This is a genomic window from Pseudomarimonas arenosa (assembly GCF_014841215.1).
Lineage (GTDB): Bacteria > Pseudomonadota > Gammaproteobacteria > Xanthomonadales > Xanthomonadaceae > Pseudomarimonas > Pseudomarimonas arenosa.
Map to the genome: position 1 here is coordinate 1 of NZ_JACYTR010000012.1, position 57,671 is coordinate 57,671.

The following is a 57,671-nucleotide window of genomic DNA, read 5'->3' on the forward strand; positions in this document are numbered from 1 at the left end:
GCGCAAAGGACCTCAGGGCGAATGCCCTGCGTAGCCGCGCAGCGGCCGAATGAGGGCCGTGCCAGCGCCGAAAGATCGCCAACACTCTGTTATCTCAACACCATCGGTCGAAACTCTCGCCCCCCTTGGAATTGCCGGATCTTTCGGCGCGACCTCATGAAATATCCGGGCTAGAGGTACGCGGGTTAGAGTGGCCGGGCCACCGGCGCGGGCGCCGGTCTGGTCAGGCGCTGACTCAGGTACGCCGCAACCAGCAGCAGTGCTGCGGAGAGCAGGAAGGGCGCGCCCGATAGGCCCACCGATCCGGCCACCAGCATGGCGGCGAAGACCTGACTGAACACAGCCGGGCCGATCACCCCGGTCAGGCTCACCGCACTGGTCACCGCGCCCTGCAGGCGGCCTTGTTCATGGGCATCGACCTGGCGAGTCATCAGGGTCTGCAGGCTGGGCCCGGCCAGACCCCACAGGGCCATCAATGGAATGGCGCAGAGAAAAATCGTGCCGGTGGCGGCCAGGCCCTGCAGGGCAAATCCCGCGGCACCGCATAGCAGGCCCAGCAAGAGGGCGGCGCGCTCGCCGATGCGCGGTACCAGTCGGCGCACCAGGCCGGCCTGTACGATGACATTGCACACCCCGACCAGGGTCAGCACATAACCCACACTTTGTTCGCCCCAGCCGTAGCGGTGGCTGGCGTACAACACGAATACGGTGGGCAGGGCGTAGTGCGCCAGTTGCGACAGCACGGTTACGCCGACCAGCCCGAACACCTGCGGGTAGCGACGCAGCATCAACAGCGATCCGGCCGGGTTGGCGCGCTTCCATTCGAAGCGGCTGCGGCGCTCGGGCGGCAGCGATTCCGGCAGGATCAGCCAGCCGTAACAGAGGTTGGCCGCTGCCAGGCCGGCGGCAACCCAGAACGGCAGGCGCAGGTCGATCGCGCCGAGCAGACCGCCCAGGGCCGGTCCAATCACGAAGCCGATGCCAAAGGCGGCGCCGAGCATGCCAAAGCTGGCCGCGCGTTTTTCCGCCGGGGTGACGTCGGCGATGTAGGCATTGGCGGTGCTCAGGCTGGCCGAAGTGACGCCGGCCAGCACTCGGCCCAGAAACAGCAGCGGCAGAGTATTGGCCAGGGCCATCAGGACAAAGTCCAGGGCCAGCCCGGCGTTCGACAGCAGGATCACCGGGCGTCGGCCGAAGCGATCGCTGAGGGCGCCCTGCAGCGGCGAGCAGAAGAACTGCGCCACGGCGAAGGCGGTGCCAAACACGCCGACCCACAGTGCCGCCTGTGCGGTGCCGCCGGCGAAGCGCTCCACCAGGTGCGGCAGTACCGGGATGATGATGCCAATCGCCAGAATGTCGAGCAGCACCGTGATGAAGATGAACAGCAGGGCGGCACGGCGCACCGGCACGATCAGCGGTGGTTGGACCTCGGCATCCACGGCGGGCAGGGCTGGGTAGGGGGCGGCAGTGTAGCCGGTATCGCCGTCAGCGGCGACCGCAGCCAGGGCCGGATGCGAAGCCTTGCTAGCGGGTGCGAAGCCTGGCCAGTATTGCGGGCTTGCCGAACGATCAGCCGTGTCTGACGAACTGCAGGAACTCGGCCCGGGTGCGGGCGTCTTCGCGGAAGCTGCCGAGCAGGGTGCTGGTGACCATGCTGACGCCGCGCTTGTGTACGCCGCGAGTGGTCATGCATTGATGCACCGCTTCGATCACCACACCGACACCGCGCGGCTTCAGCACATCGTTGATGCAGTTGGCGATCTCGGCGGTCATCTTCTCCTGCACCTGCAGACGGCGGGCGAAGCCGTCGACCACCCTGGCCAGCTTGGAGATGCCGACCACCTTGTCGACCGGCAGATAGCCGACATGGGCGCGGCCGATGATCGGTGCCAGATGGTGCTCGCAATGGCTTTCGAATTCGATATCGCGCAGCACGATCATCTCATCATAGCCAGCGACTTCCTCGAAGGTTCGGCGCAGGTAGTCGGCCGGGTCGGCTTGATAGCCGGAGAACCAGTCCTGAAAGGCGCGAGCGACCCGGGTTGGGGTGTCGCGCAGGCCTTCGCGCGATGGATCGTCACCGGCCCAGCGCAGCAGGGTGGCAACGGCTTGTTCGGCTTCGGCCTGGCTGGGGCGTTGACTCACCGTCGGAATTCCTTGTTAGGGGCAAGGGCATGGGGCATGTCTTGCCGGCGCCGCTGACTCATTGGCGGAACGATTCCATGTTCAGGTCGGGAATCTCGATCTCGTAGTCAGGCAGCAGGTAGTCGGGCAGTTGATCGCTGCAGTCGATCAGCTGACAGCGGCGGTACTGCAGGTAGCTGTCGCGGACCAGCAGGTACTCGTCCTCGGCATCCTCCAGGAAGGCCTCAGCCGACAGCGCGCCAGCGCGGGCGTCGATGCCATACAGCACCGACACTTCAGCGCCATGACGGCGGGCCAGCCAGTCGACCGGACTGACCTGCCGATTGACCAGCTTGCCGGCCCCGTCGCGCAAGGTCGAGGGGCCGAATACCGGCAGCACGAAGTAGCGTGAGCGCTGCCAGCCCCAGCGGGCAAAGGTCTGGCCGAAGTCGGCGCGCTCGTTGGGAATGCGCGCCTCCGTGGCCGGGTCGAAAATGCCGCCGATTCCGAGCGTGGCGTTCATGGTGAAGCGCCCCAGGGCTGCCGCTGCCAGCTTCGGTTTGCCCTGCAGCAGCTTGTTCAGCATGACGACCGGCTGCTGCAGATTGCCAAAGAAATTGCTTACGCCACGGCGCAACAGACTGGGGGTGACGCGTTGGTATCCGCGCGCCACCGGTCGGAAGATCATCTTGTCCAGTCCGCGATTGAAGCGGTACATGTTGCGGTTGTAGCGCTGCCACGGGTCGAGCTGATCGAACTCGGTGCTCAGTGCGGGCGCCTCCTGTTCGGCGGCGGCTGGCCGATCCGGCAGCATATCCTGGCCACGTGCACTGAGGCCGGCGCTGCCCAACAGGCAGATCAAGCCAGCCAGCCAGGCGCCGAGTTGTGTCGAAACGATATGTCGTGGGCCGCAGGGGCGGCGTTGATCAACTGCCGGCATCGATCGCTCCACTGCTCAACTTGGCGGTCACTGCGTCGATCGATTCGTTGCGCAGCAGTTCGTCGAACTGGTTGCGGTAGGTCTGCACATAGCTCACACCTTCGACGATGACATCGAATGCGCGCCAGCCCTGTTCGGTGCGCAGGAACATGTAGTCGACCGGCACCGGCTCGCCGGCGCGGCGCATGATATCGGTGGCGACGCGCATCATCTTGCCGTCGCGCAGCGGCGTTTCCGACTTCACCTTGATCGAAACGCCGGGGTCAACGTCGAGCAGGGCGTTGCCGTACTTGCGCATCAGGTTGTCCGAAAGGGCCACGGCAAAGGCATTGATCTTGTCGGCGGCGACTCCGCGCGAGTGGCGCCCGAGCACCAGGCGCGCCGAGTATTCGCGTTCGAACAGGCTGTCGAGCTGCGCACGCACGTAGCGATGCAGCTTCTCCGGCTCGGCGCGGAACTCATCGCGACGGCTGCTCAACTCCTTCAGCACCGCCACCGAGCGGACTTCGACCATGTCACCGGGACTGTCTTCGGCCTGCACAGCCACCGGCGCGAGGCCCAGGCCGAGGCCAATCAGGATGAGAAAAGATGAAAGCAGGGCGCGCAGCATGGTGACTCCGAGGTTCACTGAATCTTGTTTGCACTTGTTGATGGTGTCCGGCGACAGCCCACCTACGGCGCCATCGACCCGAACAGATGCTCGATCCTGCCTGAACTGACCTTAAGCACAGGCAACGGGTTCAATCGCAGCCTGCCTATTGTCGCCGAACCGATGGCGGTCTGCTTGTTCTGAGCAGGCCTCTGGGCGGTGCCGCGCAAACAGGGGGCAGCAAGGCCTACGCCCTCCGGCGCTGCGCGCCGCAAGGGGGAGGGGCGCCGGAGCTGTGGCGACATTGATTTGTCCGGGCCGGCGGTGTCTTTCGGTGCGACCTCATGAACTATCCGGGCTAGCAGGCTGCTGAGACTCATTTCAGCAGCCTGATTTTGCGCGCCACGGCGCGCGCGGAAATCGAACACGCAAGTGGTTGATTTCCGGCATGGATGGCGCGGCTTTGCCGCGACCGGCTTGCCGTGAGCCTGCCGAACGGCGGTCCCTGAGCTTGTCGAAGGGTTGCGCTGAAAACCATCCAGGATGGAGGTCTCAGCAACCTGCTAGTCGTTGCCGCGCTCCACGTCCGGTGATCGAGCCGGGAATCGCAGGACCTGGCCGCGCGGTTCTGGGCGGTTGGTCTCGTTGGTCTCCTCGCGACGCCATAGCACCGGCACATCCTGTGGCGGCGGCAGCCGGAACTCCTGATCGGGCTGCAGCTCCTCTGCTTCGTCTTCCCAGCTGTAGCGGCGTCGCGGCGGCGTTGGATCCAGTCGCGCCCAGCGCCAGGCGGCCAGGGCGCCGGCGATCGCACCACACAGGTGATATTCCCAGGACACTCCCTCCTCGCGCGGCAGCACGGTCAACACCATGCCGCCATAGAGGAAGAACACCAGCAAGGCGGTGGCGATGGCCGGGCGATCGCGGCGGATCAGGCCGGCGATGAACAGGAAGAACATCAGTCCATGGCCGATGCCGCTGGCGCCAAGATGGGCGGACGGGCGGCCGATCAGCCAGGTGCCAAGGCCGGCCAGCATCCAAATCAGCAGCAAGCTGCGCGGTGCGGCCCGCGGCAGGCTGGCCAGAGTCAGGGTGCCGAGAATCAACAGAGGCAGCGTATTGGAGACCAGGTGGGCCAGCGATGCATGCAGCAGCGGCGCGCTCAGCACGCCGATCAGGCCGGTCCACTCGCCCGGCCGCAGGGTGAGGCCGCGCAAGGGCAGCTCAAACGCATGTTGCAGTAGGGCGATCCACCACAGCAGGGCGACGAATCCAGCGCTGATCAGGGCTGAACGCCAAAGACGCCGGCGTTCGGCCTGTTGTTGGTGTTCGGATTGATGTTCGGGAAGTGGAAGGTCCATGAGCTCAACATGGGGCAGGATGGCTCAAGGGCAAGTGAGCGTCGCCGGCATCAGCTGATAACGCGAGTTGTCGTTAGAACTGCTTTGCTAAGGGATGCCTTGCTCCGCGACCGATCCCGCAGATTGTAGGGTGGGCCTGAGGCCCACCATCGCGGAGCCAATGGTGGGCCACAGGGCGACCCGATCATTTGCCGATTTCTTGCGCTCTTAAGCCCCGTACGCGCCAGCCGTGGCGCGCCTCAACAGGTTGTTGGGTGAGTCTCAGCTCCTGACTCGCAGATGCTTCGGCGGCACCAGCAGGCTGGTCACCATCGAGGTGATGATGGTGGCCGCTACCACCGCCAGCGAGATGGCGATCGGGATCTTGTAGTAGTCCATCAGCAGCATCTTGGCGCCGATGAACATCAATACCAGGGCCAAGCCATAGGCTAAGAGGTGGAAGCGTTCTTTCATGTCGGCCAGCAGGAAGTACAGCGCGCGCAGGCCGAGCACGGCGAACACGTTGGAGGTCAGCACGATGAACGGGTCGGTGGTGATGGCGAAGATCGCCGGAATCGAATCAACGGCAAAGATCACGTCGGTGATGCCGATCATCAGCAGCACGACGAACATCGGTGTGAACAGCCGCTTGCCGTTCTCGACGATCCACAGCTTCTCGCCATCCATCTCGCGGGTCAGCGGCAGATGGCGGTTGATGAAGCCGAGGATCGGGTTTTCCTTCACGTCGCTTTCGTCACCCGCGGCCCACAGCATCTTGGCCCCGGTGATCATCAGGAACAGGCCAAACACGTAGAGGATCCAGTGGAAGCGGGCGATCAGGGCCGCGCCGATCAGAATCATGATGGCGCGCAGCAGGATGGCGCCGATCACGCCGAGAATCAGAGCGCGCTGCTGAAACTCCGGTCGCACCTTGAAATAGGAGAACAGCATCAGGAAGACGAAGATGTTGTCGACCGCCAGCGCCTTTTCCACCAGATAGCCGGTGAGGAACTCCAGCGCTACGCGATCTGCCGCCGCTGCGGGTAGGTGCTCCGCCAGGTACCACCAGAGCCCGAGATTGAATACCGCGGCCAGTGCCACCCAGGCCAGCGACCACAGCAAGGCTTCGCGGGCTGACACCTTGTGTGGGCCATTGGAACGCAACACCAGAAGATCCACCACGATGGCGACGATCACCAGGGCAATGAACGCCGCCCACATGCCGGGCGTTCCAACACTATGCATACAGACTCCTTGCTGGGTCGATCTCGGCTGGGCCGCTCTTGGATCGGCCGCTTCCGAGGTCGTGGAGGGCATGCCACCGATCGGTCGCCGCCAGACGCATGGCCACGGCGCGCTCCGAAATGGGGCGGCTCAGCCGGGTGCTGGGCAGGGGAACGTGTGGTATTGGCATGCCATCCATCGATAATTGCTGGGGGGCACGACGCCTTCGGTCAGACATACCTTCGCCGTCGCGGCGAAGGTCTCGCTCGCACCGCAGAATCGTGTCTGCTGGTGCCCACCGTACCGGGGCATTGCGCCCGTGATGACGATAGCGGTGGCGGGAGCTACTCCCCTTCTTGCCCGGCCATTGTATCCACAGAGTGTCACGGTTGCGCAATGGCTGGGCGAGCAGGCGCGGTCGACCCTTCTGCCGAGACTCATTCAGCAGCGCGCGGCTCGGCCGCGTTGCGGGCTTCGTCTTCGGCCTGCAGCTGGACGCGGTAGTGCCTGGCCTGCTCGGCGATCCAGTCGCGGAAGGCCAGGAAGGCGGCACGCTGGCTGCTACGTCCCGGCCAGACCAGATAGTGGGCGAATTCCGATTCCAGACGCTGTTGGCTGAGTGTGATCAGGCGGCCGGACTCGAGCAACGGGCGGATCAGGGTCATTCGTCCCAGGGCCACCCCCAAGCCTTCGGCGGCGGCGCGCTGCAGGCTTTCCGAGTCGGTAAAGCTGGCAACGAAGCGCTTCGGCGCCGGCCCGGTTTCGAAGCGGCGAAACCAGTCGCCCCAGCGCCCCGCCGGATCCCCCAGCAGGGGCAGTCGGGCCAGCTCGTATTTGTCGCCCAGTTGCAGCCGCTGGGCCAGGGCCGGGCTGATCACCGGGGTCAGGCTGTCATCGAACAGGTGCAAGGCCTCCACTCCGGGCCATTGGCCGGGGCCGAAACGCAGCGCGGCATCCAGTCCGATCTCGCGCTGAAAGTCGACCAGGTTGGCCTCCGAGCGCAGACTGAGTTCAATCTCCGGGCAGCATTCGACGAACGAGCTAAGTCGCGGCAGCAGCCAGGCATTGCCCATCGAGGGCAGCAAGCTGATCGACAGCACGTGCGGCTGGCGGCCGCTGGGGCGGAGGCTGGCTTCGATCTGATCCAGGGCCGGGCCAATCTGCTGCAGCAGGTCGCGACCGGCTTCTGTCAATTGCACGCCACGCGCGCTGCGTTCGAACAGGCGGTAGCCGAGGCCTTGCTCCAGTTGTCGAATCTGGTGGCTGAGAGCACTGACGGTGAGATGACTGGCCTCGGCGGCGCGGGTCAGATTACCGACCCGGGCGGCCAGCACGAAACCTTGCAGAGCGTGCAGCGGTGGACGGCCCATCTTGAATTTCATTCAAGTTGCTGTTGAGAAAGTATCGCTTTTGCAGGAGCAAAAGGCGAGTTAACTTGAGAGCCATGGGATGGGCGAAGCAAGCGCGCCGAATCCCCCAATCTCAATGGAGAGCCACCGCATGAGCATCTACGCCTACTTCAAGGGGCTGATCCCGCAGCCCACCGACACCCCGCCGCGCACGCCTACGTTGCTGGAGTTTGGTCCGCGTTATGGCAATCGGATTGCCAATCGGCACGCGCGCGGCGCACTGCACCCGGCGGCCTGCGCCGAGGCTCGGCCGCCCTTGCCAGCACGCTGCTGTACCTGCTGACAGCCGGCACCGGCGCGGTGTTCTAGCCCGGATATTTCATGAGGTCGCGCCGAAAGATCCGGCAATTCCAAGCGGGGTGAGAGTTTCGACCGATGGTGTTGGAATCTCTGAACAAATTCAGAGATTCCTGTGGTGCACGGATGCACCGCGGCAAAGCCGCGCCACACCTGCCGTGAGCCTGTCGAACGGTTTGCCGGGAATCAAACGCTTGCGGGTTTGCTTTCCGAGCGCGCCGTCCTTGGCGCGCGATATCAGGCTGCTGAAATGAGTCTCAGCAGCCTGATATCGCCTCGCAAGGCACAGGGCCGGAGTGCAGGGCAGGACAGTCCGGCCTCTGCTTCTCAAGCTCGAGATTCAATCAGATCCGGCCTTGCGCCAGTGAACTCGTTCACCGGTTGGTTGCGCTGCGGAACTTTCGCTGGCAGTGCGTGGTATCACAGCCAGCCCGAACGCCAGGGGACGCCAGGCCTAGGGAACTCGTTCCCTCCTTGGCCTTGGCATGATCGAACTGAACGGCGTTCAACGCCACTATTCCACCGGTGGTCAGCGGGTGACGGCGCTGGCTGCCGTTGATCTTGAGATTCACCGCGGCGAGTACGTCGCCATTACCGGCGCTTCGGGCTCCGGCAAATCGACCCTGCTGAACATCCTGGGCTGTCTGGATCGGCCCAGTCAGGGCAGCTATCGCTTGGATGGCGAAGACACTGCCGCGCTGGATGACGAGGCCCTGAGCCGGATGCGCAACCAGCGCATCGGTTTCGTGTTTCAGAGCTTTCATTTGCTGCCGCGGCTGAGCGTGCTGGAAAACGTCATGTTGCCGGCGCGCTTTGCCGGGCGTCTGCACGACCCGCTGATCGAGCAGCGCGCCAGGCAGTTGCTGCAGCGGGTCGGCCTGGGCGAGCGCCTTGAGCACCGGCCGCAGGAATTGTCCGGTGGGCAGATGCAGCGTGCGGCGATTGCCCGTGCTCTGGTGATGCAGCCCAGTCTGCTGCTGGCCGACGAGCCGACGGGCAATCTCGACTCAAGAAGCGCGCGGGCGGTGCTGGAACTGATCGATGAGCTGCATCGCGGCGGACAGACCGTGGTGCTGGTCACTCACGATCACGATATCGCCGGCCATGCGCCGCGCGAGGTGCGCCTGCGCGACGGTCAGGTGGAGCTCGATCGTCGGGCCGCGGAGGTGCACGATGCGCTGGCTTGAGCGCGGCGTGGTCTGTGTGTGCATGCTGGCCTTGATTGCCGCCGGGTCGGTGCAGGCCGCAGCGCGGTTGATCACGGGCGAGCTGAAGGCCAGCGACGCTGAGGGCATCTACGTGCCGCAGTCCGATTCCAATCCGGTGGTGCTGCGCTATCTGGCGCCCGAGGGCAGTCTGGTGGAACCGGGTGATGTGCTGCTGCGGATCGATCCAGGCGCGGCGGCCAGTCAGGTTGATCAACTGCGCTCCCAGCTGGAGGTGCTGAAGGCCACGGTGGCGAAGGATCTGGCGGCGCTGGAAGTGGCCGAAGTGGATGCTGAGCTGGTTGCGCGTCAGGCTGCGGCCAGCTTGGCCAAGGCGGCGATCGACGCCAAGGTGCCGGCCGAGTTCCGCTCGCGCCTCGACTACGATCGACTGCAGGGCGAGCATCTGCGCGCGGAACAGGAGGCTGCACTGAAGCAGGTGGAGTGGCGCAACGCCAATGAGGCGGTGACCCGCAAGCGGGTCGATAGCGCGATCGAGATCGAGAAGCTGCAGAACGATCTGGTCAATGCCGAGCGTCAGGTCAGCCGCGCCGAACAACGCGCCCGCAGCCGCGGCCGGGTGCTGTATGGCTTCGATCCCTGGCAGGGTCGGCGCTATCAGGAGGGATCGACGGCCTATTCCGGTCACCGCGTCGGTGATGTCATCGGCCAGTCCAAGCTCGATGTGGTGGCCTACGCGCTGGAGCCGGATCGTGCTGGGCTGAAAATCGGAGCGCCGGTGCTGTTGCGTCTGGATGCCTTGCCGGAGGCCCTGCTGAACGGCAAGGTTCAGCGTATCAGTGGCGCGCCGGAGCCGCGCAGTCAATGGGGCGATGGACGCTACTTCACCATCGACATCGCTATCGAAAGCGAGATCGATGCGCTTGGTCTATTGCCCGGCATGAGTGTGCAAGTGGAGTTGCCGGTCCAAGACGATGCACCGCAGGTGGCGCCATGAGTCATTCCTTGCAACGTGCCGCGGGGTGGCTGCTGGCTGGCCTCGGTCTGGGCTGCGGCCTGAGTGTCGGTGCCGCGCCGCTGGCCCTGGAGGGCGAGCTGTACGCGCGTGACAGCATCGCCCTGATGCCACCCAGCATCGATGGCCTGTGGCAGCTCAATATCAGCCTGCTGGCGCCCGACGGCGCGGCGGTGAAAGCCGGGGAGCCGGTGCTCGGCTTTGATGCGACACAGCTGCAGAACAATCTGCGTGAGAAACAGAGTCAGCTGGACGAGAAAATGAGTCAGCAGCACAAGCTGAGGCTCGAACTGGCCGAGCGCGAGCGCAATGAGACGGTGGCCCTGGAGCAGGCGCGGGCCGAGCTTGAAAAGGCTCAGCGCAAGGCCAGTCAGCCGGCCGAGCTGCTGGCCAGCATCGAATACCGCAAGCTCAGCGTGGACAAGCAACTGGCCGAACAGGCCTTTGCCTTGGCCGAGCGCAAGCATCGGCTGGCGGCCGAACAGCGGCGGCAGGAGCAGCGAGCCCTGCAAGCCGAGATTGCCCAGCTTAGCGCCGAGGTCAAGCGGATCGAGACAGGTATCGGGCAGATGACCCAGGTGGCGCCGCGCGATGGTCTGCTGCAACACAAGTCCGGCTGGGATGGCAATAAATTCGAGGTCGGCTCGCAGGTATGGCGCGGCCTGGCGGTGGCCGAACTGCCCGATCCGGCCAGCATGGCGGTGCGCGCCCACTTGCCGGAAACCGACTATCTCAAGCTGCGCGCCGGTGATGTGGTGGATGTACGTGTTGAGGGCAGCGGCCTGACCCTGCCGGCCCGGGTCGAGGCGATCGGCAGGGCGGTGATCAGCAAGTCGCGCCTGCAGCCGGTGCCGGTGATCGAAGTGACCGTGAGCTTTGAGCCAGAGGCGCTGGCCAGTCACAGCAAGAAGCTGAAGCCAGGTCAGGCGGTGCGCGTGTTGCGCGCTGACCGCCAGGGGGAATCTGTCAATGATGAGTGATAGCCCGAGCGCGCTGCGCCCCGGTCTGCGTCTGAGTCTGGCCGTCGCCCTGGCTTTGATGGCGACTGCCTGCGCTGCCCCTGAGGGTTCCAGTGAAGCGCTGGAACAGGTGGTGGTGGCGCCGTTGAAGCTGGAGATCGAGGCGCGCGGCGAGCTGCGTTCGGTGAAATCGACCCCGCTGACGGTGCCCGGCGAAAACTGGGCGCGGCGGCAATATGCCTGGCTGGTGACCGATGGCGAATGGGTGGAGCAGGGCGATCTGGTGGCGCAATTCTCTGCCGACGAGATCGAACTGGCCTTGAGCAAGGCTGAGCTCGATTTGCGCCGCAATGCCCTGGCCCGTGCGGCCAAGCAGGATGAGCTGCAGGTGTCCGATGGTCGAGTGCAGGTGGACATTGCCGAGGTCGATACCCAGCTCGATATTGCCCGCCGTTACGCCGGCGCCGATCTCGATATGCTGGCCCGCAATGAAGTGCTGGATGCCATCCAGGACCAGGCCTTTCTCAGCACCAAACGCGATGTGTTGGACTGGAAAAGCGATCAATCGAGTGCTCGCGGCGCAGCCGAGCTCGGTGTGCTGGATTCGCAGAAGTCCAGCCTGGAGCTGACCGCGGACATCAAGCGCAAGGATCTGGGCGCGCTGGAAGTACGCGCGCCGAACGCCGGCGTGGTGGTGCTGACGGCTGACTGGGGGGGCGACAAACCAAAGCTCGGCGCGGCGACCTGGGCCGGGCAGGAGTTCGCTTCGCTACCCGATCCCAGCACCCTGGAAGTGCAGCTGAAACTGCCCCAGCTGGAGGCGCAGGCGCTGAAGGTCGGGCAGAAGGTCGAGCTGTTTCCGCTTGGCCGGCCGGAGCAGCGCATCGAGAGCGAGCTGAGCTGGGTGGCCTCGGCACCACAGCAAAGTGGCCGGCGCAACCCGATCAAGACCATCTCGGTGAAAGCACCGGTTGATGCCGAAAGCGCCCGCCGCTGGCAATGGGTGCCAGGGCAGGCCTTCGTCGGTCGCATCGTTCTGGCTGAGCATGCCGAAGCGATCAGTGTGCCCAACCTGTCGGTGATCAGCGCGGGCGAGAAGCGCTACGTCGAAGTGGTCACGGGCGATGTGGTAGAGCGCCGTGAGGTGGAGCTGGGTGTTCGTGGTCCTGGGCGCAGTCATGTGCTGAGTGGGCTGAAGGCCGGTGAGCAGATCCGCGTGTTGCCGCAATTGGAGGACAGTCAGGCATGATCCAGCAGCTACCCATTGAATGGCGCGAAGCGCTGGAGGAGCTGTGGCGACGCCGCCTGCGCACTGGTCTGACCCTGCTCGGTCTGGTGTTTGGCGTGGGCGCCATCGTGGCCATGCAGGCGATCGGTGAGGGTAGTCGACGCGAAGCCTTGCGCCTGGTGCAGGGGCTCGGTCTTAACAACCTGATTGTCAAATCGATCGGTACCGATGAGGACGGCTTGCGCGAGCGACGTCAGCGCAGTCTCGGCTTGAGCCTGATCGATGCCAGTGCGCTGCAGGCGGCCGTGCCCGGGGCGGAGGCGGTAGCGGTGGAGAAGGAGATCAAGGTGTTCGAGGCCCTCGGCGGCGGTGAACGCAGCGATGCAAAGGCCAGCGGGGTCAGTCCGGCATTCTTCGCCTTGTCGGCGCTGCAGGCCGGGCAGGGCCGACTGCTCGATCAGGCCGATGAGGAGGGCCTTGCAGCCGTGGCCGTGCTGGGTCATCAGGTGGCCCAGCGCCTGTTTCCTCAGGGCAATGCCGTCGGTCAGGCGGTCAAGCTCAACCACGTCTGGCTGCGGGTGGTGGGTGTGCTGGCTGATCGCGACCTGTCGAAGCAGGACTTCGAGGGCGTGCAGCTGGGCTTGGAGTCGAATCGCATCTATGTGCCGTTCGCCAGTGCGCAGGCGCGCTTTCGCTTCCAGCCAATGGAAGATCAGGTCGATCGGCTGATCCTGCGCCTGGCCAGGCCTGAACAGGTCGTTGCCGCGGCGCCGGTGGTCGGCGCGGCGCTCGATCAGCGCCATGCCGGGGTCGAGGATTATCAGCTCATCGTGCCCGCCCAGCTGTTCCGACAGCACCAGGCCACCCAGCGCATCTTCAGTATCGTGATGGCGGCGATCGCCGCGGTGTCCCTGCTGGTGGGTGGCATCGGCATCATGAACATCATGCTGGCCAATGTGCTGGAGCGTAAGCGCGAGATTGGGCTATTGCGCGCCTTAGGTGCACGCCAACGCGATGTTACCCGGCAGTTTCTGCGCGAGGCAGCGGTGATCTGCATCGCCGGGGCTGCGGCCGGCGTGCTGTTTGGCGCCGTGCTGGCCTATGCCATCGCCTGGGGCGCTGACTGGCAGGTTGCCTGGGCGCCGTTGCCGGTGCTGTTGGCGGTCGTGGCCTGCAGCGCGGTGGGGCTGGCGTTTGGCGTGTATCCGGCACAGCAGGCCGCCAGGCTCGATCCGATCGCGGCGTTGCGCACCGAGTAGCGCGCGGGCGAGATCGGCCCGGTGAGGGCCGTGCCAGCGCCGAAAGATGGCGAACACTCTGTTATCTCAACACCATCGGTCGAAACTCTCGCCCCGCTTGGAATTGCCGGATCTTTCGGCGCGACCTCATGAAATATCCGGGCCAGGTCGGTGCGCGCGGGACGGTGGGCCATGGCCCACCCTACGGCGTGCCGCCCACCCCCGCGCGGCCGCGGGTGCTCGCGGGGGGTGTTGGTGGCCTCGGTAGCGGTGGGGGCCGCCACAGCCGACGAATCGCCGCTACACTCAGCGACCCCTGTCCGATCCCCATCCGACCGCTGACCGATGCACCATAAAGATTACATTCTCACCCTGAGCTGTCCCGATCGCACCGGTATCGTTTATCGAGTATCCGGTCTGTTGTTCGAGTTCGGCTGCAATATTCTCGATGCGCAGCAGTTCGGTGATGAGGAAACCGGGCGATTCTTTCTCCGGGTGCATTTCGATCTGCCGCAGGAGGCGGTGCTCGAGGTGCTGGGACAGCGCGTGCAGGGCCTGGCAGCCGACTACTCGATGGACTGGCAACTGCACGACGCCCGCCGTCGGGCAAGGCTATTGCTGCTGGTCAGCAAGCACGGCCATTGTCTGAACGACCTGTTGTTTCGCTGGCATAGCGGACAGCTGCCGATCGACATCGCGGCGGTGGTCAGCAACCATGCCGATTTCGGCGAACTGGCGGCGTCGTACCGATTGCCGTTTCATCATCTGCCGGTCAGTGCCGTCAACCGGGTTGAGCAGGAGCAGCAGATTCTCGATCTGGTGAACCAGCAGTCGGTGGATCTTGTGGTGTTGGCGCGCTATATGCAGATTCTCTCGCCGAGCCTATGCAATGCGCTGGCCGGGCGGGCGATCAATATCCATCACAGCTTTCTGCCCAGCTTCAAGGGGGCCAAGCCCTATCATCAGGCCCACCAGCGCGGCGTCAAGTTGATCGGCGCCACGGCGCACTACGTGACCACTGATCTCGATGAGGGGCCGATCATCGAACAGGACGTTGCCCGGGTCGACCACAGCATGAGCCCGCGCGAGCTGGTCAGGTTGGGCAGCGATATCGAGTCGCTGGTGCTGGCGCGTGCGGTGCGTCGGCATGTCGAGCATCGCATCCTGCTCAATGGACACCGCACCGTGGTGTTCAGGTAGCTTCGAGGCTCGGCGAGGTCCGATCAGGTCACACTCAGCGCGATGGCGCATCATGCTCGAAGCGCGCAGCCAAAGGCTGGCTACGCCCTCACTGATCTCAGGAATCCGCTATGAAGACATTGAAGCTTGGCCTTGCCGTGCTCGCGACCTCGGCATTGGCCGGCCTGCAGGCTCAGCCAAGACTGGCCGAGCCCGTGTTGATCGGCGGCGGTCCTGCGCCGACGGTGGCCCATGCGCCGATCAGTCCGATGCAGGAGTGGACCCTGCTGCGCGAAGCGCAGGCCAACATGGCGCGTCTCGGCATCAAGCCGAAGGGCGCCGTGGCGCCGTTCGAATGGCCGATCGCGCTGGAGCCGGGCATCGAGGGTACACAGCGCACCGCGATGGTCAATTTCGTCGATCTGAACCCGGCGTTTCCCAACCAGTTGCGCGACTACCAATGCGGTCGCCGTACCTATGACACCGCGGCCGGCTACAACCACCGTGGCACCGATATCGGCCTATGGCCATTCAGCTGGCAAACCATGGCGCAGGAATCGGTGACGGTGCGGGCGGTGGCGCCGGGCAGCATCGTGCTGAAGCGCGATGGCAACTTCGACCGCAACTGCAGTTTCGACGTGCCGGATACGCCGAACTTGCTGTTCATCGCCCATGACGACGGCAGCATCGGCTGGTACTTGCACATGAAGTCCGGTTCGTTGACCGACAAGGAGCCGGGTGATCGCGTCGAGACCGGTGAGGTGCTGGGGCGGGTGGGCAGCTCAGGCATTTCGACCGGTCCGCACCTGCATTTCGAACTGCGCGACAGTCTGGCCGGCAATGCCGCGGTAATTGATCCATTCAGTGGCCAGTGCAATACCCAGCCTTCACGCTGGGCCGAGCAGCCGGACTACCAGATCCAGCGCCTGGAGTCGGTTTCCTTGCACAGTGCCCCGCCGGAGCTGTTCCAGGATCAGTGCAACCGGCCGGAAAACCCGCATCATCAGCGCCACTTCCAGCCTGGCCAACGTCTGTATCTGGCGCTCTACTACAACGGTCAGCGCGCCAACGAAACGGCCGAGATCCGCTTGCTGGGCCCGGACGGTGCCGAGCTTTTCAACTTCCCGTTCGCTGCCACTGCCCAGCAGATGGGCGGCGACTATCTGCCCGGTTCGTACTGGTATTTCCCGCTGGACCTGCCGACGGTGCTGGCGCCCGGCCGCTATCGCGTCGAGGTCGATTTCGCCGGTCACACGCGCAGCCAGGACTTCGCCGTCGGCGGCGCCATCTATCAAGCCAGCGGTGCCTGGTTCGAGCCGAGCCAAAGCGGCCACGGTTTCATCACCGAAGTGATCAACCAGGCCGATGGCGTGAAGCTCGCGGTGACCTGGTTCGCCTATCTCAACGGCGAACCCATCTGGTTGTTCGGCGTGGGACCGATTGTCGATGGTCAGGCGCGAGTGCCGGTGCTGATCTCCCGCGGCGGTGATTTTCCCCCCAACTACGACCCGGCCGCAGTGGCGTTCGAGCCCTGGGGTGAGTTGAACTTCGAGTTCAGTTCGAGTGAGAGCGGCGCGGTCAACTGGACCACCAGCTACCCCGGCTACGGCTCAGGCAGTTTGAATCTGACCCGATTGGCGCGTCTGGGCGACATCAATCTGGATGACTTCGATCGCGGCATGCGCGCCTGCGCCAGCGGCAGCTGGTACTCGTCGACGCAGAACGGTCACGGCATTCAGGCCCAGGTGCTGGACATCGATGGCAGCCGGCAGTTGCTGATCGCCTGGTATGTGTACGTCAATGGCAAGCAGACTTGGCTGACCGGTCTGGGCCCAATCAGCGGCAAGCGCGCCGTGGTCGAGCTGCGCCTGACCTCAGGCGGCCAGTTTCCGCCCGATTTCGATCCCGCCGCGGTGCAAAGCCTGCCCTGGGGACAGGCCGAATTCGACTTCATCGACAATCAGAACATGGAGATGCGCTGGCAAAGTGAGTTGGAAGGCTTCGGCAGTGGCAGTCTGCAACTGCAGCGCTTAACTACGCACTTGCAAGCACAGTGTCTGTAGGGCGGCTTTTAACCTTAGGTCTCCCCACCTTTCTTGATGCCGTTCGCAAAGTTTCGGATTGCTCCGAGACTCCGAGTTCGCCGGGCACCATTTGCACGTCGAACGCTGGTTGTACGAGCTGTGCGGCCAGGATGCCCGGAAGGCGCATTCACTGGGTGGTTTGCTTTGGGCCACTCTTTCTTTGACAGCGGGCATCCTGCTCGGGCCGCCCGACGGGCGGAACGAAACGCTCTTGAGCTTGATTTATTGTTGTGGCTCTTAACCAATTGAGACTACTGTTCGTTTCTGGGGAGAACCTCAGGTTTTAGCCCGCCACTGCAGTGCCTGACACATCGTTCGCCCCAACGCCCATCGGTGCAGCAAGCTGCACCCTATCGTTGAGTTTGCCCGGACCCGCCTATTCTTCCTTCGGCGCCGCAATCCGCACCAGCCTAACCACATTGTCTTCCACCTGCTCAAAGCGCATGTTCAGGCCTTCGATGCGAACGTCCTGGCCGGGTTGTGGCAGGGTCTGCAGGTGATTGAGGATCAGGCCGTTGAGGGTGCTGGCTTCTTCGCTGGGCAGCTCCCAGCCCATCCGGCGATTCAGGCTGTGCAGGGCGATGCGGCCGTCGACCAGGATCGCGCCATCGCTTAGTACCTCGATGCGCCGCACGCTGTGCTTCGGGGCGCTGGTGAATTCGCCGACGATTTCTTCCAGGATGTCGGCCAGGGTCAAAAGGCCGACGATATCGCCGTATTCGTCGACAACCAGGGCCGAGCGTCGATGCAGGCGCTGGAACTCCAGCAATTGCTGTGGCAGGCGGGTGCCCTCGGGAACGTAATAGGCCTTGCGCAGGGCGCTCTCGATGCGCTTGGCATCGATCTCGCGCTGGTCATGATGGCCGATCAGGGCGCGTAGGTTGAGGATGCCCAGCGCATTGTCGAGGCCGCCGCGATGTACCACGGCGCGGCCAAACGGAAATTCGGCGATTTCCCGGCGCAGCTCTTCAATCGGCTGATCCAGGTCGATGCCGCGGATCTCATTGCGCGGCACCATCACGTCTTCGACCCGCGCTTCTTCCAGGGCCAGGATATTGAGCAGCATCTTGCGATGGCGCTCGGGAATCATCTGGCCGCCTTCTTCCAGCAGGGTGCGCAATTCTTCCGGTGACAGCGCTTCGTCCTGTTTCTGGTTCTTCCTGTGGCCGACCAGAAGCAGCACCAGGGAGGAGATCGAGTTGACCACCTTCACCAGCGGCCACAGCCAGCGCAGCAGCGGCCACAGCACATAGGAGGCTGGCAAGGCGACCCGTTCCGGATTGAATGCCGCCAGGGTCTTGGGCGCCACTTCGGCAAAGATCAGCACCACTGCGGTCATCACGATGGTGGCCACCAAGGGCCCGCTTTCACCAGCCAGGCGGACGAAGGCGATGGTCGCAATCGAGGTGGCCAGGATATTGACGAAGTTGTTGCCCAGCAGGATCAGGCCGATCAGCCGATCTGGGTTCTCCAGCAGCTTGGCTGCCTTGATTGCGCCCTTGTTGCCCTCGCGCACCAAGTGCAGCAGGCGATAGCGATTCATCGCCATCAGCGCGGTTTCGGAGCTGGAAAAGAAGGCCGAGCAGCACAGCAGCACGACCAGGGAAGTGAAAAGAGCGCTAAGCGGAATGTCGTTCATCGATGAGTTGGCGGCGACCGTAGGTGGGGCCTCAAGACGTGGCAAGGCCCCGGCCAGGCTGGCGTCGGGACGGATACGCTCGCATAGCTATGGGGCAGCTTGCAAAGCCAAGCGCAGAATCTGCGGTTCGGTGGCAAGAATTCAAGTGCCCAGGCGGTGCGCCTGCCATTCAGCCAGAGGCAGCGCGCGGCTGTCACACTGCGGCCGACCTGGCGTCCACCTGATGAACCCGCACTCGGAACCTGTATGAGCAAAGAATCGCGCGACTACCTGGAAATGTCCTTCGAATCGATCCGCTGTTTTGCCGATGATGGCCGGCTGGATGCCCGCGAGCTGCGCAAGCTGATCGACATTGCGCGCCGTGACGGCGTGATGGACCCAAACGAAATGCGTGTACTGCGCAGCATCATCGCCAAGATCCGCCCAGAGGAAGTCGACGCTGAGATGCGTCAGGAGTTGCTCTCCCTGGGCGAGAGCCTGGGCCAGCGCTGAGCCCAGCGGGCCGGCGGTGGGTCGTACCCACCGCCTGTGCTTCAGCCTGCCTGCGCGGCCGCGAATGCAGCGCGAACGCGTTGGTTAAGTCCCTGTCGCAGCGAAGCCTCAAGATGCGGGCGGCATTGCAGCTCGATCAGGCAGTCGAGAATCTCCTCGCTGGCAGCCAGCGGCGCTGCGCCCTCCAGTTTCCGCGCCAGGCGCTGCATCTGTTCCTGCCGACGCAGTGCCTGATCGTCAGGCGGCGAGTCGAGGCCAGCGGCCAGTTCGGCGCGCACCGCCAGCAGTTCGGCCGGCGCCTGCGACTCGGTCTGGGCATCGTTGCTGCTGTCGGCGGCGGTCTCGGCCAGCGCCTCGAAACGGCTGCGGGCGGACGCCGGCAGGTCGAGGCTGGCCAGGGCTTCGCGAAGCGCAGCGGCAGGGCGCCGCTCGGCCAGCCAGTCGCCGGCCCGGCAGATCGCCTCAAGCTGATCAAGCTGGCGCTGCTGTTGTTGTCTGGCCTGAGCCCGACGCACCGCTTCGCAGGCGCGATCGAAACGGCGCTCGTCGAGGTCGGCGGACGGCGCCGGGCGTTTTCCGCGTGCTGTCTCGCTGCCGTCGTTGACCTCGGGGCGGCCCAGTTCGCGCCAGCGCTGGCGCAAGCTCTCGACATGCGAATCGGCGTGCAGCAGGCGCTCAGGCTCGGCTGTCGCCAGGGCTTCCAGCTCGGCCAATAGGCCGTCGGCCGCCTGCTGAATCTGTTGGCGTTGCGCCTGATCGGCGTCCTGCCTCTGCCGCAGGCCGTCAAACAATGGGTCGATCAGTTCACGCAGTTCCTGCCATAGTGCGTCCTCGTCCTGTCGACGACCGCGCGCCAGCTGCTTCCATTCCGCTTGCGCGGCCTTGGCCAGACGGATGCCGGCTTCCGCATCGGCCGCGCCCAGGTCGCGTTTCAGCTTGGCCAGCAATTTGCGCTTGCCCAGCAGGGCCTGCTCGCGCTGGTCCTTGAGGCGGGCAGCGATGCCATCGAGCTGAGCGCGGATCTGAGCGGCCAGTTCGTTGCGCTTTTCCGGCGCCGCATCGCGCAGCTGATTGAGCCCATCGCGCAGGGCCTGCTGGCGCTGCAACAGCGCCGCGCTGTCGGCGGCTTCGCTGAGGCTCTCAGTCAGGAGCTGCTCGATCGCCTGTGTGCGTTCGCCGCGCAGTTCGCGGCGCTTTTCGAAGTAGGCCTTGGCCGGAGATAGCGCCTGGTGACACAGGGCGCGAAAGCGACGGCTGATCCCCGCATCGCTGGGCGGTGCCTGATCGCCGTCAATCTGATCGAGCTTGCTCCACTCTGCCTGCAGCTCCTTCACCCGGCTGGCGACGGCGTCGGGGTGCAGACCGCTGCCCTGCAGTGCCGCTGTCTCCTCGCACAATCGCTGACGCGCCTGTCGGCTGGCCCAGCGCTGGGCCTGAGCCAGCTCGGCCAGTTGCTGCTGGCAGGTCTGCCAGCGGCGGCGCAGCGCGGCGGACAACTCGCCGGGCTTGGCAATGCTCTGCCAGGCCTCCTGCGCGGCCTGCGCCTGGCCCTGGCGAAGCGCCTGTTCCACCTGGTTCAGCGTGCTGGCCGCAGCCTGTTCACGCGACTCGCGCTCGGCCTCTCTGGCGGCCTGGCGCTGCGCCTTTAGCCAGTCGTTACGTTGCCGTCGGCGCTGCTCGAGCAGCCGGCGCAGCGCTTCGATTCTGGCATCTGCCGATCCGCGCTCGGCGCTGAGCGCCTCAAGCTGTGCGGAAAGTGCCTGCAAGGACTGATCGAAGTCGCTCTGCTCGATGTTCGGCAGTTGGTCTTGCAGTGCCTGGACAGGCTTATCGCTGCTGGGTTCCGGCGCAGCGGGCGCAGGTGTGGGTTCTGCCCTGGGCGGCGGCGACCAATCGCCACGTGCAGCGCGCAGCGCCAGCTCGGCGGTATCCAGGGCGCCCTGCACACGGCGTTGCGTTGCGGCACTGACCTGTCGAGACAGCTGTTGCCACTCCTGCTGCAGCGCGGCCAGTTGCGGGTCGCGATCGTCAGGCAGCTCGCGGGTCAGTCGTCCGGCCGCTTCGGCGATGGCCTGGGCGCGCGTTTCCAGCGCCGTCGGATCGCCGGCGGCGATGCGCAGGGCGTCGAGCTTGTCGCGTGCGGCGCGGGCCAGGCGCTTGTCCTTCTTGCGCACGGCATCGGCGATCCGCTGCAGGGCGTCGGCCTGATCGATCTGTTCCAGCAGCCACAGCCGAAGCTCCGGGTCCGGGTCATGGATGCAGCGTTGCAGCTTCAAGTTGCCGCGCTGGCTGCGTTCCAGGGCCAGACGGCGCAGTCCGCCAAGGGCGGCATTCTGCGCGACGTCGGACAACACCTCCTCGTCGTGCACCTGACGCAACGCTTCCAAGGCCGCCGATTCCTCAACCTGCGGTACGCACAGCCGTTGAATCAGACGTTGCTTGGCGGCTTCGGCCACCGCACTGTCGTGCTCACCGCGCATGCGTCGTTCGAGCACCGCCAGATCGTCGATGCGGCTGATCGCGGCGATCCGCACCGTTGGGTCGGGATCAGTTTGTGCCAGCTCAGGCAGGGCCGCTTTCAGGGCCGGGTCCTGCAGGGACTCAACTGCCGTCAAGCGGCGTTTGGCGTCGGCGTGTTGCCACTCAGGTTTGCGTCGGAATCCGAACAGCTTCATTGCAATGCGAGGCGAGGAGAGAGCCGCACAGCCTGCGGGTTTATCGCCGGCTGTCAAGCGCGGCGTCGAATCAGGGGTCGAGCGCAGGCCGATGACCGCGCTTTTCGAGCCGTTGCCGGGCCAGTGCCAGGATCTGTCGCTGGCGTTCGGCATTGGCGCCGTGCCAGTCGAGGATCTCCTGCAACGTCCGGCCGCAGCCGCAGCAGATGTCCTGATCATCGAGACAGCAGCGCCGCACGCAGGGCGAGCGCGGCTCGTCCTGGCCACGCGGGTCTTCGCTGTCGGCGCTGTGCCTGCGCATCGCTCGGTTCCCCAGCAGCGGCCTAGCCTGATTGTGCGGCGATGGCAGCGTGAGGTCCATGCGCAAGGCGGGTACTGAGGCTATCGCGGGTCCAGGCACCCTTCGGCAGGCCCAGGGTGCGTTGCCGCGCTGGCTGAGCGTGTCGAAGCCAGCCTGAGCGAAGCGCAGCGGTCGGGAGCGGAGTGCGGACGGTTGAGTCCGATGCGCATCGGGGGCCGGCGGGTGACCTGACGACGCGTGCATCGGGCCAACGCGCTACCCCTCCAGCAGTTCCATCAGCTCTTCCACGCTGACCGGTCCAGTGCTGGCCTCGCCGCCAATCACCTGGTCGATCAGTTCGCGCTTGCTGCCATGCAGGGCCAGGATCTGTTGCTCGATACTGCCTTCCAGCACCAGTTTGTAGACCGTGACCGGGCGGGTCTGGCCGATGCGGTGGGCGCGGTCCGAGGCCTGCTGTTCCACCGCCGGGTTCCACCACGGATCGAGATGGATGACGTAGTCGGCGGCGGTCAGGTTGAGGCCGACGCCGCCGGCCTTCAGGCTGAGCAGGAACACTTCGCCGCTACCGCCCTGGAAGGCCTGCACGGCAGCCTCGCGCGCTCGCTGCGGGGTGCTGCCGTCGAGATACTGATAGCTGACGCCTTCCTTCTCCAGTCGGCCACGGACCAGGGTCAGGTAGTCGACGAACTGACTGAACACCAGGGCGCGGTGGTGGTTCTCGGCCAGCTCCTTGACCAACTCCACCAGCTGTTCCAGCTTGCTGCTGGACAGCCCCAGCTCCGGCGCCACCAGCTGCGGGTGGCAGGCGGCGCGGCGCAGCCGGGTCAGTTCGGCCAGCACATGAACACGGCGCTGCTCCAGCTCGAGCTGCGGGTTGGCCAGCTTTTCCTTGGCCTGTCGGCGCAACGCAGCCAGCAGTTCCGCCTCGTCGCGACTCGGCGGCACCTGCAGCACAATCTCGGTGCGCGGTGGCAGTTCGGCCAGCACCTCGGCCTTGGTACGACGCAACAGGAACGGGCTGAGCAGGCGGCGCAGATGCTCGCGCTGCGGATCGCGCGGATCGTTCTCCAGCGGAGCGATGAAGCGCCGGCGGAATTGCTCCTCGCTGCCCAGCAGGCCGGGGTTCAGCACCCGGAACAGGCTCCACAGTTCACCCAGGTGATTTTCCAGCGGGGTGCCGGTCAGGGCCATGCGGAACTGCGCGCGCAGCTGCCGCGCAGCCTGGGCGCGCTGGGTGCTGGCATTCTTGATCGCCTGCGCCTCATCGAGCACCAGGGTGGCGAACAGCGGCTCGGCCAGACTCTCGATATTGGCGGCCAGCAGACCGTAGCTGAGCAGCAGCACGTCGCCGGCGCGCAGCTCGCGCAAGGTGCGTTCGCGATCTCCCTCGTCAAAGCGCATTACTCGCAGATCCGGGGCGAAACGGCGCGCTTCGGACTGCCAGTTGCCGATCACACTGGTCGGCGCCACCACCAGAGCCGGGCCATGATGGGCGCGGGCGGCCAGCGCCGCCAGGGCTTGCACGGTCTTGCCCAGGCCCATGTCGTCGGCCAGACAGGCGCCGGCCTCCCAGCTGGCCAGTCGCAGCAGAAAGCGATAGCCGTCAATCTGATAGTCGCGCAGTTCGGCCTGAAAGTTCATCGGCAGACTGGGCGACAGGGTTTCCGCTTCGCGCATGCGCTGCAGCTGCTGGCGAAACGCCTCGTCGCACTCGCTTTCCTCGTCCAGCGCGGCATCGAGGGCAAAGGCGGCGATGCCGCTGACCTGCACCCGGCCCTTGTCGTCGGCCAGGCTTTGCAGAACCTGCAGACGACGCTGCAACTCTGAGTTCAGTTCGATCACATGCTCTTCGTCGAGTCGCACGTAGCGGCCCTGTGCCGAGGGCAGGGCGCGCAGCAGCGCGGCCAGTTCGATCACCCGGCCGTCATCCAGGGCCAGCCCGCCCTGGGCGGTGAACCAGTCGCGCTGACGCTCCACCGCCAACTGCAGATGCGCCGCCCCGCGCGCCCGCGACACCCGCATCGGCTTGCCTTCGCGCCACTCCAGCAACAATCCGCGCTCGGGCTCCTGCAGGAAGGACAGCATGTCGAGAGCCGCTTCCGGATCATCGATCGGCAAGGGGTATTCGCCGCTATGTCCTTCCAGCGCCGGATTCTGCTCGACCAGGGCGGCCAGGGTCTGCCGTTCGTGCTCCAGCTGACGCGGCGCCCGGCGGGTCTGACCATCGCTGTGGGCGATGACGTTGAGCGGCCCCTGGCCCGGCGGGTAGGCCAGGCTGGCGTCACCCAGCGGACGCACCACCGCACGCAGCTGCAGGCCGTCGCGATAGGGCTCGAGCAACACGCGCAGGCGCGAATCGGGTTCGACTTCCTGCACGCCGAGTTGATCCAGATCCTCTCCAACACGCAGCTTGCGCGACAGGTCGGGCAGCAGGCGCAGCAATTGCTGCACGCCGGCTTCCGGCAGGGTCAGGCCATCGCCAATGATCTCGGCAATGCGGCAGATGCTGGGGTCGGGACGATAGATCACCACCTGCTGCTCGCGGCGCCAGACGAAGGGCTCGCCATCGGCAGCCTGCTCGGGCTCCAGCCGCAACTCGATCTGGCCGTCCGGCAGCCGGCGGGTGCCGAGTTCGACTTCGCCGGCCACTGCCTGCAAGGGCCGCTCCGAATCATCGGCGGCGAACAGTCGCGGGTGATCGATCAGGGCAGCGACGGTGCGCGAGCCGGCGGCAAAGCCGTAACGCGAGCTTTGACTGAGATCGGTCAGCAGGGCATTCAGCAGGCGCCGGTCGGGGTCGTCGTCGGGCGGCAGACGGTCGAGTGCCGAGCGAATACCGGCTGCGGTGCCGATCACCCGGCCGCCTGACCAGCCATTGCCCTTGGGGCGCTGCTCCACTACCTCGAGTTTGATTGTGCTGACCGGCTTGGGCGGCGCGCGCAGGTGCACACGCAGCTGTGAATAGGCGCTGGGCGCGGCCGCTTTCGGCTGCTTGTCCACGGCCAGTGCTTCCGCCAGAGCACTGAGTGCGCTCTGCCAGCGTGCCTGCGGAGCCAGCCAATCGCGCAGCCGCGCGGCCGGCTCGATCGATGTGTCGTCGAGGCTCTGAATCTGTTCGACCAGCCACATCCAGCCGGCTCGCTCGGCTTCCTGCTCGGCTTGCTCAAGCAAGGAGTTAAGCTGGGCCGAGGGGTGCTGACCAGACCAGCGCAGCAGCAGGCACAGCCACCAGACATCGTCGGTTTGCGGATGCGGAGGCAGCATGGGCTCGGTGAAGCGGTCGCCGGCCATGCGTGCCAGGCTGAAGCTCTGCCACCACTCGAAGCCATGCCCGCCTTCGGTGACGGCCAGCGGCTCGCGCAGCTTAACCAGCTGTTCGCGCCGTTTGATCTGTTGTGGTTCGCTGGCCAGGGTGATGCAGGCCAGGTGCAGCTTGCCGATCAGGCCGGGGAACACGGCGCGGTTGCCGTATTGCTGGCGGTGCTGCTTCAGCGCCAGATCCCAATCCTCGAGCAGCTGCTGTGGGGCGGTGCCGGCTTGCAGCCGACCGATCACCTGCCAGGCCAGCTGGAAACTCAGCAACGGGCTGCCTTCCTCCAGCGCTAGCGATTGCCCAGCCGTGGAGCGGGCGCCGCTCAGTGCCCAGAGATCGATCAGCCCCGGCACCAGGCCGGGAACCTCGGGCGATTGCAGTGCCGCGGCCTGCGCCGCGTCGAGCAACAGAGCGCCGTCGGCACGGGCCTGAACGCGCTGGCGCTGCAGCAGCTGGGCCAGGGCCGCGCCGCGCACGCTGGGATGCAGGGCATCGAGCAGCTCCAGCTCGACGTTTTCGATCAAGTTCAAGCAGCGATGCAAGGCATCACTGATCGGGTCGTGATGGGCCGAGATATAGGCGCCGAACACCAGCTGCTCCGGTGCCAGGCCACCAAACAGGCCGGCCATGCGCAGGCGCATCCGCACGCCACTGCGATATTCGGGCTCGATCCGCTCCAGGGCGGTGCCCGCCTCGCCCTGCAGACATTCGGCAATGGCGCGGGCGCGGCCGCTTTGCACCAGACTGATCAAGGCGGCATGAGCCAGGGCATCGCCACCCTGGGCGCGCAATTCAGCAGCGCGCGAATCGACCACCAGCTCGCGCAGCCTGAGCATCAACATGCGCGCCAGCCCGGCCGCGCCGTGTTCCTTCCAGTACGGCGACAGCGCGGTCAGGCGCAGCAGTTCGGACAGCGAGGTCAGGCGGATCGGCAGGTCGCTGATCGCCAGCAGCTCAAAGGCGATCTTCTCGTGCTCGGACAGGCCCTCGAAGCGTTCCAGCAACAGGTCGACATGGGCCTGGGCAATCCGCTGCCGTGGATCGATCGGGTTGGCGCGACGGGTATGAGGCATGGTGACCGATGTTTCGAAGCAACCGACGAGTGTAGTGCATGCCGGGCACAAGCATCACCCGTGGCCGATGCGCGTTTCGGTATCGACAAACCCCCGTGCTACTCTCGGCCGCTGCCGGAGATGATGATTGCGTGATGATTTCGATCCGTTGGGTGTTGCTGTTGTCAGGCCTGTTGAACGCCGCTGCCGCGCTGGCGGCGACGCCATCGGCCGCCGACGATCAGGCCTGGATCAACAGCTATATGCAACGACAGCGGGCGGTGCCGGCCGGTAAGCGTGCCTTACCGGCCAATGCCCTGCGGCTGGAGCAAGGCGAGCAATGGCAGGGCCGCTCGGTGCGCGTACAGCTGCTCGATGGCCGGGTGCGACGCGGAATGATTGAGCAGGTTGACGCACGGGCGATTCGCCTGCGGGTAATCGTCAACGGCGGACGCTTCGTCTACTCGATCGATCGCTCACAGATTTACTTCGTGGTGCCGGAGTAAGCCTGATGCTGATCATGCTCCTGTGGCTGGTGTCCCTGGTGTTCTGGATCATGGTGCTGGTTCGCATCGGACGCGAAAGCGTGCTGATGGCGATATTGACCTTCTTCCTCTGGCCGATCGCCCTGGTGCCGCTGATTCGCAACTGGGGGCAGGGCGAGAGCGATATCCGCATGCCGTTCTTCGGCGCCCTGATCGCCAGCGTTCTGGCCTACAGCATGCTGGCCAGCACGGTGTCGGATCTGGTCAGCGAGCAGGCGATGTACATCAGCGATGAAGAGCTGCAGCTGATCGCCGAAGATGATCCCGAATACGCCGAGGAATTGCGCCGTCTGCGCGATGAGGCGATCGCCGAAGACCGGGCAGCTCAGCCAACCGAAGGCCGAGTGGACCCGCCCTCGGCAGCCGCCAGCTCCGACGTGGCGGTGGAACGCAGTGTGCAGAATGGCGGCAGTGGGTATTCGGCGCCTACGCTCAGCGAGCAGGCGGAGATCGTCGCCAATGCCGGTCTGCGCCCGACCAGCCACCGGCCAGCCGCACCCTTGCCGCAGTTGATCAGTGCTGATACCGATCTCGAGCGGCTGGAGGCCGAGGTTCGTCAGCTCTCCTATCGTCTCGGCAAAGTCAAGCTGGAGCGGGCCCAGGCTGAACTGGCCTTGCCATCGGGGTTCCGCTTCGTGCCGCGGGTCAGTCTCACCCGGGTGGCGCGATTGCGCGGCACCGAGGTGGAACCGCATGTGTTGGGTTGGGTGGTGCACCAGCAGGTCAGTGTGGCTGATCCCGATGGTTGGTATATCGAAGTGCTGTACCTGGAGTCAGGCAACTTCGCCCTCGGCCAGCCGCTGGACACGGTCGATGAGCGGGCCGCCGCACTGGCCGGCCAATTGCTCGCCGATGGCAGCCAGCGTTCGCTTGGCAGCGGCCGCCATGCACCGACCTGGTATCCCTTGCCCGGCGTGCTGACCTGGGCAGTGTTCGGTACCACCTCGGATATGCAATCGCAGGCCGAAGTGCTGGCGGTGCGCTTGCTGCGTCAGGGCGCCTTGTTGTTCGTGATGCACGGCGTCGAAGCCGAGCGCGAGGAACTGGCCCTGCGCGCCACCCGCCTGCTGGCCAATCGGGTCGAAGTGACGCGAGGTCAGGATTACACCGACTTCCGTCGCGGCGACCGCGAAGCGCCGCAAACGCTGCTGGCCTGGGTGGCCGGCGAGCCGGTCGCCGGCGCTGATTGATCTGTGCAGTGATTTGCTCGGAATGGGTCGTCTTCGGTGACTTCCATTCGATGCGAAACGCCGGAACGACGCCGCAAAGTCGTTCGATGAGTGACTATGAAACGTCTGCAATACCTTGTGCCTTGCACGCCTCAACGACCCGCGCGGCGCAAGCACGCGGAGCCGCCTGCAAGAGCGCGTGCGGCCCTGGTACGACTACCTCGCGATAGCCGGGCAAGTGTGCAGTGAACCGAGCGGATGCGCTCGGGCCAAGAATGCGATCCGGGCTGGCTCGCAGCCCGAACGTGGGCACGGCAATGCAAGCAAGGCTGGCGGTGACATCCACTCGCAGCGCTTCCTTGGCGCGATGCTGCAGAACTGCCTGTGGCGTTTGCATCAGTGCGCGCCGCAGCGCCGCCACTTGAGCCGGTGCCGCCCAGGCGCCGAACAACGCCCAGGAGAGGCCCGTGCTGGGAGCGGCGTGGAACGGCACGGCCCCGGCGGCGAGGATGGCGAGCGGCGTCAGCCAGCGCAACGGTGACCGCGCAACGCTGGCACACAGGAACAGCGCTTGTAGACCCTGGGGGCGAGAGGCCGCTATCAGGCAAGCCAGCGGACCTGAGAACGATTCGCCGACCAGAACAAACGGTTCAGACGGAAGGCGCGCAAGCACAAGTTCTTGAAGCGCTTGATACCCGAGTCGGCGATCGCTCGGATAGGACACCAGCATGGGACGCAGATAAGGCTCGAGCGCGGTGGCAAATTCAGAACGTAGCGTTCCATCGCCATCAAGGCCGGGAAGAATGACTGCAGCGACCAGGGCGGACCTAACCTGGCGACATCGCCGCGGGCTTGCCTGCTGCTTGCCCTAACTGCGGGTTCGGCGTTACCTGGTGCTGTGTCGCCTCAGTCCAGCCGAGCCAGGCCAGCAGCGGCTGCCAATCATCCAGCAGGTTGGCCAGTTTCGGCGAGGAATAATCAAACAGGCTACGGCCCAGTCCGACCAGCAGGGAATAGGCCTGCGACTCGCGCAGCACGCCGACCATCGGTGCGCCCAGTGCATCCGGGTGTTCAAGCAGGTCACGCAAGGCCAGGGTGCGCAGCTTGGCCCGGTTCAGCACAATGCCGACGCGCAACTGGCCGCTGCGGATCTCGTTCAGTCGTGACAGCTCGTTCATGAAGTGCCGATTGGCGCGCTGGTCGATCACCGAGGGCTGCATCGGCACCAATAGAGTGTCGGCATTGCGAACATAGGCAGTGAGGTGATGGGCGCGCATGCCGGCCGGCGTGTCGATCACAACCACGCGATTACCCGGTGGGATCCTGTGGCTCCAACTGCGTGCCACGCCATTCATGGGATCATCGGCCGCGACCAGATGCAGTGCTGGCGAGTCGGGCGGGCGCAGGGCATGCCATTCGGCAGCACAGCGCTGACTGTCGCAGTCGACCAGACAGGTGGGCCAGCCCTGGCGCGCGGCAAAGGCGGCCAGATGCAGGCCGAGCAGGCTCTTGCCGACGCCGCCCTTGGTCGAGGCCAATACAATGCGCTGTGCCGGCGCGGGGCTGCTGAAGTCCATTGCGCGATCATAGCGGCAGATGGTGACCGCGACTAATCGTCCCAGCGGGCTATGGCGCTGAGCAGCGGTGCGCGGTCGCCATGTGGTCGCGGCACACTGGGCCGCAACTGCAGCTTGCGCGGGGGGTGCCATGAACGCGATTGCATTGATCAGCCTGAGCGCAGCACTGGGACTGGCCCTGAGCGCGAACAGCGCCGCCGCGCAGAGCTTCTGCGCGCCGGTGGTCGCCGAAAGCACGGGCGGAGCGGTGGTGCTGGGTAATGGCTCGCCGAATTCATTCACCACCGCGCAGTTGCAGGCCGCCCTGGATGCCGGCGGTGTCATTCGCCTGAACTTGGGTGCTGCACCGACAACGTTCACCGTGACGCAGACCCTGCAGATCGGACGCGCCGTCGTGCTGGACGGCGGCGGCACGGCAACGTTGTCGGGTGCTGGGCTGCGGCAGATCATGTATATCTCCAGTGACAACCCGGCGCCGGATGCGCCGCTGTTCACCGTCACCTTGCAAAACATCAGCTTTCGCGACGGCAACACCGCAGGTGGTCGCGGTGGCGCGATCTACAAGGAACAGGACTTCGAGTTTCCGCACAAGGTCAGCCTGAAGCTGGTCAACTGCCGCTTCGATGACAATGTCGCGGCGCTCGTTGGCTCGGCGCAGGATGACGGCGGTGGCGCCTTCTATGGCGAACAATTGAACCGGATCGATATCGGCAACTGCGTGTTCAGTGGCAATAGCGGCTCGAACGGCGGCGCGCTGTATTCGCTGGGCAGCCTGCGACTGAACATCGTCGACAGCCGCTTCGAGGACAATCACGCGATTGGCAGTGGTGGCAATCCGGGAAACGGCGGCAATGGCGGCGCGATTGGTGTAGATGGCGCTGAGCGACTGGTCGATATCTGTCGAACCCAGTTGGTCGACAATAGCAGCAATGCGTTCGGAGGCGCCTTCTTCAGCGTGATGTATGACATGCTGAGCCGCAGTCGCTTCGAAGATGTGCTGGTGCAGGGCAACCGCCAGCTCAGCAGCAGCGAACACAGTGGCGGCCTTTACCTGCAGGACGGTCCCTGGGCGCTGGAACGGGTCAGCGTGATCGACAACGAGGCGCGCGGCTTTGGCGGCCTGTTCGTGGCCGGCGACGCGCCGGGCACGATCCGCAACGCCACCTTCAGTGGCAATGTCGCCCGTACCGGGCTGGGTGCTGCGATGGCGCTGACCAGCACGGCACCGATCGACATCGTCAATACGACGATTGCCAATAATGTGTCTACCGATGCCTTTGCCGCGGGCATCTCGATCGGCGCATCGAATCAGTTGCGCTTGACCAACGTGCTATTCGCCAACAACAGTGGCGGCAACCGCTTCGTCAACTGGGCGATGAACAATCCGGCCAGTCTGGACGGCGGCGGTAACCGGCAATGGCCACAGACTCGGCCCATGGACGGAGGCAACGAAACGCCGGTCACCTCAACGGCGGTGTTCAGTGATCCGATGCTGCCGGCCATGGCGGCGGACAATGGCGGCGCCGTGCCGACCCTGGCTCTGCCGGTCGATAGCACGGCCATCAATGCCGGCGTGCTGACTGCCCTGGTGCCGAATGCCGACGCTCGCTGTGAAAGTCGGGTGGGCGCGGTCGATGTCGGTAGTTATGAGCGCCAGCCGCAGGGGCGGATCTTTCGCGATGGTTTTGATGGGTGCTGAGCGGCGCTGGTGCGGATGGGGAAAGGTCCTGCTTGTTTCGCTGGTCTTCCGCCCTGCAGCCTGTCTTCCCCCTCACCCCACACCCTCTCCCTCCAGGGGAGCGATCGATGCGCACTGACAACGCGCGCCGGCGGGTGCCCCGGAACTCCCTCCCCGATGTTCGGGGAGGGCCGGGGTGGGGTTAGGGAGCCGATCTTTGCCTGCCCAGGGGCCTCGCATAGCGAGGATCCTGGGTAGGGGCTAACAGCGGTATCGGTCCAAGGTCTGTGTGGGAGCTCGCGTAGCGCGGTTCCCGGGTAGGGCTTACTCAAACCCATTGCGAAACACCTGCCCTACGCCGCCGCTGCTCGGTCGCTCGATGGCGCCGAGGTCGGGGGCGGCGTCATTGAAGTCTTCGTTAAGGCCGGGAATCACCACGCCTCGATCCACCGCGGCGCTGCCTTCGGCCAGTGACAGGTCGACCGGGGTATAGATGCTGGCCGGGGCGGAGGGAAAGGCGATGTTGCTGGCGAACACGTCGTAGCCGACGCGAAGACCATTGATCTCGCTGGTGCTGCTCTGCATCTGTGTCACCGAGCTGAAGCTCTGTGCGCCGATACGGCCGTTGAAGGCGGTCAGGGTGGTGCCGTAGCCGTTGTAGTCGAGGCGTGAGTTGCCGGTTTCCAGTGTCTGCAGATCGACCACCCGGCCCGAGCCGCTGGAGAAGCCGTTGAAGCTGCCGGCGGGACCGCCTAGGAACAGGTTGTTCAGCACCAGGGCCTGGCCGATCGGGGTGCCGGGATAGGCATTGAAGCCGTCGCCATGCTTGACCACGGTGTTATGCAGGATCACATCGCCGCGGCTGGTGCGGTACAGCTTGAACGGCAGGTGAGCCACGCTGTAGGCCTGGTTGCGGATGAAGTAGGTCGGGCCGCCCAGGCTGGGCTGGGCCGACATGGCAATGAAGCTGTTGGTGATGCGATTGCCGAGGATGCGGCAGTTGTGGAAACAGAAGTCCGCCTCGATGCCATCATCGGCGGCCTGGCTGATCGTGTTGTTCAGAACGTCGAGGCTGTATTGATCGACGGCCTCGCTGTCCTCGAGAAAGGAAATTGCATCGCGAAAGCGCGAGACCGTGTTGTTCTCGATCACATGGCCGGGGCCGGTGACGGCAATGCCTTCGCCGAGATTGTTGCCGCTGGAGCCAAACGCCGACTCCTGCCATACGGTGGTGCCGGTGATGGTGTTGTTGGCGATGTAGGCCCGCGCCGAACGCAGGAAACTGACGATGCCATCGCCGGCATTCTGGGTGCGCGCGGTGATCGTACAGCCGACGATGCTGATGTCATCCGAGCCATTGAAGCGGATGCGGCCGTTGATGGTCAGGTTTTCCAGGCGCAGATGGCTTTGGAAGAACATCGCCAGCTCGCCGGTGATGACTGCGCCGGCGCTGCCGCGAAGGGTGATCGGCGCGCCCGCAATGCCGCTCTTGCTGATGGTGAATCCGCTGTAGCTGCCGGCGCCGAGCTCGACGATATCGCCGGGTACTGCCAGGGCCAGCACATTGCTCAAGGTGCCGGGAGTGGCGGCGCGCACGCTGCCGCTGCCGGCGCTTGGCACGGCGCGGGTGGTCGCGGAAACGATCTGCTGTGTGGAGCCGCCGTCGGGGTCGTTCAGACTGAGTTCGATGTCGTACTGCGTGTTCGGCTGCAGACCGAACAGCGAGCCGCGATGGGCTTCGCCCCAGCTGAAGCTGCCATTGCTGCCAGTGGGTACGCGGCGCAAGGCCATGCCGGTGGACCAGGTGCCGCTGCCGTTGACCCGATAGCGCACACTGACCACGCCGTCGAAATCGTCATCGCCGCTGATCGCCCAGACGATGGAGATATGCTGCAGGGTGGGTTCCGGCAAGCTGATGGCGCCGGCCACGGTAGCCGGCGCCGCCAGAACATCGAGAGAGAGAAAGAGCAGGCCGAGGAAACTCAGCCTTGATGATGCCGATCGCACGTTCAGCCTCCTTGCTGTTCGTGGGTGTTCAGTCGGCGCTTTCTGATTCGACTACGATCTCTTCAATGTCGCCCCATTCATCGTCGTGCACGAAATGATGGGTGATCGACACCGGGATCTCGCAGTCCAGCGCCTCGTTGCGTTCAGACGCTTCTGTTGCGTGTGGATCTGCTGCAACCGTGATCGATGGATGCATCGCACTTCCTCGTCGAAGTCGGACGGGTGTGACAATCAAGGCTGACTCGGAGACAGCCTCGAATCGAACTCACGGGGGATCATAGTGCCCGTTGTTGACCGCTGCTTCACCTCCGGCCGGATCAAAGGTAGCGATTGCGCGACAGGAGCGCCGCCGGCGGGCGGCCTGAGCCGCGCTGCGAGGGCGTAGCATGGCGTTTGACCGCGATCGATGCTGAAGCGGCCCGGGTCGCAAGGATCGCGGCGCGCTTGAACCAGCTGTTAGCATCGTGGCCGATTCAACTCCCGAGCACCCCGATGTCTGCCCTGCCTGAGATTGTTCTGCATACCGATCGTCTGATCCTGAGACTGCCACGGGCCGAGGATCATGAGCATCTGGCGGCGTTCATCGGCGACCCGCAGACCGCTGAGTTCGTCGGCGGGCTGCAACCGCCGCATATGGCCTGGCGCAGTCTGATGGCAATGATCGGCAGCTGGGCCAGCGGCGGCGTGGCGATGTTCTCGGTGATCGAGAAGTCCAGCGGCGAGTGGGTCGGTCGGGTCGGGCCGTGGTCGCCCTGGGGTTGGCCCGGTGACGAGATCGGCTGGGGTATCCGGCGCGCTTCCTGGGGCCTGGGCTATGCCTGGGAAGCGGCCGCCGCCTGCATGGACTTTGCGGTCGATGAGCTGGGCTGGCAGGAGATCATTCACAGCATCGACGCCAACAACCACAAGTCGCGCCGGGTAGCGGAAAAGCTCGGCTCGCGCTTCCTCCGCGAAGACCGTCTGCCAGCGCCGTTCGATGCCAAGCCGATCGACATCTGGGGTCAGTCGGCCGCCGACTGGAAAGCCCGGCGTCGGGCGGATTGATTTGTTCAGGGGCTAAAGGCAATGTGAGCGTGCCGAGCCGGTGCCGGTCTGGCTGAGGACCGCGGTGGTTAGCACGAGAATGTCCACGGGATGACCATCAAGCTACGCATTCTGCTGATCGTGCTGCTGCTGGAGCTGGCCGGCTACGGCATCCTGTTGGCGCACAACCATCACACCAGCGCGCAGGCCCTGACCGAACTGCGTGGAAAGCAGATTGAAGCGCTGTTCGCGGCCAATCTGGCCCGGATCGATGCGCAGACCGACCTGATGGAGCGCAGCGCGCGTGACCTGGCTGTGGCCGGCCAGCACCTGTTTCGGCAGCGCCCAGCTGAACTCGCAGTCGGCGAAGACGCCGGCAGTCAGGCCCTGCTGACCCAGCATTTCGACGATTTCCCCGCTGCCATCGGTGGCGGGCTGTGGTATGAGCCGTACGCCTTCTCGGCCGAACAGCGCCTGTTCGGGCCGTACGCCTATCGCCAGCAAGATCGCGTGGTGTTCAGCTGGGAGCTCAATAGCGAGGACTACAACTACCCGCAGCAGAGCTGGTATCTGCATGCCCTGCCGGCCGACTGGCCGCGTGATCGGCCGCGACCGAGCAAGGTGTACTGGACCGAGCCTTACTTCGACGAGGCGGGCAGCAAGGCCTTGATGATGACCGTCGACGCCCTGATGCAGGACGAGTCGGGGCACTTGATCGGCATGGCCACGGTGGATTGGTCGATGGAGGGCATGCGCCGCTTTGTCGCCGACATGCAGGTGACGCCGGGCTCGCAGTCGTTCCTGATCGACCGCCAAAGCGGCCGCTTCGTCAACTTCTCGCCCGATCCCGAGCAGGTCATGCAGCCCGCCCGGGACTATGCCTGGGCCGCGCACGCGCTAGGCAGCGCCGACTCCAGAAAGGTCGGGCGACAGGATACCGTCGACGTGCAAGGTCAGCCGCATATCGCCTTCTACATGTCGAGCAAGGTCGGCCTGATCTTTGGTGTGCTGGTGCCGGAGGCCGAGTTCACCGCCGAACTGCAGGCCATGCTGCGCGACAAGCTGCTGGTCGGTGGCCTGATCTCCCTCGCCTTCATCCTGCTGATGATGCTGATGCTGAACGTGCTGTTCCGACCGTTCAATCGCATGCTGCGGTCAATTTCGCACAGCATCGGTCATCATCCGGAAGACGGGCGGCTGCAGCTGACGCCACTGCCAGCGGCGGGGCGCAATGAATTCGCGCCGATCATCGCGGCACTGAACGAGGTGTATCAGGAGGTCGAGGCCTACACCCTGCGGCTGGATACCGCTCGGCGCGAGCTGGAGGAAGGTCAGGACGAGATCTATCGACTGAATGCCACGCTGGAGGCGAAGGTCGAGGAGCGCACGGCCGAGCTGGAAACCCGTAACGAGCAGTTGCGCTCCACCATCAGTGAACTGCGCGCGGCGCAGGCGCAGCTGGTCGAGGCCGAGAAACATCTGGCCCTGAACCGCCTGGTCACCGGCGTGGCACATGAGATCAATTCGCCGCTGGGTGTGGCGGTGACCGCGCAGTCGCTGCTCGATTTCAAGTTGCGCGAATTCCGCCGGCATTTCGAGCAGCAGCCCTTGCGACGCTCGGAACTGGAGGAGTTTCTGCGCATATGCGACGAGACCGTTCTGCTGCTCGGCAACAATCTCAGCCGGGTGGCCGATCAGGTGCGCAGCTTCCGCCAGATCTCGCTCGATCAATCGCGCGAACTGCGCCGTCGCTTCGATGTCGCCGACTACCTGCGTGATGTGCTGCTGAGCCTGTCCGGGCAGCTCAAGCAGGGCGGCCATGAGGCCGAGCTGGACTGCCCGGAAGCTCTGGTGATCGATAGCTATCCAGGCGCACTGTCGCAGATCGTGACGCAGTTGATCGGCAATTCGCTGTTGCATGGGTTCCAGGGCCAGATGCAGGGGCGGATCCGCATCGGCGTGCGGTCGCTGGAGGACGGTGGCATCGAGCTGAGCTACCGCGACAACGGCGTCGGCATTCCGCCCGAACATCTAAGCCAGGTGTTTGATCCCTTCTTCACCACCCGCCGGCACGAGGGAAGCTCCGGCCTGGGGCTGCACCTGATCTACACCCTGGTCACTCGTCGCTTGCAGGGGCAGGTGCAGTGCGAAAGTCGACCCGGCCACGGCGTGCGCTTTGTATTCGTATTGCCAAGACTGCCGGCCGAGGCGGTCGAAGTGAAATCCGAAAGCGGTCTGCGCGCTGAACCCGATGGCCAGCCAGTGCGCTGACCTCATGCGTCCTCGTTCGCTGTCGAATGCCAGTTTGCTCATGCTCGCGGTGGTCGGCGGAGCGGCGATCTGGGCCCTGTCGCCCCGGTTGATTGGATTTGCCGAGCCCTGGGACAGCGACTCCATGTACTACCTGCTGGCGCTGGCCGTGCTGGGCTCACTGCTAGGGGCGCTGGCCAGAGGGTATGGGTCGCTGCTGGTGATCGCCTTCGGCGTCCTGCTGGGGCAGGTGCTGCACGTACTCAGCTTTGGTCAGATCGGAGCGCTGTGGATGCTGGGGCTGGTCCTGCTGGTCGCCTATCTGCCGCCCGTCCTACTGGCAGCGGCAGTGTCGCTGGCTATTCGGCGCCGGGGATGGCGAAGGCCAAAGGATGGCCCTGCCGGCTGACAGCAGTGCCAGCGCCTGTTGTGCGCGCTTCCTTGATCGAAGTCGTGGTCGAGGCATGCAGCCGCGCTAAACTGCCAACAGCCATTGCAAAGGACGACCATGGGCTATCCCTACACCCGACCGCGGCGGATGCGTCGTGATGCGTTTTCCCGCCGCCTGATGCGCGAACACCGATTGAGCAGCGATGACCTGATCTATCCGGTATTCGTGCACGATATCGACGGTCGTGCGCCGGTGGCCTCGATGCCTGGGGTGGAGCGGCTGTCGATCGACGAGTTGCTGCGCGTGGCGGAACAGGCGCTGGCGCTGGGCGTGCCCGCGCTGGCCCTGTTTCCGGTCGAGGGGCAGGCTGCCAAGTCGCTGGATGCGGCCCGCGCCTGGCACCCGGAAGGCCTGGCGCAACGCGCCGTGCGTGCGCTGAAGCAACGCTTTCCGGAACTCGGCCTGATTACCGACGTGGCCCTGGATCCCTTTACCACCCACGGACAGGATGGCCTGATCGACGACAGCGGCTACGTGATGAACGATGAAACCGTCGAAGCCCTGGTCAAGCAAGCCCTGTCGCATGCCGAGGCCGGTGCCGACGTGGTGGCGCCGTCGGACATGATGGATGGGCGGATCGGCGCCATTCGCGAGGCACTGGAAGAAACCCGGCATATCCACACCCGCATCCTGGCCTATTCGGCCAAGTACGCCTCCAGCTTCTACGGCCCATTCCGCGATGCGGTGGGTTCAGCCGGCAACCTCGGCAAGGACAACAAGTACACCTATCAGATGGACCCGGCGAATAGCGATGAAGCCTTGCGTGAAGTGGCGCTTGATCTGGAAGAAGGCGCCGACATGGTGATGATCAAGCCCGGTCTGCCCTATCTCGATATCGTGCGCCGGGTAAAGGACGAATTCGGTGCGCCGACCCTGGTCTATCAAGTCAGCGGTGAGTACGCCATGCTGAAAGCCGCTGCTCAGAACGGCTGGTTGAACGAACGCGCCTGCGTGCTCGAGTCCCTGACCTCGATCAAGCGCGCCGGCGCCGACGCGGTGCTGACCTATTCCGCGCTCGATGCAGCGCGCTGGCTCAAGGAGGATGCAGCATGAACCCGGCCAAGCTTGCTTTGTTCGGTCACCCGGTGGCGCACACCCTGTCGCCGCGCATACACAAGGCGTTTGCGCGCGATCTCGGCCTGTCGATCGACTATCAGGCAATCGACGTGGCGCCGGCGGAGTTTGCCGCCCGTCTCGATGGCTTTGCTCAGGCCGGCGGCGTCGGCGCCAATGTCACCCTGCCGCTGAAGGAGGCCGCAGCCGGGCTGTGCGCCGATCTCAGCCCGGCCGCCGAACTGGCCGGGGCGGTGAATACCTTGGTGCGCACCGATCATGGCTGGCATGGTGACAACACCGACGGCATCGGCCTGTTGCGTGATCTCACCGAGCGCCATCGGCTTGATCTACGCGGGCGGCGCTGTCTTCTTCTCGGTGCCGGCGGCGCTGCGCGCGGTGTCGCGCCGATGCTGCTCGAGGCCGGCATCGATGCCCTGGTGGTGGTCAATCGCAACCCGGAACGCGCCGATCAGTTGGTCGATCGACTGGCCCAGCCGGGCCGGGTCAGCTCGCGCTATTGGAAGGACCTGGCCGACATCGGCGACTTCGAGCTGATCATCAATGCCACCTCCGGTGGCCGCAGTGGCGGCCGGCTCGATCTGCCATTTTCGATGGCCGCACCGCGCTTTGCCGCGGTCGATCTCAACTACGGCGAGGCGGCCGAGGAGTTTCTGGCCTGGGCCCGTACGGCCAAGGCCGATGCTGCCGTCGATGGTCTGGGCATGCTGGTGGAACAGGCGGCCAGCGCCTTCGAACGCTGGTTTGCGCGTCGACCGGACAGCGAAGAGATCTATACCGAGCTGCGCCGCGAGTCGGTGCATCTGCATAGTGGCGAGTGAGCGCGCGATGGGCGGCGCTCTGCGCGGCCTGTTATCGAGTGTATCTATACGTTAAGTAGTGGGGGAGCCAACAGTTTGCCGGCACTGATCTATCACTTTGCGCGGCCAGAGGAATGGCAGGCCGCGCAGGCAAGTGGCCACTATCGGCCATCCGAATTCAGCGACGAGGGCTTCATTCACTGCGCCACCGAAGCGCAGATTGCCGGCGTGGTGCAGCGCCATCTGCGCGGCAAGGGGCCGCGAATCAAGCTCAGCATCGATCCTCTTGCGCTCGGCGACAGCCTGCACTACGAGTGGAGCGAAGCCAGTCAGGATCTGTACCCGCATATCTTCGCCGCCCTGCCGCTGGCGGCGGTGCGGGCAGTCCAGGCCTTCGATCCAGACGCCGTCGATGCGCTGCCGTGATCGCTGCGCGGCCTGCTGCATAGCGCCCTCGATCAGTTCGCCGATTCCCGGTATGCCGAATGGCAAACCGGCCGGCGTGCCCTGCGTTCAGTTGGACGAACAATTGCGCTGCCGCCTGTTCGGCGATCCGCGGCGACCGGTGGTCTGCCTCGGGCTGCAGCCTGAGGCGGAGATGTGCGGCAGCGATCGGCAGCAGGCGCTGGACTTTCTCAGCGAGCTTGAGCGGCGCACCGCTCACTGACCTTCGGCGCCGCGTGGCGAATTCCTTGCTGCGATTCTGCTGGCCCAGGCCGGCTTCGACACGCTCCACCACCGCCGCGACGTAGCCGGTCGAACGCGCCGATTTTCACCTCCTCGGCACACCTCCGCAGCCAGGCTTGCTAGGATCATGGAATCCCGACAGGAGCGCAGGCGTGGCGGCCAGAGCGATGGCAATGCTGGCAGCTTGGGGGCTGTCGACCGGGGTTGCCCCGGTGGGCGGATCCACGCTGAAACTGCAGGTTAATGCCGATGCCCGGCCGGTGGCCGAGGCGGTGCTCAGCCTGCGGCCGCAGCAGCCGACCATGGGGGCGCCGGGCCGGGTGGTGGTCGACCAGATCGGCAGTCAGTTCGTGCCGCGGGTGACCGCCGTGCAGGTGGGTACCGCGGTGGATTTCCCCAACAGTGATCAGACCCGACATCAGGTCTATTCATTCTCGCCGGCCAAGCGTTTCAGCCTGCCGTTGTACAGCGGCACGCCGCCGGAGCCGGTGCTGTTCGATCAGCCCGGCGTGGTCAGCCTGGGCTGCAATATTCACGACTGGATGCAAGGCTACATCGTGGTGGTCGACACACCCTACTTCGCCGTCACCGACGCCAGCGGCGCGGCGATCATCGAAGCCCCGGTCGGACACTACACCCTTGAGGTGTGGCATGAGCGCCTGCTGGGCGACGCCAGCCAAAACATTGAGCTGAGCGCGGGCGAAGTGCGCCTTCCCCTTAGCATAGAACTTAGCCCGCCGCCGCCGCCGCGCGGCAGCGAGCGACTGCGCGCTCTGCAGGACAGGCTGCGCGAACAGCGCGGGCGCGACTGAGATGGCGTCTTCCCGCGTTGTCAGGCTGCGCTTTGGCACCAAGGTGTTGCTGCTGATCGTCAGTCTGATCGGCGCCATGTTGCTGATCGACACCGTGGCCATGCGCCTGGCAGTGCGCACCGTGGTCGATGAACAATCGGCGGCGCGCCTCGAGGTCGGCGCGCGGGTCTGGCGCAGCCTGCGCGAGAATCGCAGTCGGCAGATGCTGGAACAGGTGGCCGTGTTCTCCGAGGACTTCGGCTTCAAGGAGGCAGTGGCCACCCGCGATCTGCCGACCCTGCAGTCGGTGCTGCACAATGCCAGTCTGCGGCTCGATCTGCCACATGCCTTGCTGCTGTCGGTGGAGGGCGAGCCGATCGCCAGTCTCGATATCGCACTCGATGCCTTGAACCGCCAGCGACTGCCGGCCTTGCTGCAGCGTGCGCGTACGCAGGGCTCGGCCAGCGGTGTTGTGGTGATCGCCGATCGGCCGATCAGCTTTGCCCTGGTGCCGGTGTTCGCACCGCATCAGGTCGCCTGGTTGGCGATGGGCAGTGAGTTTGGTGGTGCCGATATCGCCGAGCTGGCCGGGCTGACTGGGCTGGAAGCGGTGATCGCCCTGCACGGCGATGGCGGATGGCAGCTGATCGACGCCGATGGCCAGCGCCAGGCGATGCCCACTGAACTGATCGATGCGTTGCAAGGCGGCGGACAGCGCATCGAGCTGCCGGCGTTCACCGAGGCCCACGACCCGAGCCTGGCGCTGCGCGTCTCTGAGCCCGAGTTCAGTCCGCTGTATTTGCTGATCTCGGCACCGACGGCCACCTTGATCAGTCCATTTCAGCAACTGCAACAGCGTGCCCTGGTCTGGACCTCGGCGGTCACCGTGTTGGCCCTGCTGGTGGCGAGTTTGTTCGGCCGCGTGCTGCAGCAGCGCGTGCGTCGGCTGGCCGATGCGGCGGAGCAGGTGCGCGCTGGTCGCTATGACCAGCCGCTGGCCTTGAGTGGCAATGATGAACTGCGCGAGCTGGCCGATGCCTTCAATCTGATGCAGGCCAGTATCTCCGAGCGTGAGAAGCAGATCGTGTTCAGCTCCGGTCACGATGGTCTGACCCGACTGCCGAATCGCGAGCGTGCGATCAGTCTGCTCGATCGGCGGCTGGCCGAACAGCGAGGCAGCGGACGTAGCGCGCTGTTGATGGTGATCGAAGTGCGGCGCTTTCGCGACATCAACGATCTGTTTGGCTATGCCTTCGGTGATCGCGCCCTGGTCGAGCTGGCCAATCGCTTGCGGGCCCAGGCGCGCGACACCGATCCCCTGGCGCGGCTTGGAGGTGACGAGTTCATGCTGAGTCTGTGGGGCCTGGGGGCGGAGCAGACGGCGCGGCGCATCAAGCAGGTCAGCGACGCCCTGGCCGAGCCGTTCCTGATCGATCAGGTGCCCCTTAGCCTGGACTTCAACTTTGGCGTGGTCGATATCGGGCAGGATGAGGTGGTCGATGCCAGCACCTTGTTGCGGCGCGCGGACGTAGCAATGAACGAGGCCAAGCTGTCCGGCGAGGGGCTGATGGTGTATGAGGCCGGTCTGGATGAACGCCATCAGCGTCAGCTGCAGCTGATTCGCCATATGGCCGAGGGACTGAGCCAGGGTGAGTTCTTTCTGCAGTTTCAGCCCAAGGTCAATCTGGCCGATGATCAGGTCAGCTTCGCCGAGGCCCTGTTGCGCTGGAAGCATCCGCAACTGGGCCCCATCCCGCCGGATGAATTCATCGCCCTGGCCGAACGCTCGGATTTGATCGGTCAGATCAGCCGTTGGGTGGTCGAACAGGCCGTCGCGCAGGTGGCACGTTGGTCCGCTCAGGGTGTCGACTGCGGGCTGGCCTTGAATCTGTCGGCGCATGACGTGGTCGATCCGGCGCTGCCGGGCATCATCACCGACACCTTGCGCCGCCACCGCGTGTCGCCGCAGAAGATCATTCTGGAGATCACTGAGAGCGCGGTGATGCGCGATCTGAACGCGGCCTTGAGCAACCTCGATGCCCTGCGCCGGGCCGGTCTGACCCTGTCGATCGACGACTTCGGCACCGGGCATTCCTCGCTGGCCCAGCTGAAGCGACTGCCGGTCGATGAGTTGAAGATCGATCGTAGTTTTGTCCTCAGCCTGATGCCCGGTACGGAGGACGAGCGGATCGTCGATTCAGTGCTGCGTCTGGCCCACGCCCTGGGCCTGCGGGTGGTGGCCGAAGGCGTGGAAAGTGCCGAGGGCCTGGATGTGCTGCGCAGGTTGGGTTGCGAGGTGGTCCAGGGCTACTATTTCAGTCGGCCGCTGGCGGCGGATGACTTCGTCCGCTGGTGGCAGCAACGTCGGACGGTGCCTGCCAAGGATTCTGCTGCATGAACAGACCAACGGGGTGTGTCTGCTGGCTTGGCCTGCTCCTCCTTAGCGCGTCGCTCGTGCATGCCCAATCCGGTCGGCTGGTCGCCACCGGCGGCGCCAGCATGATCGAGGGCGGCAGCGGCGGCGGTATCGTGCCCTGGTCGACCATCGCCGGCTATTCCAGCGAGGGCGAGTGGGGCGGGGCGGCCTTCCTGACTCGGGTCGACAGTGGTGATTACCGGCTCGACAGCCGTGGCCTGGCGGTCGGCTGGGGCAACCGGCTCGAGCTCAGCCTCACCGATCAACGTTTCGAACTACCGACCCTGGCGTCGGCCTTGTCCCTGCCCACCGATCGCTTCCGACAGCGGATACTCGGCGCCAAGCTCCGCCTGTACGGCGATCTGATCTACGACGACTGGCCACAGATCTCGCTCGGCGTGCAACACAAGACGCAGCGTGATTTTCTGGTGCCATCCCTGGTCGGGGCCCGCGATGACAGCGATATTGATGTTTATCTGGCCGCCAGCCGACTTTGGTTGGGCGGTGTCGCCGGCCGCAATCTGTTGACCAATTTAACCCTGCGTTCCACCCGCGCCAATCAAACGGGTCTGCTGGGTTTTGGCGGCGATCGCAAGCACTCGCGCAGCCTGGTCGCCGAGGCCAGTGTTGCCCTGCTGTTGGACCGGCATTGGGCGGTGGGCGCCGAGTATCGGCAGAAGCCGGACAATCTTGGCTTTGCCGGCGAAGACGATTGGCGCGATGTGTTTGTCGCCTGGTTTCCCAACAAGACCATTTCGGTCGTTGCTGCCTGGGCTGATCTCGGTAGCATCGCCAGCCTGGATGGGCAGGAGGCCTGGTATGTCTCGATCCAGCTTAGCCGTTAGTTTGACTGCACGGGCGCTGCTGGTGCTGCTCTGCATCGAACTGCTGGCCTGCGCCGCCACGCCGCCGCGCGATGACAGTCTGTATCGGGCGCTGGGCGGCGAGGCCGGAGTGAGTGCTTTCGTTGAGGATGCCATCGTGCGCTGGGTCGAGAATCCGCGCATTTCGCATCTGTTCGCCGATGTCGATCTGGTCAATCTGCACACCCAGCTGTTGTCACAGATCTGCTTCGAGTCGGGCGGCCCCTGCCACTACAGCGGCAGGAGCATGGAAGAGGCGCATCGCGACATGAATATCGATGAAGGCCAGTTCAACGCCCTGGTCGAGGATCTGATCGACGCGATGGAGGCCAGGCAAGTGCCGATCGCGGCGCAGAACCGCCTGCTCGCCCAGCTGGCGCCGATGCGCCACCAGATCATGCACCAGTAGCGCGACTTTGCGCTAAGCCGTGGCGGCAAACCAGCCATGAAAGCCCAGTGGCAGCGCGTGTGGCAGCCAGGCCTGGGCCAGCGGGCCGGCGGACAGACGCTCGGCATCGAGGATCGATAATCCGCTTTGCTGACGGCGCCAGTCGAGCACGGTGCCAACCAGCCAGCCGGCACCCGGCCGTGGGCGAGCGGGATCGGCCACGAAGCGGTGCTCTTCCACCATGCAGTGATCGCCGTAGTCGAAGTGATCGACCGCACCGCGTTGCAGGTCGATTCGACTGATGCCGCGAAAGCAACCCGAGGTCGAGTGATCGCCATCGTCGAGCACAAACATCGAGCCGCTCGGCGCGCGCGCATCCCACACCGGGAAATCCTGGCCGCCTGAACGTACCGTTTCGCTGTAGCAGCGGCCGTTGTCGAGGCCGATGACAATGCGCTGCAGACTGCTACCGACGTCCAGACGCCGGCTGATGCCGCGCATTTCGGCGGCAAAGGGCGAGATCATTTCCTTGCCGTTGCGACTCCAGCAGGCCTCCACCATCAACTCGCGCCCGACCTGTCGCGCTGGGCCGAAGTGATAGGCGGCGCCAGCCGGCAGGCCATACCAGCGCTGTTTGAAACCGTTCTGCACATCGACCACCAGCACGCGGCAGCCGCGTTCGGGTTGCCAGTGCAGCGACTCGAAGTAGGAGGCGCCGGCCTCACGCGGATCGAACACGTAGGGCATCAGCACGAAGATCAGGAACGGGCCGGTCATCGAGAAGGCGTGCAGATAACCCGGAAACGGTGTTTCGATGCGCTGGATGTCGCGCAGTTCGCCGTCCTGCTCGATCTGCCATACAAGCAGGTTGTTGCCAAACACCCCGACATTCCACAGATGACCGGCAGCATCGTGCAGGGGATGGGCCGAGAACGGTACGCCTTGCAGATCTTCGCGCCAGATCTTGGGGCCCAGCGTTTCCAGGCTGTCGGCATTCAACTGGTGGGCCGAGCCGCCTTCCCACAGGGCATACAGTGAACCGGCATGTTCAATCACTGAAGTATTGGCTGTGTTCAGATCATCGCTGTTGCGTATCGGCTTGGCAGCGGGAACGCGAGTACCTGCCGCCGGTCGGGTGAAGCGGCCGGTGGCCTGTTCACTGCGATACTTGGACGTGGCGATGAAGCGGGCGCGATGCTGCACGCCGCCCTGGTCGATGTTCCAGGCCTGAATCAGGCCATCGCCGTCGAACCAGTGGCGGTAGCGCAGATCGGCGCGGCTGAACAGGCCCGGTCCGTTGCGATACAGACGGCCGCGCAGGCCGGCAGGGATCTGTCCCTGAACCTCAAGCTCAAGCGGAACACCGGTCTGCAGCGCTGCGTCGCGCCAACCGACCAGCCAGGGCTGGTCGCGCAGGCTGGCATTGAAATCGGCGGCGGCGCGACCGGGCGACTGGCCCCATCCCAAGCCGGGCAGGCTGAGCGCGGCAGCGCCGAGTGCGGCGCCTTGCATAAAACGGCGACGGTCCATGGCAGTCTCCATTGAATTTGAGAGAGGTGGTTAGCTCGGATATTTCATGAGGTCGCGCCGAAAGGCACCCCTCACGAACTATCCGGGCTAGCGCAGCTCGACGGCTATGCGGGTGTCGCCATCGCCGATCTCGAAGGCGGCTTCCTCAAACTCGGCTGCGCGCATCACATCGGGGTTGTTGGAGTAACCATAGGCTTCTTCCGGCATGCCGAGGAAATTGGTGTCGAGCTTGCCGTTGTCATTCTCATCGTGCATCAGCCGCAGGGCATAGCGTCCGGCCGGCAGATTCTCAAAGCGGAGCTCAACCGCATCGGTGCTGCTGATCACCTGGCGCGCGCCGCCCACCGGCTTGGCCTTGCCGTTCCAGGCCGCTTCCGAATCCATCAGCTGCGCAAACAGGGTGCCGCTGGCGGTGTCGATGCCGTCGACGGTGACGGTCAGGTTGTTGGCCAGGGCCGAGCAGCTCATGGCGAAACTGCAGGTGGTGGCAAGTAGGATGCGTCGCATGAGGTTCTCCAGACTGGGGTGCGGTGAAGCGGTGATGCACAGTCTGGAGCGTCGGCCCCCTGGCGTGAGGTGCCGACGGTCATCGATTGCGGGTGACAGAAGTCATTTTCTGCTCGGTACGGGGGCCTGGATTGGCCGCAGGTCGAGGTGATGAAAGTCGAAGCTGAAGTCGGTCAGCGGCGAGATTGCCTCCAGGCTGAGCTGGCGGATATCGCCATCCGGACCCAGGGCGAAGCTGGCAAAGGCGTCGGCATTCAGGCTGCGATCGTCCCAGCGCACCACAAAGCTGTCGTGTTGCCAGTGGTCAAGTCTGCCGACCAGCTGTGGCGTGTGTTGAAAGGCGATGCGCAGGGATGAGCCCTGCAGACTCAGGGTGACCTCGCCATACCATGGATCCTGATAACGGCCGGCATAGCCCGCCAGTGGCAGGGACGGCCGGCTGCGGCGCTCGCGTTTGCTCTCGTGCTGGCGCCAGTCCTCGTTGTGCTCCTCCTGGCTGCGGTCGACTGAGCTGCCATAGGCGGCCAGCCAGTCATGGGATGGGATACCGAGACCGGCGTCCAGCACGCTGTTCACCAAGGTGTTGAAGGCGGCGCCGGTTTCGGCATTGCTCAGCACCACGACACCCAGTTTGCGCGAGGGAACCAGGGCGATCTTCGACACCATGCCGGGCCAGCCACCGGTGTGTGAGATGACTCGATGTCCGCGGAACTCGCTGATCACCCAGCCCAGGCCGTAGCCAAGGAACTGCGGGGTGGCCGGGGCCAGCGCCTCGATCCTGGCCGGCCTGATCGGAATCGGCGTGATCAGCTGCCAGGTGGCGGCATGGCGCTCGGCACTGAGCAGGCGCCGTTCCTTGCCCTCGGCGTCGCTGCCCAGCAGGCCGCCATCGAGCTGGATCTGCATCCAGCGCGCCAGATCGTGGACGCTGGAATACAGGCCGCCGGCGCCGGGATTGTTCGACCAGGTCATCGGCGGCACCGTTCGCAGCTCGCTGAGGTCGAACTTGGCATGGCCGACGGCGATATTGCTGTCGCCCGGCTGCAGTGCATCGGCATTGACCCGCGTTTCCCTCAGGCCGGCGGGGTCGAAGATGCGCTGCTGCAGGAAGTCAAAGAAGCTCAGCCCAGCCACCCGTTCGATGACCAGGGTGGCCACCGCATACAACACATTGTCGTAGGCATAGTCGGCGCGAAAGCTGGTGCTAAGTGGCACCTGGCGCAGTCGTTGGACGATCTCCGTCGTACTCAGGCTCGAGGCCGGCCAGAACAACAGGTCGCCGGCACCCAGCGCCAGGCCGCTGCGATGCACCAGCAGATCGCGCAGTCGCATTTCACGGCTGACGAATGGGTCGGCCATGGCGAACTCGGGCAGATGATCGATCACCCGATCATCGAGATCGAGCTTGCCCTCGTCGGCCAGGATCGACAGCGCGGTGGCAGTGAAGGCCTTGGTCAGCGAGGCGATGGCGAATTGGGTGTGGGCGTCGACGGCATCGGTCGTGCCCAGCTCACGCAGGCCCGAGCCGCCAGCGAACACTACCTTGCCGTCGTGCACGATGGCCATGGCGATGCCCGGCACCTGAAAGCGCTTGCGCGTCTGTGACATCAGCGCCTGCCAGTGCGCTGTGTCGGCCAGCGCTGCCGGCGCGGCAGGTGCAGTGACGTCAGCTGCGGCTAAGCCTGATAGGCACAGCCACAGGGCAAGCGATGCAATCGAACGCATGGTTACGGGCTCCGGCGGACGTTGATGGTAGGGGGTTGAGTGTAAGCGGGGCGCCGCGTCTTGACTCGCCGGTTTAGCCCGGATATTTCATGAGGGGCGCGGATGATCACCGAGGACTTTGCGTCGAGTGCAAGGCGCGACGAGCCCAAGTGGTGGGCCCACTTGGGCGAGATCGGGACGCAGTCCCGCGTAGCTGCAACAGCAGCCGACCGAGCGTAGCGAAGGCGCAGGCTACGAAGTAGCCGTAGCTGCGTAGCAGCCGACCGAGCGTAGCGAAGGCGCAGGCTACGAAGTAGCCGTAGCTGCGTAGCAGCCGAACAACGCGGCAATCGGCGCAAAGGACCTCAGGGCGAATGCCCTGCGTAGCCGCGCAGCGGCCGAATGAGGGCCGTGCCAGCGCCGAAAGATGGCGAACACTCTGTTATCTCAACACCATCGGTCGAAACTCTCGCCCCGCCTGGAATTGCCGGATCTTTCGGCGCGACCTCATGAAATGTCCGGGTTAGGTTGAGACCGCAGCGCCGGTGGTCGCGCGAGACCTCGCACGGACCTTGAATCGGAGCGAATCAAAGCCCTTCCAGTGGGAGAGGGGGTGTAGCAGGCTGCTGAAATGAGTATTTCAGCAGCCTGATTTGACCGTCGCCGCGTATTCGAACCCTCATCCGCCCTCCGGGCACCTTCTCCCACGGGGAGAAGGGTCCAAAGCAGCCACTCAGCGACTCAATGGGTTACGCCATCGGTGCGCCGCCGCCTCACTCCGCCCAGACCCGCGGCGCCACCAACACGGCGATCAGCGCCGGCAACAGGCAGATCGCAAATACGGCCAGAAAGGCGGCCACCGGCTGGCTCTCGTGCAGGCTGGCAAACAGCGCGCCGCAGACCGCCAGCATGGCGGTGGTGCCGAGCGCATCGCTGATCTGCAGGGCCGAGGCATTGGCGCCCTTCTCATGATCGCCGGAAAGCTGCATCAGTCGCACCGACAGCATCGGGAAGCTCAGGCCAATGCCGAAGCCGGTGATGATCCAGGCCAGCAGAATCAGGCTGGAGGGCAGGGGGCTGATCACCAGGCCGGCAATGGCGGCAGTGCCGAGGGCGACTGCGATCAGGCCGGAGCGCAGCAGGCGTTGCCTGGCCTGTGGTCGTTCAGCCCTGGCCTGCAGCGCGCTGGCCGCGCTCCAGGCCAGGGCACCGATGCTCAGCGCCAGACCCGAGTGGGTGACGGTCCAGCCGCGCTCGGTCTGTAACCAGAGCGGAATAAAGGCCTCGGCGCTGAAGAAGCCGGCCGCCAGCAGGCCGCGCAGGGCGACCACGGTCGGCAGGCCGGGGCCGGCGATCAAGGTGCCGGCCGGCAGTAAACGCCAGGCCGCCCAGATCATGCCGAACAGCGCTAACGCCACGATCCACTTCGGCAGTGCGTCGGGATCGCTGCCAGCGCGGTAAAGCAGCAGGGCGGTGAAAGCAGCGATCAACGAGTAACCGATGCGGGTCAGGCTGGCGCGACGGTTCGAGGGGCGACCGATCTCGGGTGCCCCAAGTCGATGCGCCGAGGGCAGCACCAGCAGGGCCGCTGGCGGCATCAAGAAGGCGATCGATAGAAACACCCAGGGCCAGCCGATGCTATCGACGATCAGGCCGGCCACCGCCGGACCGGCCATCGCCGGCACCACCCAGGCGGCGGCAAACATGGCGAAGATCTTCGGTCGCAGCGCATCGGGATAAAGGCGACCGACCGCGACATAGATGGTGACCGCCAAGGCGCCCATGCCAAAGCCCTGCAGCAGGCGACCGAGAATCAGCCAGTTCATGTCCGGCGCCAGTCCGGCCACCAGCAGCCCGCCGGCGAACAGCAGCAGTCCCACGCTCATCGCCGCCAAGGGACCATGCCGATCGGCGTGCAGGCCGGCGGCCACCATGCCGATTACCGACGTCGCCAGGGTGCCGCCAAAGGCCAGGGCGAACAGCGGTAAACCGTCCAGGGCCAGGGCGACTGCCGGCATTGCGGTAACCACCGCCATGGCTTCGAAGGCAATCATCGAGATCAGGGCGATGGAACCGACCGACAGCCCGCGCCGACCGCGCGCGAACAGGCCACCCAACTCGTCTTGCAACTGGGCTTCAGCAGCACTCATCTTGCAACTCCAGGATTCGGCCTGCAGGATAAGACCTCAAGTCAAGTTGAGGTCAAGCATCGGTGGTGCGAGCGGTTCAGAAAACAGCACAGAAGCAAGTGCGCGAGCGCGCCCTGCTGCGGGTCGGTGAACTGGCCGAGCGCGCCGGCGTCGCGGTGTCGGCCTTGCACTACTACGAGTCGCGCGGGCTGATTCGTGCCGAACGCAATGCCGGCAATCAGCGCCGCTATCCGCGCGAAATGCTACGCCGGGTGGCCTTTATCCGCAGCGCGCAGCAACTCGGAATATCGCTTGATGAGATCGCCGAGGCACTGACCGAGCTCCCGGCGCAGCGCACGCCGACCAAGGCCGATTGGGCACGCCTGTCACGCGGCTGGCGCCAGCGCATCGAGCTGCGCATTGAGCAGTTGCTGCAACTGCGTGATCAGCTCGATCAATGCATTGGCTGTGGCTGTCTATCGTTGCAGCACTGTCGTATCCACAACGCCAATGATGCACTGGGTCGACAGGGCGCGGGGCCGCGTCGCTGGCTGCGGTGAAACTACCGCTGAACCGCTTTGGCAAACTCTTGACGCGGCCCTGACCAACTTCTTCGCCTGTCGCTCGGCCGGGCGCATCCTCGCGCTGCGTTCGGTCGGCCGCTGCGCGGCTACGCGGGGCATTCGCCCCGAGGTCTCTTGCACCGATTGCCGCGTTGTTCGGCTGCTACGCAGCAACGGCTACTTCGTAGCCTGCGCCTTCGCTACGCTCGGTCGGCTGCTGTCGCAGCTACGCGGGACTGCGTCCCGATCTCGTCCAAGTGGGCTTGCACTCGGCGCAAAGTCCTCGGTGATCATCCGCGCCCCCGCATGAACTATCCGGGTTAAACTGCTTGAAGAACTACTTGGAAACCATCAATGCTCACTCACGGTTTGCACCGCTTGCTCAACCGTCATTGGTTTGCTCTGCCAGCGCTCCTAGTGGTCTTCGGTGCACTGGTTGTGTCACAAACCGCCGATTGGCCGGTGGAGGCCCGCCTGATTGAAGCCGGCCTGCTGTTCGACCTGGCTGTCCTCATTCCAGCCCTCTATTTGTGGTGCTATCGCAAGTCTGGGAAGTCAGCAGCACTGCGTGCGCTTGCCCTCTCATGTGGCGGAGTGTGGGCCGCGTCTCATCTGGTTCCCTTGGAGCACCAGGTTCTATTGCCCTGGCTTACCTGGCTTCGCTACGCCGCCATTGGCCTCCTCATCTATGTCGAGGTGCGGGTGCTGGCGTCGGTCTACTTCGCAGTCATCCTCGGTCGAAAGTCGCCGGAGATGGCCGCAATCGAGCTCAGTAACTCATTGGGGATCCCAGCGCAGTTCGCCCAGCTCTTGGCCAAGGAGGCCGAGTTCTGGCGGCGAGTTTTCGCCTGGCCCATCAAGCTCGTTCGCAGCTTCCGTCGGAAGTGACGGAAGCGACTCCCAGTACGTAGCGGGGCTGGTCGGGGGGAGATACTTTCGTGTCGTCTGAGATCGAGTCGTGGCGCGGCACCTGAATACGGCGTTGGATCGTTCGCAACTCCATTTCGCAGCCCCAGGTATTTCGATTCTGCCGACATGACGCGGCGCTATCGCGAAGGTGAAACGGAGTGCTCAGCGCAGATCTTCGAGGCGGGCCCTCACCGCATCAGGGGTAACAGCCCGCGTGGGGTCCTCCTTGAGCGCTTCGAGCGCCGGACCGACTCGATGGTGTAGCCAAGCCTCAACCGCTCGGGCACGTGCAAGCAACGCGCCCGCAACCCGTCGCGTATGACCTCGCTCTCGCTGGCGTACTCGCCCGTACGCACCCTATGCTTGTCGAAGGGTGCCTCACCGAAGCGAGCCTGGAAGGTGCCCACGCGAGCATTGAGGTTGCAATGCTGGGTCGGCTGGCTTCGACAAGCTCAGCCAGCGTGGCGGCGACCCGAAGCGGACGATGGCTTGCCCTGTTCGTTCGCACTGAGAAACAGCCCGAAGGGCGGATAAGAGTCCGAGGGCTGCAGCGATGGAATCGCCTTGACGCACCCTGAGCCCGTCGAAGGGTGCCTCACCGAAGCGAGCCCTGAAGGTACCAACGCGAGCATTGAGGTTGCAAAGCTGGTCGGCTGGCTTCGACAAGCTCAGCCAGCCTGGCGGCGACCCGAAGCGGTTCCCCGCTCCCCGTGGGGGAGGGGCCGGGGCTGAGGGCCGGGTGTGGTCACCGTTTGGTTGCAACCGCGCCCACAGCGTATGGCGTATTCGTGCCCTCATCGGCCCTTCGGGCACCTTCTCCCACAGGGAGAAGGGAACAGCCCTGACAGCCCGCTCCTGGCCGCAGCTGGCTGTTGCCGATGGGGCGGTCTAGCCAGAATCCAACATCCCGCCGCAACTATTGACGGATGCCACCGGCCATCGATCCCACAGCGTGTCGGCCGATCTGGTTCAGGCGACGCGGTCCCGAACCCACACTAGTATCCGGGCTAGCGCAGGGCCAGCCAGGTGGTGCAACCGACGAAGGCCAGCAGCATCAGGCCGCCCTCCGCGCGGGTGATGCGCATCTTGCGCCCCATGACGAGGTAGGCCAGGACCATGAAGCCGCACATGATCGGCAGCTCCAGGCGCAGCATCGATCCGGTCACCGGCAGTGGCTCGATGCTGGCGGTGGCGCCGAGGATCAGCAGGATATTGAACAGGTTCGACCCCACCACATTGCCGACGGCGATATCGGTTTGCCCGCGCCATACGGCCAGTAGTGAAGAAGCGAGCTCAGGCAGGGAGGTGCCGACGGCGACTACGGTGAGGCCGATCAGCAGATCGCTCCAGCCCCACAGTCGGGCCAGGATCAGGGCAGCATCGACCATCTCACTGGCGCCATAGACCAGGGCGGCGAGCCCGACGATCAGACGCACCACATTGCGCGGTGGTTTGAGCTGGGTGCCGGCGTGTTCTCCAAACTCTGCCTGCACCTCGGCCGATTCGTCGCCGGCTGTGCGCGCGACATAGGTCATCACCGCGGCAAAGCCGATCAGCAGCAGCAGGGCGTCGCCGCGTCCCAGCTCGCCGTCGAAGCACAGCACCCAGAGCAGCAGGGCGGCGCCGATCATCAGCGGCCCTTCGACCCGTACCATGCGCAGCTGCACCGCCAACGGCGCGACCAGGGCGCAGCAGCCCAGGATCAGGCCGACATTGGCGATATTGCTGCCGACCACATTGCCCAGTGCCAGCTCGGTGCTGTCGCGCCACACCGCTGACAGATTCACCGCCAGCTCCGGCGCCGAGGTGCCGAAGCCGACGATGGTCAGACCGACGACGAAGGGGCTGATGCCAAAGCGCAAAGCCAGGCCGGAGGCGCCTTTGAGGAAACTGTCGGCGCCCAGCAGCAGGATGACGATGCCGAGGCCAAACCAGAGTAACGCTTCGAACATGAGCAATCGCTTGTGGTCAACGACCTGGGATTCTAGCCCGATGCAGGGTTGACCATGCGCTGCTCCTAGCCCGGATATTTCGGCGCGACCTCATGAAATATCCGGGCTAGCAGGCTGCCGAAATGAGTCTCAGCAGCCTGCTAGGCCGACCAGCGCAGGCGGGATTCGGTCTGCACCTCGGCGGCAGACAGCAGCCAGGCTTCCTTGGCCGCCAGCAATGCGTGGCGGCCGTCCTGGCTGCGGGTCGAGAGCAGTCGGCAAGGGCCAAGCTGGCGTCGCCAGTCGCGGGCAAGGGCCTCGGCGTCGGCGCGACGGCTGCTGATTGCCTTCGGCAGGGGGAAGTAATCGCCCTGCTGCTCGATCAGATAGCGTGGCACAAGCGGCCGGCCAAACAGCTCGTTAAGGGCTTCGTCAAAGCGCTGCGCATCGACGTGACTGGACTGATCGAGCCGACAGCTGAAGCCATGCTGCAGCAGCTCGACGCGAACCCTGGCTCGCTTGTTGGTTTCCAGCACCCCCTTGCGCTGCAGGTGCGTCAGCAGCAAGTCCGTCAGGTGCTGCATCCGACGCCGGCGCAGCCAGCCGGCCCAGGGAGAAAACCAGTGCGGGGCCGAGCTCGATAACCAGCGCAGCAAGGTGCTGGGTGGCAGTCGCCGAGCAGGAATGCGCCGCTCCCGGCGCAACTGATAGTTGCCGCGAGCGACATCGCCGAGCGCCTGTTGCCAGCTGCGCTCGATCGTCTGCGGATCACTGGCGCGGAGCCGTTGCTGCCGGTTGTGCTCGTCCAACGCGACCGCTTGCATCGACTGCGCCGGATCCACCACCCGCGCCAGGCCGTTGCAGATTTCCTTACCCGAGGCGTCCAGTCCGGCGAAGGTGGCAAAGCGGCGGCGCAGACTGGCAAGATCCGGCCCGCCGGCGTCCGCACTGCTGTCGGTCTGCGGCTCGACGCAGGCCAGGTGCCAGATCTGCGCCACCTTGTGCGGCCGTTGCGGATCCAGTCGCAGGCTGCGACCGCGCATCTGGTTGCAGCTCATGCTGGCACCCGCTGTGCTTGCAATGATCAGGGTGTTAAGTGCGGGCGCGTCCCAGCCCTCGCCAAGCAGGGCGGCAGTGCCGATCAGAAGGTTCAGCTCGCCGCGGGCAAACAGTTGGGTGACAGCTGCCACCAGTGGCGCTATCGATGTGTTGCCCGGATCGATTCGGGTGTAGACCGGATCGTGGTCGAGCGGCCGGAGCACAAGGCCGGCGCGCAGGGTCGCGGGCAGCGCAGCGTGCAAGTTCGGCAACAGGTCAGTGGGCAGGATCAGCAGGCTGCCGCTGAGCAGGGCGAGCCGGGCGTCGGCCAGGCGACGCTGGCGCACGGCCTCGAACACCGGCACTACGCCAAGTCGATGCCGGCTTGGCCCTTCGCCCGGCTGCGGCAGGGCCGATTCGACAATGCGGTCGCAGAGTACCGCCGCCCGCAGGCCGAGACCCTGCTCGGCCTGAGCAAACTCGAGTACCTCGGCGATGGCGTCGATCTTGGCGCTGCAGGTCTCCAGTCGTCGGCTGAGTCGCGGCGGATCGCGCAGATACACTCGCCGCCGTTCAATGGCGCCGCCACGCTTGAGTTCGCGCCGCCAGCGCTGCGCCCAGGGATGCAGCTCATCCAGCACGCCGGGCCGAAACAGCAGCGCATTCACCAGCAGTTCGGCCCAGCGCAGATCGAAAGCCGGTAAGGCGACCTCGCTGAGTCGCAGTGCCGCCCGCAATGGTTGCGCCAGCTCACCGGCGGCACTGCTGAGAAAGATGCATAGGGCCAGCAGCCAATCGTGTTGTTCAAGCAGCTGTTTCGGCTCAGACGCTGGCGTCTGCACCAGCGGTAATTCGCGCAGGGCGGCGATCAGTGAGCTGTCCAGCAGCCAGTCGGTCAGCCAGCGGCGAACCCGCTGATCGAACTCTCGCCGATGAGCTTGCTGTTCGGCATCGGCCAGGCACAGATGGAGGAAATCCTGGTGTGGGCACAGGGTGCCGGCGCGCACCTGTTCGGGTATCGACACTTCTTCGTCCACCGGCCCGCACAGGCCGAGGTAGCGGTTCCACTCCTGGGCACTGACATCGAATGGCGGGGTGGCGGTGAGGGCGATGATCCAGGGCTGATCCAGTCCTTGCTTCAGCGCATCAAGGCAGCGCCACCAGGCGCTGCGCAGATGATGCGCCTCGTCGAATACCAGGCATTCGATGCCGGCAGACTGCGGACGATCGATCAGCGCGGCGTTGCCCAGCCGCTTCGAGGCTGCGTGCAGGGCCTGGTAGGTACTGAAGGTCAAACGGGCCGGAGTATCGATCTCGAACGAAAGGGAATCGACGGGTTCAGAAGGGTGGTCTGCAGCAGCCGACACAAAGTCCTGCCGCCATCGCTGGCACCACTGATCGCGAATCGCCAGGCTCGGCGCCAGCACCAGGGCGGGCCGTCCCAGCCGGCGCAGCGCTTCCAGACCCAGCACCGTCTTGCCCGCGCCAGGGGCGGCGACCACATGAAAATGGCGATCGCTCAGATGTTGCTCGAAGGCCTGCAGCACCCGCGCCTGATAAGGGCGCCATGTATGGCGAAAGTGCATGTTATGCCAGCAGGAATGCGCAGTCACGCGGAGCTCGATTCGGCGGTGTCGGGTTGGTCGGTGTCACAACCTAGCAGAGTTGCGTGGGGGCTTGGTCGATCGTCGCGGTTAGACAGCGCGATCGGTCCGCCAATACACTTGCCCGCCGATTCCCCGGAGCCCGTCGCGATGAAGGTTCGCCGCTGTAGCACCTTGTTCGTCGAGCTCGACAGCAAGCCGCGATTTGATTTTGAGTCGTTGTTGATGGGCGGCGACGGTATGGTCCGCAGTCCTCGGTGGCTGGCCTATGCCACGCATCGCGACGCGCCGGTGCCGGTGTCCTTGCCACAGCTTGCCGTGCTGGAAGGCGTCTCGGCCGAGCAGTGGTCGTGCTGGGATACCCTGCTAGACACGCACGCGATAGCCGATCTGCAGCATCTGCTGGACGCCGAGTTGCTGTTGAGTGACGGAGAACAGCACCAAGCTGCGAGCGAGCGCGACCGTGGCTTTTCCGATGTGCCCTGGTGGCCGCCGGCAGCCATTGCGCACAGCCATGGTCGTTGGGCGGACAACGATATCCAAGGTCGGGTAGAGCAAGGCATCGGGATGAGCTCGGAACAGATGCTGTCAGAGTTTGGTGCACCGCCCGGTCATGACTACCGCCGCGGTCAGCAGCCCCTGTTGCCGCTGCCCGACGGACAGGTCAGCGATCTCGATACGCGACTGGCACAGCGGCGGACCTGTCGTAATTTCTGCCCGCACAGTGAGCTCAGTCTGGATGCATTGGCCACCATGCTGCGTCGCAGCTGGGCCACGATGGGCACTTTGGAAATGGCGCCTGACACCGTCGCGGTGAAAAAGAATGCGCCGGCCGGAGGCGGGCTGCACTGTATCGAAGCCTATGTGCTGGTGCAGCGCGTGGCTGGGTTGTCACCTGGCCTGTACCACTACGTGTGCGCCGAACATGCCCTTGAGCCGCTGGCGCTGGGCACTGCCGAGCAGGCCAGGTGGTGGGCCCACCGCTTCGTTTCTGGCCAGTCATGGTTCGTTGGCGTGGCGGCGATGGTGTTGATGACTGCCCGCTATGACCGGCTGTTCTGGAAGTATCGACGACACACCAAGGCCTGGCGGGTGACGCACCTGGATGCCGGCCACCTGTCGCAGTTGATGTACCTGTCGGCAGCCGAACTGGGCCTGGGAGCATTCATTACAGCGGCGATCAATGAGCGCGCGATTGAACAGGCCCTGGGATTGCAATCCTGGCGCGAAGGGGCGGTGGCTGCGGTTGGCTTCGGTCCACCCGCCGAAACCCTCGAAACGATGGAAATGCGCGGGTTCACGCCCTCCGCCCTGGCGCAGCGGATTCAGGCCAAGGTGCGCTGATCTGCAGGCGCGGCATGGGCCGATAGCTCACGACACAGAGCCGTGCGGGCGGCCTGGCGAATTGGCTTTTTCGACGCGCTCGCTGCTGCTAAGCTCGGCGCCTCACTAGGGGATTTACATGATCAATCTTGATGACGCCACGGCACAGAAACTGCTCGACAAGCTCAGCTCCGACGACGACTTTCGCAGTCTGTTCGTCAAGGATCCGGCCGAGGCTCTGAGATCGCTGGGCCCGACGGGCGCCAAGTTCAGCGCGGCGGCTACCTGCATGAAGGTGGCGAAACTGGCCGACAAGGATGCCATCGCCAGCAGCCGCGATGCATTGACCAAGATGCTGGTGACGCAGCTGGCTTCCCATTCTGCGCCGCAGTTGGATACCAAGATCTGAACTGAATGCGGTCCGGCGTCGGCCGACGCTGGCGACGGGGT

General features: G+C 65.0%; 47 protein-coding genes. 27 read left to right on the plus strand and 20 right to left on the minus strand.

Annotated elements, in window-relative coordinates; genetic code table 11:
- Nucleotides 1-185 precede the first annotated feature (185 nt).
- The 7 genes from IFO71_RS08255 to IFO71_RS08285 form a co-directional block, all read right to left on the minus strand.
- Nucleotides 186-1,439, minus strand: coding sequence for a TCR/Tet family MFS transporter (locus IFO71_RS08255; RefSeq protein WP_192029088.1), 1,254 nt, complete (start codon nt 1,437-1,439; stop codon nt 186-188).
- Between the two features lie 130 nt (nt 1,440-1,569).
- A complete protein-coding gene (gene folE / locus IFO71_RS08260; protein ID WP_425502884.1) occupies nt 1,570-2,145 on the minus strand; it encodes a GTP cyclohydrolase I FolE in 576 nt (191 codons plus the stop codon).
- A 58-nt stretch (nt 2,146-2,203) separates the two neighbouring features.
- Nucleotides 2,204-3,064 (minus strand): MlaA family lipoprotein, encoded by an 861-nt coding sequence (locus tag IFO71_RS08265; protein ID WP_192029090.1) that lies wholly within the window; start codon nt 3,062-3,064, stop codon nt 2,204-2,206.
- Complete coding sequence (locus IFO71_RS08270; protein ID WP_192029092.1) at nt 3,051-3,674, minus strand: MlaC/ttg2D family ABC transporter substrate-binding protein; 624 nt, start codon at nt 3,672-3,674, stop codon at nt 3,051-3,053. Before IFO71_RS08270 ends, IFO71_RS08265 begins: the two co-directional genes overlap by 14 nt.
- A 542-nt stretch (nt 3,675-4,216) precedes the next feature.
- Entirely contained in the window at nt 4,217-5,014 is a 798-nt protein-coding gene (locus IFO71_RS08275; RefSeq protein WP_192029093.1) for a rhomboid family intramembrane serine protease, read from the minus strand.
- Nucleotides 5,015-5,275: 261 nt separating this feature from the next.
- Nucleotides 5,276-6,238, minus strand: a complete 963-nt coding sequence (locus IFO71_RS08280; protein ID WP_192029095.1) for a TerC family protein — start codon at nt 6,236-6,238, stop codon at nt 5,276-5,278.
- A gap of 416 nt (nt 6,239-6,654) precedes the next feature.
- Nucleotides 6,655-7,587 (minus strand): LysR substrate-binding domain-containing protein, encoded by a 933-nt coding sequence (locus IFO71_RS08285; protein WP_192029211.1) that lies wholly within the window; start codon nt 7,585-7,587, stop codon nt 6,655-6,657.
- 130 nt (nt 7,588-7,717) lie between these two features.
- Here IFO71_RS08285 and IFO71_RS08290 point away from each other — a divergent pair, with 130 nt between their 5' ends.
- The 8 genes from IFO71_RS08290 to IFO71_RS08325 all read left to right on the plus strand — a co-directional run bounded on the left by IFO71_RS08290 (nt 7,718) and on the right by IFO71_RS08325 (nt 16,771).
- On the plus strand, nt 7,718-7,909 hold the full coding sequence (locus IFO71_RS08290) for a hypothetical protein (protein ID WP_192029096.1): 192 nt from the start codon (nt 7,718-7,720) through the stop codon (nt 7,907-7,909).
- A gap of 499 nt (nt 7,910-8,408) precedes the next feature.
- Nucleotides 8,409-9,110, plus strand: coding sequence for an ABC transporter ATP-binding protein (locus tag IFO71_RS08295; protein WP_192029098.1), 702 nt, complete (start codon nt 8,409-8,411; stop codon nt 9,108-9,110).
- The gene (locus IFO71_RS08300; protein WP_192029099.1) at nt 9,097-10,086 is read left to right on the plus strand and encodes an HlyD family secretion protein; all 990 of its coding nucleotides are present in this window, start codon (nt 9,097-9,099) and stop codon (nt 10,084-10,086) included. Before IFO71_RS08295 ends, IFO71_RS08300 begins: the two co-directional genes overlap by 14 nt.
- On the plus strand, nt 10,083-11,084 hold the full coding sequence (locus tag IFO71_RS08305; RefSeq protein WP_192029101.1) for an HlyD family secretion protein: 1,002 nt from the start codon (nt 10,083-10,085) through the stop codon (nt 11,082-11,084). Before IFO71_RS08300 ends, IFO71_RS08305 begins: the two co-directional genes overlap by 4 nt.
- Nucleotides 11,077-12,312, plus strand: a complete 1,236-nt coding sequence (locus IFO71_RS08310) for an efflux RND transporter periplasmic adaptor subunit (protein ID WP_192029102.1) — start codon at nt 11,077-11,079, stop codon at nt 12,310-12,312. Before IFO71_RS08305 ends, IFO71_RS08310 begins: the two co-directional genes overlap by 8 nt.
- A complete protein-coding gene (locus IFO71_RS08315; RefSeq protein WP_192029104.1) occupies nt 12,309-13,550 on the plus strand; it encodes an ABC transporter permease in 1,242 nt (413 codons plus the stop codon). Before IFO71_RS08310 ends, IFO71_RS08315 begins: the two co-directional genes overlap by 4 nt.
- A gap of 324 nt (nt 13,551-13,874) precedes the next feature.
- Nucleotides 13,875-14,729: a formyltetrahydrofolate deformylase gene (gene purU, locus IFO71_RS08320; protein ID WP_192029106.1), complete on the plus strand. Its 855-nt coding sequence runs from the start codon at nt 13,875-13,877 to the stop codon at nt 14,727-14,729.
- A 110-nt stretch (nt 14,730-14,839) separates the two neighbouring features.
- Entirely contained in the window at nt 14,840-16,771 is a 1,932-nt protein-coding gene (locus IFO71_RS08325; RefSeq protein ID WP_192029108.1) for a M23 family metallopeptidase, read from the plus strand.
- 397 nt (nt 16,772-17,168) lie between these two features.
- Here the strand turns inward: IFO71_RS08325 and IFO71_RS08330 are convergent, their stop codons facing one another.
- Nucleotides 17,169-18,431, minus strand: coding sequence for an HlyC/CorC family transporter (locus IFO71_RS08330; RefSeq protein WP_192029110.1), 1,263 nt, complete (start codon nt 18,429-18,431; stop codon nt 17,169-17,171).
- Between the two features lie 246 nt (nt 18,432-18,677).
- Between IFO71_RS08330 and IFO71_RS08335 the strand changes: the two genes are divergently transcribed.
- A complete protein-coding gene (locus IFO71_RS08335; protein ID WP_192029111.1) occupies nt 18,678-18,923 on the plus strand; it encodes a hypothetical protein in 246 nt (81 codons plus the stop codon).
- A 41-nt stretch (nt 18,924-18,964) separates the two neighbouring features.
- Here IFO71_RS08335 and IFO71_RS08340 read toward each other — a convergent pair whose 3' ends face one another.
- The 3 genes from IFO71_RS08340 to IFO71_RS08350 all read right to left on the minus strand — a co-directional run bounded on the left by IFO71_RS08340 (nt 18,965) and on the right by IFO71_RS08350 (nt 26,285).
- Nucleotides 18,965-21,598, minus strand: coding sequence for a DUF349 domain-containing protein (locus IFO71_RS08340; RefSeq protein ID WP_192029113.1), 2,634 nt, complete (start codon nt 21,596-21,598; stop codon nt 18,965-18,967).
- A gap of 70 nt (nt 21,599-21,668) precedes the next feature.
- Entirely contained in the window at nt 21,669-21,899 is a 231-nt protein-coding gene (locus IFO71_RS08345; RefSeq protein WP_192029114.1) for a DUF1289 domain-containing protein, read from the minus strand.
- 255 nt (nt 21,900-22,154) lie between these two features.
- Nucleotides 22,155-26,285, minus strand: a complete 4,131-nt coding sequence (locus IFO71_RS08350) for a DEAD/DEAH box helicase (RefSeq protein ID WP_192029116.1) — start codon at nt 26,283-26,285, stop codon at nt 22,155-22,157.
- A gap of 134 nt (nt 26,286-26,419) precedes the next feature.
- Here IFO71_RS08350 and IFO71_RS08355 point away from each other — a divergent pair, with 134 nt between their 5' ends.
- On the plus strand, nt 26,420-26,770 hold the full coding sequence (locus IFO71_RS08355) for a hypothetical protein (RefSeq protein ID WP_192029117.1): 351 nt from the start codon (nt 26,420-26,422) through the stop codon (nt 26,768-26,770).
- 5 nt (nt 26,771-26,775) lie between these two features.
- A complete protein-coding gene (locus tag IFO71_RS08360) occupies nt 26,776-27,999 on the plus strand; it encodes a hypothetical protein (RefSeq protein WP_192029119.1) in 1,224 nt (407 codons plus the stop codon).
- 806 nt (nt 28,000-28,805) lie between these two features.
- Here the strand turns inward: IFO71_RS08360 and IFO71_RS08365 are convergent.
- On the minus strand, nt 28,806-29,555 hold the full coding sequence (locus tag IFO71_RS08365; RefSeq protein ID WP_192029120.1) for a ParA family protein: 750 nt from the start codon (nt 29,553-29,555) through the stop codon (nt 28,806-28,808).
- Nucleotides 29,556-29,685: 130 nt separating this feature from the next.
- Here IFO71_RS08365 and IFO71_RS08370 point away from each other — a divergent pair, with 130 nt between their 5' ends.
- The gene (locus IFO71_RS08370; RefSeq protein WP_192029122.1) at nt 29,686-31,254 is read left to right on the plus strand and encodes a choice-of-anchor Q domain-containing protein; all 1,569 of its coding nucleotides are present in this window, start codon (nt 29,686-29,688) and stop codon (nt 31,252-31,254) included.
- Nucleotides 31,255-31,557: 303 nt separating this feature from the next.
- Here the strand turns inward: IFO71_RS08370 and IFO71_RS08375 are convergent, their stop codons facing one another.
- Together IFO71_RS08375 and IFO71_RS08380 are read right to left on the minus strand one after the other, a co-directional pair.
- Entirely contained in the window at nt 31,558-33,240 is a 1,683-nt protein-coding gene (locus tag IFO71_RS08375) for a right-handed parallel beta-helix repeat-containing protein (RefSeq protein WP_332309346.1), read from the minus strand.
- A gap of 28 nt (nt 33,241-33,268) precedes the next feature.
- Entirely contained in the window at nt 33,269-33,436 is a 168-nt protein-coding gene (locus IFO71_RS08380; RefSeq protein ID WP_192029124.1) for a hypothetical protein, read from the minus strand.
- Nucleotides 33,437-33,732: 296 nt separating this feature from the next.
- Here IFO71_RS08380 and IFO71_RS08385 point away from each other — a divergent pair, with 296 nt between their 5' ends.
- From IFO71_RS08385 to IFO71_RS08435, 11 genes are all read left to right on the plus strand, one after another.
- Entirely contained in the window at nt 33,733-34,284 is a 552-nt protein-coding gene (locus tag IFO71_RS08385) for a GNAT family N-acetyltransferase (RefSeq protein ID WP_192029126.1), read from the plus strand.
- A 90-nt stretch (nt 34,285-34,374) separates the two neighbouring features.
- A complete protein-coding gene (locus IFO71_RS08390; RefSeq protein ID WP_192029127.1) occupies nt 34,375-36,534 on the plus strand; it encodes an ATP-binding protein in 2,160 nt (719 codons plus the stop codon).
- 4 nt (nt 36,535-36,538) lie between these two features.
- A complete protein-coding gene (locus tag IFO71_RS08395) occupies nt 36,539-36,922 on the plus strand; it encodes a hypothetical protein (RefSeq protein ID WP_192029129.1) in 384 nt (127 codons plus the stop codon).
- A 99-nt stretch (nt 36,923-37,021) separates the two neighbouring features.
- A complete protein-coding gene (hemB, locus tag IFO71_RS08400; RefSeq protein ID WP_192029130.1) occupies nt 37,022-38,017 on the plus strand; it encodes a porphobilinogen synthase in 996 nt (331 codons plus the stop codon).
- Nucleotides 38,014-38,859 carry a shikimate dehydrogenase gene (aroE, locus tag IFO71_RS08405; protein WP_192029132.1) on the plus strand — a complete coding sequence of 282 codons (846 nt, stop codon included), beginning with the start codon at nt 38,014-38,016 and terminating at the stop codon, nt 38,857-38,859. The genes hemB and aroE overlap by 4 nt, the downstream gene beginning before the upstream one ends.
- A 75-nt stretch (nt 38,860-38,934) precedes the next feature.
- Entirely contained in the window at nt 38,935-39,264 is a 330-nt protein-coding gene (locus IFO71_RS08410) for a DUF952 domain-containing protein (RefSeq protein WP_192029133.1), read from the plus strand.
- Nucleotides 39,251-39,505, plus strand: coding sequence for a YkgJ family cysteine cluster protein (locus IFO71_RS08415; RefSeq protein WP_192029135.1), 255 nt, complete (start codon nt 39,251-39,253; stop codon nt 39,503-39,505). Before IFO71_RS08410 ends, IFO71_RS08415 begins: the two co-directional genes overlap by 14 nt.
- 187 nt (nt 39,506-39,692) lie before the next feature.
- Nucleotides 39,693-40,337 (plus strand): methylamine utilization protein, encoded by a 645-nt coding sequence (locus tag IFO71_RS08420; RefSeq protein ID WP_425502886.1) that lies wholly within the window; start codon nt 39,693-39,695, stop codon nt 40,335-40,337.
- Between the two features lies 1 nt (nt 40,338).
- Nucleotides 40,339-42,714, plus strand: coding sequence for a putative bifunctional diguanylate cyclase/phosphodiesterase (locus IFO71_RS08425; RefSeq protein ID WP_192029139.1), 2,376 nt, complete (start codon nt 40,339-40,341; stop codon nt 42,712-42,714).
- Nucleotides 42,711-43,577 carry a DUF3034 family protein gene (locus tag IFO71_RS08430; protein WP_192029141.1) on the plus strand — a complete coding sequence of 289 codons (867 nt, stop codon included), beginning with the start codon at nt 42,711-42,713 and terminating at the stop codon, nt 43,575-43,577. The genes IFO71_RS08425 and IFO71_RS08430 overlap by 4 nt, the downstream gene beginning before the upstream one ends.
- On the plus strand, nt 43,552-44,004 hold the full coding sequence (locus IFO71_RS08435) for a group I truncated hemoglobin (RefSeq protein ID WP_192029143.1): 453 nt from the start codon (nt 43,552-43,554) through the stop codon (nt 44,002-44,004). Before IFO71_RS08430 ends, IFO71_RS08435 begins: the two co-directional genes overlap by 26 nt.
- Before the next feature lie 12 nt (nt 44,005-44,016).
- Here the strand turns inward: IFO71_RS08435 and IFO71_RS08440 are convergent, their stop codons facing one another.
- From IFO71_RS08440 to IFO71_RS08455, 4 genes are all read right to left on the minus strand, one after another.
- On the minus strand, nt 44,017-45,513 hold the full coding sequence (locus IFO71_RS08440) for a carotenoid oxygenase family protein (protein WP_192029144.1): 1,497 nt from the start codon (nt 45,511-45,513) through the stop codon (nt 44,017-44,019).
- 87 nt (nt 45,514-45,600) lie between these two features.
- Nucleotides 45,601-46,020 carry a DUF2141 domain-containing protein gene (locus IFO71_RS08445; RefSeq protein WP_192029146.1) on the minus strand — a complete coding sequence of 140 codons (420 nt, stop codon included), beginning with the start codon at nt 46,018-46,020 and terminating at the stop codon, nt 45,601-45,603.
- A 102-nt stretch (nt 46,021-46,122) separates the two neighbouring features.
- On the minus strand, nt 46,123-47,745 hold the full coding sequence (locus IFO71_RS08450) for a serine hydrolase (protein WP_192029148.1): 1,623 nt from the start codon (nt 47,743-47,745) through the stop codon (nt 46,123-46,125).
- A 752-nt stretch (nt 47,746-48,497) separates the two neighbouring features.
- Complete coding sequence (locus IFO71_RS08455; protein ID WP_192029150.1) at nt 48,498-49,874, minus strand: MFS transporter; 1,377 nt, start codon at nt 49,872-49,874, stop codon at nt 48,498-48,500.
- Between the two features lie 65 nt (nt 49,875-49,939).
- On the opposite strand from IFO71_RS08455, the gene soxR reads away from it, so the two are divergent.
- Together soxR and IFO71_RS08465 are read left to right on the plus strand one after the other, a co-directional pair.
- The gene (gene soxR, locus IFO71_RS08460; protein ID WP_332309347.1) at nt 49,940-50,413 is read left to right on the plus strand and encodes a redox-sensitive transcriptional activator SoxR; all 474 of its coding nucleotides are present in this window, start codon (nt 49,940-49,942) and stop codon (nt 50,411-50,413) included.
- Between the two features lie 357 nt (nt 50,414-50,770).
- Nucleotides 50,771-51,304, plus strand: coding sequence for a hypothetical protein (locus IFO71_RS08465; protein ID WP_192029151.1), 534 nt, complete (start codon nt 50,771-50,773; stop codon nt 51,302-51,304).
- A 1,028-nt stretch (nt 51,305-52,332) separates the two neighbouring features.
- Here IFO71_RS08465 and IFO71_RS08470 read toward each other — a convergent pair.
- Both IFO71_RS08470 and IFO71_RS08475 read right to left on the minus strand, forming a co-directional pair.
- On the minus strand, nt 52,333-53,277 hold the full coding sequence (locus IFO71_RS08470; protein WP_192029153.1) for a calcium/sodium antiporter: 945 nt from the start codon (nt 53,275-53,277) through the stop codon (nt 52,333-52,335).
- A 140-nt stretch (nt 53,278-53,417) separates the two neighbouring features.
- Complete coding sequence (locus IFO71_RS08475; protein ID WP_192029155.1) at nt 53,418-55,907, minus strand: DEAD/DEAH box helicase family protein; 2,490 nt, start codon at nt 55,905-55,907, stop codon at nt 53,418-53,420.
- Between the two features lie 141 nt (nt 55,908-56,048).
- On the opposite strand from IFO71_RS08475, the gene IFO71_RS08480 reads away from it, so the two are divergent.
- The gene (locus IFO71_RS08480) at nt 56,049-57,242 is read left to right on the plus strand and encodes a putative peptide maturation dehydrogenase (protein ID WP_192029157.1); all 1,194 of its coding nucleotides are present in this window, start codon (nt 56,049-56,051) and stop codon (nt 57,240-57,242) included.
- A 118-nt stretch (nt 57,243-57,360) separates the two neighbouring features.
- Nucleotides 57,361-57,630, plus strand: a complete 270-nt coding sequence (locus tag IFO71_RS08485) for an NHLP-related RiPP peptide (protein ID WP_192029158.1) — start codon at nt 57,361-57,363, stop codon at nt 57,628-57,630.
- Nucleotides 57,631-57,671: the final 41 nt, after the last annotated feature.

Bases quoted from the DNA above. Each gene is read 5' to 3' on its own strand.
- IFO71_RS08265 (WP_192029090.1), bottom strand. From the start codon at position 3,064: ATGCCGGCAGTTGATCAACGCCGCCCCTGCGGCCCACGACATATCGTT.
- IFO71_RS08270 (WP_192029092.1), bottom strand. From the start codon at position 3,674: ATGCTGCGCGCCCTGCTTTCATCTTTTCTCATCCTGATTGGCCTCGGC.
- IFO71_RS08275 (WP_192029093.1), bottom strand. From the start codon at position 5,014: ATGGACCTTCCACTTCCCGAACATCAATCCGAACACCAACAACAGGCC.
- IFO71_RS08280 (WP_192029095.1), bottom strand. From the start codon at position 6,238: ATGCATAGTGTTGGAACGCCCGGCATGTGGGCGGCGTTCATTGCCCTG.
- IFO71_RS08285 (WP_192029211.1), bottom strand. From the start codon at position 7,587: ATGGGCCGTCCACCGCTGCACGCTCTGCAAGGTTTCGTGCTGGCCGCC.
- IFO71_RS08290 (WP_192029096.1), top strand. From the start codon at position 7,718: ATGAGCATCTACGCCTACTTCAAGGGGCTGATCCCGCAGCCCACCGAC.
- IFO71_RS08295 (WP_192029098.1), top strand. From the start codon at position 8,409: ATGATCGAACTGAACGGCGTTCAACGCCACTATTCCACCGGTGGTCAG.
- IFO71_RS08300 (WP_192029099.1), top strand. From the start codon at position 9,097: ATGCGCTGGCTTGAGCGCGGCGTGGTCTGTGTGTGCATGCTGGCCTTG.
- IFO71_RS08305 (WP_192029101.1), top strand. From the start codon at position 10,083: ATGAGTCATTCCTTGCAACGTGCCGCGGGGTGGCTGCTGGCTGGCCTC.
- IFO71_RS08310 (WP_192029102.1), top strand. From the start codon at position 11,077: ATGAGTGATAGCCCGAGCGCGCTGCGCCCCGGTCTGCGTCTGAGTCTG.
- IFO71_RS08315 (WP_192029104.1), top strand. From the start codon at position 12,309: ATGATCCAGCAGCTACCCATTGAATGGCGCGAAGCGCTGGAGGAGCTG.
- purU (WP_192029106.1), top strand. From the start codon at position 13,875: ATGCACCATAAAGATTACATTCTCACCCTGAGCTGTCCCGATCGCACC.
- IFO71_RS08325 (WP_192029108.1), top strand. From the start codon at position 14,840: ATGAAGACATTGAAGCTTGGCCTTGCCGTGCTCGCGACCTCGGCATTG.
- IFO71_RS08330 (WP_192029110.1), bottom strand. From the start codon at position 18,431: ATGAACGACATTCCGCTTAGCGCTCTTTTCACTTCCCTGGTCGTGCTG.
- IFO71_RS08335 (WP_192029111.1), top strand. From the start codon at position 18,678: ATGAGCAAAGAATCGCGCGACTACCTGGAAATGTCCTTCGAATCGATC.
- IFO71_RS08340 (WP_192029113.1), bottom strand. From the start codon at position 21,598: ATGAAGCTGTTCGGATTCCGACGCAAACCTGAGTGGCAACACGCCGAC.
- IFO71_RS08345 (WP_192029114.1), bottom strand. From the start codon at position 21,899: ATGCGCAGGCACAGCGCCGACAGCGAAGACCCGCGTGGCCAGGACGAG.
- IFO71_RS08350 (WP_192029116.1), bottom strand. From the start codon at position 26,285: ATGCCTCATACCCGTCGCGCCAACCCGATCGATCCACGGCAGCGGATT.
- IFO71_RS08355 (WP_192029117.1), top strand. From the start codon at position 26,420: ATGATTTCGATCCGTTGGGTGTTGCTGTTGTCAGGCCTGTTGAACGCC.
- IFO71_RS08360 (WP_192029119.1), top strand. From the start codon at position 26,776: ATGCTGATCATGCTCCTGTGGCTGGTGTCCCTGGTGTTCTGGATCATG.
- IFO71_RS08365 (WP_192029120.1), bottom strand. From the start codon at position 29,555: ATGGACTTCAGCAGCCCCGCGCCGGCACAGCGCATTGTATTGGCCTCG.
- IFO71_RS08370 (WP_192029122.1), top strand. From the start codon at position 29,686: ATGAACGCGATTGCATTGATCAGCCTGAGCGCAGCACTGGGACTGGCC.
- IFO71_RS08380 (WP_192029124.1), bottom strand. From the start codon at position 33,436: ATGCATCCATCGATCACGGTTGCAGCAGATCCACACGCAACAGAAGCG.
- IFO71_RS08385 (WP_192029126.1), top strand. From the start codon at position 33,733: ATGTCTGCCCTGCCTGAGATTGTTCTGCATACCGATCGTCTGATCCTG.
- IFO71_RS08390 (WP_192029127.1), top strand. From the start codon at position 34,375: ATGACCATCAAGCTACGCATTCTGCTGATCGTGCTGCTGCTGGAGCTG.
- IFO71_RS08395 (WP_192029129.1), top strand. From the start codon at position 36,539: ATGCGTCCTCGTTCGCTGTCGAATGCCAGTTTGCTCATGCTCGCGGTG.
- hemB (WP_192029130.1), top strand. From the start codon at position 37,022: ATGGGCTATCCCTACACCCGACCGCGGCGGATGCGTCGTGATGCGTTT.
- aroE (WP_192029132.1), top strand. From the start codon at position 38,014: ATGAACCCGGCCAAGCTTGCTTTGTTCGGTCACCCGGTGGCGCACACC.
- IFO71_RS08415 (WP_192029135.1), top strand. From the start codon at position 39,251: ATGCGCTGCCGTGATCGCTGCGCGGCCTGCTGCATAGCGCCCTCGATC.
- IFO71_RS08420 (WP_425502886.1), top strand. From the start codon at position 39,693: ATGGCAATGCTGGCAGCTTGGGGGCTGTCGACCGGGGTTGCCCCGGTG.
- IFO71_RS08425 (WP_192029139.1), top strand. From the start codon at position 40,339: ATGGCGTCTTCCCGCGTTGTCAGGCTGCGCTTTGGCACCAAGGTGTTG.
- IFO71_RS08430 (WP_192029141.1), top strand. From the start codon at position 42,711: ATGAACAGACCAACGGGGTGTGTCTGCTGGCTTGGCCTGCTCCTCCTT.
- IFO71_RS08435 (WP_192029143.1), top strand. From the start codon at position 43,552: ATGTCTCGATCCAGCTTAGCCGTTAGTTTGACTGCACGGGCGCTGCTG.
- IFO71_RS08440 (WP_192029144.1), bottom strand. From the start codon at position 45,513: ATGGACCGTCGCCGTTTTATGCAAGGCGCCGCACTCGGCGCTGCCGCG.
- IFO71_RS08445 (WP_192029146.1), bottom strand. From the start codon at position 46,020: ATGCGACGCATCCTACTTGCCACCACCTGCAGTTTCGCCATGAGCTGC.
- IFO71_RS08450 (WP_192029148.1), bottom strand. From the start codon at position 47,745: ATGCGTTCGATTGCATCGCTTGCCCTGTGGCTGTGCCTATCAGGCTTA.
- IFO71_RS08455 (WP_192029150.1), bottom strand. From the start codon at position 49,874: ATGAGTGCTGCTGAAGCCCAGTTGCAAGACGAGTTGGGTGGCCTGTTC.
- IFO71_RS08465 (WP_192029151.1), top strand. From the start codon at position 50,771: ATGCTCACTCACGGTTTGCACCGCTTGCTCAACCGTCATTGGTTTGCT.
- IFO71_RS08470 (WP_192029153.1), bottom strand. From the start codon at position 53,277: ATGTTCGAAGCGTTACTCTGGTTTGGCCTCGGCATCGTCATCCTGCTG.
- IFO71_RS08480 (WP_192029157.1), top strand. From the start codon at position 56,049: ATGAAGGTTCGCCGCTGTAGCACCTTGTTCGTCGAGCTCGACAGCAAG.
- IFO71_RS08485 (WP_192029158.1), top strand. From the start codon at position 57,361: ATGATCAATCTTGATGACGCCACGGCACAGAAACTGCTCGACAAGCTC.